The sequence below is a fragment of the Neorhizobium sp. P1_A6 genome (assembly GCF_056406795.1).
This window is the reverse complement of sequence record NZ_JBFTZM010000004.1, coordinates 1-56,719: the sequence shown is the minus strand read 5'-3', so window position 1 is coordinate 56,719 and position 56,719 is coordinate 1. Positions and strand designations below refer to the sequence as shown.

Annotated in this window: 51 protein-coding genes, 1 other RNA gene and 1 pseudogene (1 of these 53 cut by a window edge); 26 read left to right on the top strand and 27 right to left on the bottom strand. The window is 62.3% G+C overall.

The genetic code is table 11. The features are described from left to right. The 10 genes from murB to ligA all read left to right on the top strand — a co-directional run. A protein-coding gene (murB, locus tag AC1D3C_RS09755) for a UDP-N-acetylmuramate dehydrogenase (RefSeq protein ID WP_247138449.1) crosses the window boundary here: on the top strand, nt 1-829 show its 3' portion. It extends 146 nt beyond the left edge of the window; 829 of the gene's 975 nt are visible here — the last part of the coding sequence; its start codon lies beyond the left edge, outside the window; it ends in the stop codon at nt 827-829. Nucleotides 830-1,069: 240 nt separating this feature from the next. After that, nucleotides 1,070-1,771, top strand: coding sequence for an aquaporin Z (aqpZ, locus tag AC1D3C_RS09750; RefSeq protein WP_038543530.1), 702 nt, complete (start codon nt 1,070-1,072; stop codon nt 1,769-1,771). Nucleotides 1,772-2,120: 349 nt separating this feature from the next. Next, on the top strand, nt 2,121-3,047 hold the full coding sequence (locus AC1D3C_RS09745) for a D-alanine--D-alanine ligase (RefSeq protein WP_038543528.1): 927 nt from the start codon (nt 2,121-2,123) through the stop codon (nt 3,045-3,047). Continuing rightward, entirely contained in the window at nt 3,035-3,967 is a 933-nt protein-coding gene (locus AC1D3C_RS09740) for a cell division protein FtsQ/DivIB (RefSeq protein ID WP_477482724.1), read from the top strand. The genes AC1D3C_RS09745 and AC1D3C_RS09740 overlap by 13 nt, the downstream gene beginning before the upstream one ends. Further along, nucleotides 3,964-5,295 carry a cell division protein FtsA gene (ftsA, locus tag AC1D3C_RS09735; protein ID WP_038543524.1) on the top strand — a complete coding sequence of 444 codons (1,332 nt, stop codon included), beginning with the start codon at nt 3,964-3,966 and terminating at the stop codon, nt 5,293-5,295. Before AC1D3C_RS09740 ends, ftsA begins: the two co-directional genes overlap by 4 nt. Before the next feature lie 87 nt (nt 5,296-5,382). After that, nucleotides 5,383-7,179, top strand: coding sequence for a cell division protein FtsZ (gene ftsZ, locus AC1D3C_RS09730; RefSeq protein ID WP_477482723.1), 1,797 nt, complete (start codon nt 5,383-5,385; stop codon nt 7,177-7,179). Nucleotides 7,180-7,435: 256 nt separating this feature from the next. Beyond that, entirely contained in the window at nt 7,436-8,392 is a 957-nt protein-coding gene (gene lpxC, locus AC1D3C_RS09725; protein ID WP_038587576.1) for a UDP-3-O-acyl-N-acetylglucosamine deacetylase, read from the top strand. Between the two features lie 239 nt (nt 8,393-8,631). Then, on the top strand, nt 8,632-9,474 hold the full coding sequence (locus tag AC1D3C_RS09720; RefSeq protein WP_408962433.1) for an outer membrane protein assembly factor BamD: 843 nt from the start codon (nt 8,632-8,634) through the stop codon (nt 9,472-9,474). Nucleotides 9,475-9,484: 10 nt separating this feature from the next. Next, the gene (recN, locus tag AC1D3C_RS09715) at nt 9,485-11,158 is read left to right on the top strand and encodes a DNA repair protein RecN (RefSeq protein WP_477482722.1); all 1,674 of its coding nucleotides are present in this window, start codon (nt 9,485-9,487) and stop codon (nt 11,156-11,158) included. Between the two features lie 89 nt (nt 11,159-11,247). Beyond that, on the top strand, nt 11,248-13,404 hold the full coding sequence (gene ligA, locus AC1D3C_RS09710) for an NAD-dependent DNA ligase LigA (protein ID WP_477482721.1): 2,157 nt from the start codon (nt 11,248-11,250) through the stop codon (nt 13,402-13,404). 23 nt (nt 13,405-13,427) lie between these two features. Here ligA and AC1D3C_RS09705 read toward each other — a convergent pair whose 3' ends face one another. Continuing rightward, complete coding sequence (locus AC1D3C_RS09705) at nt 13,428-13,961, bottom strand: GNAT family N-acetyltransferase (RefSeq protein WP_477483005.1); 534 nt, start codon at nt 13,959-13,961, stop codon at nt 13,428-13,430. 286 nt (nt 13,962-14,247) lie between these two features. Here AC1D3C_RS09705 and AC1D3C_RS09700 point away from each other — a divergent pair, with 286 nt between their 5' ends. Further along, the gene (locus AC1D3C_RS09700; protein ID WP_247037080.1) at nt 14,248-14,838 is read left to right on the top strand and encodes a 3'-5' exonuclease; all 591 of its coding nucleotides are present in this window, start codon (nt 14,248-14,250) and stop codon (nt 14,836-14,838) included. 79 nt (nt 14,839-14,917) lie between these two features. Next, a complete protein-coding gene (locus tag AC1D3C_RS09695; protein ID WP_258718998.1) occupies nt 14,918-15,427 on the top strand; it encodes a CreA family protein in 510 nt (169 codons plus the stop codon). A 6-nt stretch (nt 15,428-15,433) separates the two neighbouring features. Here AC1D3C_RS09695 and AC1D3C_RS09690 read toward each other — a convergent pair whose 3' ends face one another. From AC1D3C_RS09690 to AC1D3C_RS09670, 5 genes are all read right to left on the bottom strand, one after another. Continuing rightward, on the bottom strand, nt 15,434-17,134 hold the full coding sequence (locus tag AC1D3C_RS09690; RefSeq protein ID WP_477482720.1) for an FAD-binding dehydrogenase: 1,701 nt from the start codon (nt 17,132-17,134) through the stop codon (nt 15,434-15,436). 106 nt (nt 17,135-17,240) lie between these two features. Further along, a complete protein-coding gene (locus tag AC1D3C_RS09685; protein ID WP_477482719.1) occupies nt 17,241-17,570 on the bottom strand; it encodes a hypothetical protein in 330 nt (109 codons plus the stop codon). Between the two features lie 223 nt (nt 17,571-17,793). Beyond that, nucleotides 17,794-18,117, bottom strand: a complete 324-nt coding sequence (locus AC1D3C_RS09680) for a hypothetical protein (RefSeq protein WP_038543504.1) — start codon at nt 18,115-18,117, stop codon at nt 17,794-17,796. A 204-nt stretch (nt 18,118-18,321) separates the two neighbouring features. Continuing rightward, nucleotides 18,322-18,789 carry a chemotaxis protein CheW gene (locus tag AC1D3C_RS09675; RefSeq protein ID WP_007770391.1) on the bottom strand — a complete coding sequence of 156 codons (468 nt, stop codon included), beginning with the start codon at nt 18,787-18,789 and terminating at the stop codon, nt 18,322-18,324. A gap of 1 nt (nt 18,790) precedes the next feature. Next, entirely contained in the window at nt 18,791-20,755 is a 1,965-nt protein-coding gene (locus AC1D3C_RS09670; protein WP_477482718.1) for a methyl-accepting chemotaxis protein, read from the bottom strand. Between the two features lie 275 nt (nt 20,756-21,030). Here AC1D3C_RS09670 and AC1D3C_RS09665 point away from each other — a divergent pair, with 275 nt between their 5' ends. The 3 genes from AC1D3C_RS09665 to AC1D3C_RS09655 all read left to right on the top strand — a co-directional run bounded on the left by AC1D3C_RS09665 (nt 21,031) and on the right by AC1D3C_RS09655 (nt 22,862). After that, the gene (locus AC1D3C_RS09665) at nt 21,031-21,186 is read left to right on the top strand and encodes a hypothetical protein (protein WP_477482717.1); all 156 of its coding nucleotides are present in this window, start codon (nt 21,031-21,033) and stop codon (nt 21,184-21,186) included. Nucleotides 21,187-21,306: 120 nt separating this feature from the next. Then, on the top strand, nt 21,307-21,906 hold the full coding sequence (locus AC1D3C_RS09660; protein WP_477482716.1) for an SCO family protein: 600 nt from the start codon (nt 21,307-21,309) through the stop codon (nt 21,904-21,906). A gap of 77 nt (nt 21,907-21,983) precedes the next feature. Continuing rightward, nucleotides 21,984-22,862 carry a 50S ribosomal protein L11 methyltransferase gene (locus AC1D3C_RS09655; RefSeq protein ID WP_477482715.1) on the top strand — a complete coding sequence of 293 codons (879 nt, stop codon included), beginning with the start codon at nt 21,984-21,986 and terminating at the stop codon, nt 22,860-22,862. Between the two features lie 209 nt (nt 22,863-23,071). On the opposite strand, the gene AC1D3C_RS09650 is transcribed toward AC1D3C_RS09655, so the two are convergent. Beyond that, nucleotides 23,072-23,245 (bottom strand): hypothetical protein, encoded by a 174-nt coding sequence (locus AC1D3C_RS09650; protein WP_038549294.1) that lies wholly within the window; start codon nt 23,243-23,245, stop codon nt 23,072-23,074. A 256-nt stretch (nt 23,246-23,501) separates the two neighbouring features. Here AC1D3C_RS09650 and AC1D3C_RS09645 point away from each other — a divergent pair, with 256 nt between their 5' ends. Next, nucleotides 23,502-25,334 carry an aminopeptidase P family protein gene (locus AC1D3C_RS09645; protein ID WP_477482714.1) on the top strand — a complete coding sequence of 611 codons (1,833 nt, stop codon included), beginning with the start codon at nt 23,502-23,504 and terminating at the stop codon, nt 25,332-25,334. Nucleotides 25,335-25,346: 12 nt separating this feature from the next. Here the strand turns inward: AC1D3C_RS09645 and AC1D3C_RS09640 are convergent, their stop codons facing one another. The 4 genes from AC1D3C_RS09640 to AC1D3C_RS09625 form a co-directional block, all read right to left on the bottom strand. Then, complete coding sequence (locus AC1D3C_RS09640; RefSeq protein ID WP_247039267.1) at nt 25,347-25,661, bottom strand: AzlD family protein; 315 nt, start codon at nt 25,659-25,661, stop codon at nt 25,347-25,349. A 1-nt stretch (nt 25,662) separates the two neighbouring features. After that, nucleotides 25,663-26,382 (bottom strand): AzlC family ABC transporter permease, encoded by a 720-nt coding sequence (locus AC1D3C_RS09635; protein WP_247039268.1) that lies wholly within the window; start codon nt 26,380-26,382, stop codon nt 25,663-25,665. Between the two features lie 119 nt (nt 26,383-26,501). Continuing rightward, nucleotides 26,502-27,128 (bottom strand): bifunctional nicotinamidase/pyrazinamidase, encoded by a 627-nt coding sequence (gene pncA, locus AC1D3C_RS09630; protein WP_477482713.1) that lies wholly within the window; start codon nt 27,126-27,128, stop codon nt 26,502-26,504. A gap of 84 nt (nt 27,129-27,212) precedes the next feature. After that, nucleotides 27,213-27,830: a cupin domain-containing protein gene (locus AC1D3C_RS09625; RefSeq protein ID WP_477482712.1), complete on the bottom strand. Its 618-nt coding sequence runs from the start codon at nt 27,828-27,830 to the stop codon at nt 27,213-27,215. 188 nt (nt 27,831-28,018) lie between these two features. Between AC1D3C_RS09625 and AC1D3C_RS09620 the strand changes: the two genes are divergently transcribed. Further along, nucleotides 28,019-28,939, top strand: coding sequence for a LysR family transcriptional regulator (locus AC1D3C_RS09620; protein ID WP_477482711.1), 921 nt, complete (start codon nt 28,019-28,021; stop codon nt 28,937-28,939). 322 nt (nt 28,940-29,261) lie between these two features. Further along, nucleotides 29,262-30,644, top strand: a complete 1,383-nt coding sequence (locus tag AC1D3C_RS09615) for a DUF2778 domain-containing protein (RefSeq protein ID WP_477482710.1) — start codon at nt 29,262-29,264, stop codon at nt 30,642-30,644. 27 nt (nt 30,645-30,671) lie between these two features. Here the strand turns inward: AC1D3C_RS09615 and AC1D3C_RS09610 are convergent, their stop codons facing one another. Beyond that, on the bottom strand, nt 30,672-31,817 hold the full coding sequence (locus AC1D3C_RS09610) for an amidohydrolase (RefSeq protein ID WP_477482709.1): 1,146 nt from the start codon (nt 31,815-31,817) through the stop codon (nt 30,672-30,674). An 80-nt stretch (nt 31,818-31,897) separates the two neighbouring features. After that, nucleotides 31,898-32,899, bottom strand: a complete 1,002-nt coding sequence (locus AC1D3C_RS09605; protein WP_477482708.1) for a zinc-dependent alcohol dehydrogenase family protein — start codon at nt 32,897-32,899, stop codon at nt 31,898-31,900. Between the two features lie 246 nt (nt 32,900-33,145). Between AC1D3C_RS09605 and AC1D3C_RS09600 the strand changes: the two genes are divergently transcribed. Then, nucleotides 33,146-33,778, top strand: a complete 633-nt coding sequence (locus tag AC1D3C_RS09600; RefSeq protein ID WP_477483004.1) for a Pr6Pr family membrane protein — start codon at nt 33,146-33,148, stop codon at nt 33,776-33,778. A 20-nt stretch (nt 33,779-33,798) separates the two neighbouring features. Here the strand turns inward: AC1D3C_RS09600 and AC1D3C_RS09595 are convergent, their stop codons facing one another. Next, complete coding sequence (locus AC1D3C_RS09595) at nt 33,799-36,282, bottom strand: ATP-dependent helicase (protein ID WP_477482707.1); 2,484 nt, start codon at nt 36,280-36,282, stop codon at nt 33,799-33,801. 277 nt (nt 36,283-36,559) lie between these two features. Between AC1D3C_RS09595 and AC1D3C_RS09590 the strand changes: the two genes are divergently transcribed. Then, nucleotides 36,560-37,840 (top strand): efflux RND transporter periplasmic adaptor subunit, encoded by a 1,281-nt coding sequence (locus tag AC1D3C_RS09590; protein WP_477482706.1) that lies wholly within the window; start codon nt 36,560-36,562, stop codon nt 37,838-37,840. A gap of 2 nt (nt 37,841-37,842) precedes the next feature. Next, on the top strand, nt 37,843-41,040 hold the full coding sequence (locus tag AC1D3C_RS09585; RefSeq protein WP_477483003.1) for an efflux RND transporter permease subunit: 3,198 nt from the start codon (nt 37,843-37,845) through the stop codon (nt 41,038-41,040). Nucleotides 41,041-41,151: 111 nt separating this feature from the next. Here the strand turns inward: AC1D3C_RS09585 and AC1D3C_RS09580 are convergent, their stop codons facing one another. Next, nucleotides 41,152-41,988, bottom strand: a complete 837-nt coding sequence (locus AC1D3C_RS09580; RefSeq protein ID WP_477482705.1) for an NAD(P)-dependent oxidoreductase — start codon at nt 41,986-41,988, stop codon at nt 41,152-41,154. A gap of 323 nt (nt 41,989-42,311) precedes the next feature. On the opposite strand from AC1D3C_RS09580, the gene AC1D3C_RS09575 reads away from it, so the two are divergent. The 3 genes from AC1D3C_RS09575 to AC1D3C_RS09565 all read left to right on the top strand — a co-directional run bounded on the left by AC1D3C_RS09575 (nt 42,312) and on the right by AC1D3C_RS09565 (nt 48,466). Continuing rightward, nucleotides 42,312-42,515, top strand: coding sequence for a hypothetical protein (locus tag AC1D3C_RS09575; RefSeq protein WP_038543470.1), 204 nt, complete (start codon nt 42,312-42,314; stop codon nt 42,513-42,515). A 752-nt stretch (nt 42,516-43,267) separates the two neighbouring features. Continuing rightward, nucleotides 43,268-44,683 carry an FAD-binding oxidoreductase gene (locus tag AC1D3C_RS09570; protein WP_477482704.1) on the top strand — a complete coding sequence of 472 codons (1,416 nt, stop codon included), beginning with the start codon at nt 43,268-43,270 and terminating at the stop codon, nt 44,681-44,683. Nucleotides 44,684-44,758: 75 nt separating this feature from the next. After that, complete coding sequence (locus tag AC1D3C_RS09565; protein WP_477482703.1) at nt 44,759-48,466, top strand: AsmA family protein; 3,708 nt, start codon at nt 44,759-44,761, stop codon at nt 48,464-48,466. Nucleotides 48,467-48,490: 24 nt separating this feature from the next. Here AC1D3C_RS09565 and AC1D3C_RS09560 read toward each other — a convergent pair whose 3' ends face one another. The 12 genes from AC1D3C_RS09560 to AC1D3C_RS09505 form a co-directional block, all read right to left on the bottom strand. Next, a complete protein-coding gene (locus tag AC1D3C_RS09560) occupies nt 48,491-48,700 on the bottom strand; it encodes a ribbon-helix-helix domain-containing protein (RefSeq protein ID WP_247034177.1) in 210 nt (69 codons plus the stop codon). 114 nt (nt 48,701-48,814) lie between these two features. Then, the gene (locus AC1D3C_RS09555) at nt 48,815-49,009 is read right to left on the bottom strand and encodes a DUF4169 family protein (RefSeq protein ID WP_038543464.1); all 195 of its coding nucleotides are present in this window, start codon (nt 49,007-49,009) and stop codon (nt 48,815-48,817) included. A 21-nt stretch (nt 49,010-49,030) separates the two neighbouring features. After that, nucleotides 49,031-49,537, bottom strand: a complete 507-nt coding sequence (locus AC1D3C_RS09550) for an SspB family protein (protein ID WP_038543462.1) — start codon at nt 49,535-49,537, stop codon at nt 49,031-49,033. Nucleotides 49,538-49,657: 120 nt separating this feature from the next. Continuing rightward, nucleotides 49,658-50,038, bottom strand: a transfer-messenger RNA (tmRNA) gene (gene ssrA, locus AC1D3C_RS09545). A 200-nt stretch (nt 50,039-50,238) separates the two neighbouring features. Beyond that, complete coding sequence (locus tag AC1D3C_RS09540) at nt 50,239-50,523, bottom strand: copper-binding protein (RefSeq protein WP_038543460.1); 285 nt, start codon at nt 50,521-50,523, stop codon at nt 50,239-50,241. Nucleotides 50,524-50,544: 21 nt separating this feature from the next. Next, a complete protein-coding gene (locus AC1D3C_RS09535; protein ID WP_477482702.1) occupies nt 50,545-51,021 on the bottom strand; it encodes a cupredoxin domain-containing protein in 477 nt (158 codons plus the stop codon). Between the two features lie 31 nt (nt 51,022-51,052). Beyond that, nucleotides 51,053-52,411 carry a multicopper oxidase family protein gene (locus tag AC1D3C_RS09530; RefSeq protein ID WP_477482701.1) on the bottom strand — a complete coding sequence of 453 codons (1,359 nt, stop codon included), beginning with the start codon at nt 52,409-52,411 and terminating at the stop codon, nt 51,053-51,055. 14 nt (nt 52,412-52,425) lie between these two features. Further along, nucleotides 52,426-53,886, bottom strand: a complete 1,461-nt coding sequence (locus tag AC1D3C_RS09525; protein ID WP_477482700.1) for a TolC family protein — start codon at nt 53,884-53,886, stop codon at nt 52,426-52,428. Nucleotides 53,887-53,891: 5 nt separating this feature from the next. Then, nucleotides 53,892-54,110, bottom strand: coding sequence for a hypothetical protein (locus AC1D3C_RS09520; RefSeq protein ID WP_477482699.1), 219 nt, complete (start codon nt 54,108-54,110; stop codon nt 53,892-53,894). Nucleotides 54,111-54,198: 88 nt separating this feature from the next. Further along, nucleotides 54,199-54,585: a hypothetical protein gene (locus AC1D3C_RS09515; RefSeq protein WP_247034169.1), complete on the bottom strand. Its 387-nt coding sequence runs from the start codon at nt 54,583-54,585 to the stop codon at nt 54,199-54,201. Nucleotides 54,586-54,746: 161 nt separating this feature from the next. Then, entirely contained in the window at nt 54,747-54,995 is a 249-nt protein-coding gene (locus AC1D3C_RS09510) for a hypothetical protein (RefSeq protein WP_247135585.1), read from the bottom strand. A 140-nt stretch (nt 54,996-55,135) separates the two neighbouring features. Beyond that, nucleotides 55,136-55,408 (bottom strand): hypothetical protein, encoded by a 273-nt coding sequence (locus tag AC1D3C_RS09505; RefSeq protein ID WP_477482698.1) that lies wholly within the window; start codon nt 55,406-55,408, stop codon nt 55,136-55,138. Nucleotides 55,409-55,633: 225 nt separating this feature from the next. Here AC1D3C_RS09505 and AC1D3C_RS09500 point away from each other — a divergent pair, with 225 nt between their 5' ends. Then, nucleotides 55,634-56,311 carry a winged helix-turn-helix domain-containing protein gene (locus AC1D3C_RS09500; protein ID WP_038543453.1) on the top strand — a complete coding sequence of 226 codons (678 nt, stop codon included), beginning with the start codon at nt 55,634-55,636 and terminating at the stop codon, nt 56,309-56,311. After that, nucleotides 56,298-56,719, top strand: a pseudogene (locus AC1D3C_RS09495) (sensor histidine kinase); the annotation flags it as partial. The gene AC1D3C_RS09500 and the pseudogene AC1D3C_RS09495, both read left to right, overlap by 14 nt.

The following is a 56,719-nucleotide window of genomic DNA, read 5'->3' as shown; positions in this document are numbered from 1 at the left end:
TGACGTCGACGACCTCGTGACTTTCCTGCAGATCCTGCCGGAAGACGTGCCGCTGACGGTAGTCGGCGTCGGTTCGAACCTGCTCGTCCGCGACGGAGGCATTCCAGGCGTCGTTCTGCGCCTCTCGGCCAAGGGGTTCGGCGGGGTCGATCTCGTCGGCGACAACCGTATCAAGGCCGGTGCGATCTGCCCCGACAAGCACATTGCCGCGATGGCGATGGACAACGGCATCGGCGGTTTCGCCTTCTATTACGGCATCCCCGGCTCGATCGGCGGAGCCCTGCGCATGAATGCCGGCGCGAATGGCGGCGAGACGGCCGGGCGCGTCATCGAGGTGCATGCCGTCGACCGCAAGGGTGGCACGCATGTCTTCTCGACTGCCGAGATGGGCTACAGCTATCGCCATTCCTCGGTTCCGGCGGACATGATCTTTACCCACGCGGTCTTCGAAGGATATCCCGAGGAGCGGGCAAAGATCCGCGCCGAGATGGATGCCGTGCGTCAGCATCGCGAGACGGTGCAGCCGATCAAGGAAAAGACCGGCGGTTCGACCTTCAAGAACCCGGAAGGCCATTCCGCCTGGAAGCTGATCGACGAGGCAGGCTGCCGCGGGTTGGTCAGCGGCGGCGCGCAGATGTCGTCGCTGCATTGCAATTTCATGATCAATATCGGCTACGCCAGCGGTTACGACCTCGAATATCTCGGCGAGACCATCCGCCAGCGAGTTTTCGAACATTCCAGCATCAAGCTCGAATGGGAAATCAAGCGCCTCGGCATCTTCATGCCTGGCCGCGAGGTGAGGCCGTTCCAGGGCATGACGAGCGAATAACGGGATCCGGCCAAGGGTGAGGCGAATGCCTCCCCGTGGCGAGTTATCTTGTAAATTTAAAGCGTTGCAGCGGTCATCTCGTGTTTTGATTCAGTTGGGTAGCGCCGGTGCAACCTTGGATGTTTCACGAGTTGCTTATTCATTGAGCATTCATGAGAATATATTGCATAATATCCTTGTTTGAATGAGAGTCGCGCCTGGACCGGCAGGGTGCCGGGGGCACGAGCAGGGGGATATCCAATGTTCAAAAAATTAGCGGCCGAGTTTTTCGGCACTTTCTGGCTTGTCTTCGGTGGATGCGGCAGCGCGGTTCTGGCGGCTGCATTTCCGGATCTCGGTATCGGCTTCGTCGGCGTTGCGCTCGCATTCGGCCTGACGGTGCTGACTATGGCTTATGCGGTCGGCGGTATTTCCGGCGGGCACTTCAATCCGGCGGTATCGGTGGGACTGACGGTGGCGGGCAGGTTCCCGGCATCAAGCCTGCTGCCTTATGTCATCGCTCAGGTGGTAGGGGCGGTCGTTGCAGCCCTGGTTCTCTATCTCATCGCTTCCGGCAAGGCTGGTTTCCAGCTCGGCGGCTTTGCGTCCAACGGCTATGGCGAGCATTCGCCCGGCGGTTATTCGTTGACCGCGGCGCTGTTGATAGAGCTGGTTCTCACCGGTTTCTTCATCTTCATCATTCTCGGCGCGACCGGGCCGAAGGCGCCGGCGGGCTTTGCTCCGATCGCAATCGGCCTTGCGCTGACGCTGATCCATCTGATCTCGATCCCGGTCACCAACACATCCGTCAACCCGGCCCGTTCGACCGGCGTGGCGCTGATCGTCGGGGACTGGGCTCTCGGGCAGCTTTGGCTCTTCTGGGTTGCACCGATCGTGGGCGCCGTCCTGGGCGCGCTGGCCTGGAAGCTGGTGGACGATTCGGAAGCGCGGGTCGCGGCCTGATCTGAAGAAAAACGGCGCATTCCGCCGAGATGAAAAAGCCCGCAAAGCTGACCGCTTCGCGGGCTTTTCCGTGGCGCAGACCTCAAGAATCGCCTGTCGATTCGAGCGACTTGGCGGTCATTTCAGCGCCGTTCCGAATGTTGCCGCAAACTGCGCGTTAACATTCCGGGATTCGATTTTTCCTTTGTTTTCATGCTTTTGGCTACCCGGGTTAATCAAGGTAAACGGTTTGTTAACTATATTCGGGCACTAATGCAGGCATGCCTAACGTCCGGCGGGAATCGTCAGAGAGCAGGTTGGCGCAAGCGCCGTACTTTTGAATTGTAGTCCTTTTTGGCTGGAGTGATTGATGAGCGACAAGCACGTGGCTGTTTTGATGGGAGGATTTTCCTCCGAGCGGCCTGTCAGCCTGTCCTCGGGCGCTGCCTGTGCGGATGCTCTCGAAGGCGAAGGCTACCGCGTCACCCGCGTCGATGTCGGCCGGGATGTGGCGGCCGTCCTCTCGGAGCTTCGGCCGGACGTCGCCTTCAACGCTTTGCATGGGCCTTTCGGCGAGGACGGGACGATTCAGGGCATTCTCGAATATCTCGAAATTCCCTATACTCATTCCGGCGTGCTCGCGTCTGCGCTCGCCATGGACAAGCATCAGGCCAAGCATGTTGCCAAGGCGTCCGGCATTCCGGTCGCCGAAGCCAAGGCGATGAGCCGGTTCGATATCGGTAATGCTCATCCGATGAAGCCGCCTTACGTGGTGAAGCCGGTCCGCGAGGGGTCGTCCTTCGGTGTCGTGATCGTCCAGGAGAATCAGTCGCATCCGCCGCAGATTATCGGCTCGTCCGAGTGGCGCTACGGTGATCGGGTTCTGGTCGAGCGGTATGTCTATGGCCGCGAGCTCACCTGCGGCGTGATGGGCGATGTGGCGCTTGGGGTTACCGAAGTGGTGCCGCTTAGCCACGCCTTTTACGATTACGACGCGAAATATGCGGAGGGTGGTTCGAAACACGTCATTCCGGCGCAGATTTCACCGAATATTTACCAAAAGATTCAAACACTGGCGCTCAAGGCGCATCAGGCGATGGGCTGCCGTGGCGTTAGTCGCTCCGACTTTCGCTACGACGACCGCTTCTCCGAGAACGGCGAGGTCATCTGGCTGGAAATCAATACGCAGCCGGGCATGACCCCGACATCCTTGGTGCCCGAAATGGCCGGCCATGCCGGCCACTCATTTGGTGAACTCGTCCGTTGGATGGTGGAGGACGCTACGTGTTTGCGTTGATCGGCAGAAAGGCGGGTGGACCGCGCGGCCGTTCTCAGGCTCTTTATCTCGGTGCCGAGGAGCGCCGGGTTCTTCCTCGTCCGCTGCGCCGGGTTTTCCGTTTCTGCGTAAGCCTCGCCACCGGCCGCATCCATATCCCGTCTCATACCGGAACCGTTTCGGCTGCCGGCTTCTTCGCTGCGATCGGTCTCTACGGCATGTCGCTCGGCGGTCACGGCCAGGCCGTCGCGCAGGCGACCACTGCTGCTGTCGGCTTTGCGATCGAAGACGTTCGTGTTTCCGGTAATGACCAGACCTCCGAAATCGACATCCTGCAGCTTCTCGGGCTCGACGGCACGACGTCGCTCGTCGCTCTCGATATCGATTCGGCTCGCCGCAAGCTCTCGGCGCTCCCCTGGGTTCAGTATGCGGAAGTCCGTAAAATCTACCCGAAGACGATCGAGGTGATGCTGAAAGAGCGTCAGGCATTCGGGATCTGGCAACACGGTTCCGAGCTCTCGCTGATCGAAAAGAACGGCAGCGTGATTGCGCCGCTTCGCGACAACAAGTTCGCTTCCCTGCCGCTCTTCGTCGGCCGCGATGCCGAGGCGGCTGCGGCCTCTTTCGAGGACGCCCTGTCGGGCTGGCCGGAGCTGAAGAACCGGGTGAAGGCCTATGTCCGCATCGCCGGCCGCCGCTGGGATCTGCATCTCGACAACGGCATCGTGCTGAAGCTGCCGGAAGGCAATGTCGCCAAGGCGCTCGCCATGCTCGCCAAGCTCGAAAAGGATCAGGGCGTGCTGGAGCGTGACGTCGCCGCCGTCGATCTTCGGCTTGAGGATCGCACCACTGTTCAGCTCACCCCTGGCGCTCTGGATCGCCGCAGGGAAGCGCTCGACGCACGATCAAAGGCCCTGAAGAAACTGGGAGAGCAGTCTTGAGCGTATTCGGTTCCTCCCATTTCGGCCTGCCGCGCATGAAGCCGCTGTCTTCCAAGCGCAGCCATGTCGTCTCGGTCCTGGATATCGGCTCCACCAAGGTGGTCTGCATGATCGCCCGGCTGACGCCGCGTCAGGAAAGCCAGGTCCTGCCGGGCCGCACCCACAATATCGAGATCATCGGCATCGGCCACCAGCGCTCGCGCGGTGTGAAGTCCGGCGTGATCGGCGATCTGGATGCCGCGGAAAGTGTCGTTCGTCTGGCGGTCGATGCCGCCGAGCGTATGGCCGGGCTTACCGTCGATAGTCTGATCGTCAATGTGTCCGCCGGCCGCATCACCAGCGACGTCTATACCGCGACGATCGATCTCGGCGGCCAGGAAGTGGAAGAGGCTGATCTCAAGAAGGTTCTTATCGCGGCAAGCCAGCAGTCGCTGCGCCAGGACCGCGCCATCCTGCATTCACTGCCCACCGGCTTCTCGCTCGACGGCGAGCGCGGTATCCGCGATCCGCTGGCGATGTTCGGCGATACGCTCGGCGTCGATATGCATGTGGTCGCAGCCGAACGCGCCACGCTGAAGAACCTCGAACTCTGCGTCAACCGCGCCCACCTCTCGGTCGAGGGCATGGTGGCGACGCCCTATGCCAGCGGCCTCGCGGCCCTCGTCGACGACGAAGTCGAACTCGGTTGCGCGGCGATCGACATGGGCGGCGGCACGACGACGATCTCGGTTTTCGCCGAAGGCAAGCTCGTCCATACGGACGCGATCAGCCTTGGCGGCCATCACGTGACGACAGACCTTGCCCGCGGGCTTTCCACCCGTATCGAGGATGCGGAGCGGATGAAGGTCGTGCACGGTTCGGCGCTTGCCAACGGGTCCGACGAACGCGACGTGATCTCCGTCCCGCCGATCGGCGAGGACGACCGCGACCAGCCGACGCAGGTGCCGCGCTCRCTGGTCACCCGCATCGTGCAGGCCCGTATCGAAGAGACGCTCGAACTCATCCGCGACCGCATCCAGAAGTCGGGCTTCAGCCCGATCGTCGGCAAGCGCGTCGTGCTGACCGGTGGTGCCAGCCAGCTCACCGGCCTTTCGGAAACGGCGCGCCGGATTCTTGCGCGCAACGTCCGGATCGGCCGCCCGATGGGCGTCTCCGGTCTGCCGACGGCAGCCAAGGGACCGGCGTTTTCGACGGCGGTCGGCCTGATGATCTATCCGCAGGTCGCGGACTTGGAAACACACGCTACGCAGAGCGGCCTGATGGCCTCGCTGGGAAGCGGCAATGGCCGGCTGGCCCGCGTCGGTCAGTGGTTGAAGGAAAGTTTTTGATGTGAGGGGCTCGCCCGCCCGCATCGGAGCAGAGTTGCAATGAATTGGCCGGCGGCGATGCGGCCAGAAAAAGAAGGAACTGGTGCAATGACCATCAAGCTGCAAAAGCCTGATATCACCGAGTTGAAGCCTCGGATTACCGTGTTTGGCGTCGGTGGCGGCGGTGGTAACGCCGTCAACAACATGATCACCGCCGGCCTCGAGGGCGTCGACTTCGTCGTCGCCAATACCGATGCCCAGGCGCTGACCATGACCAAGGCCGAGCGTATCATCCAGATGGGTGCTCGGGTCACTGAAGGTCTCGGCGCCGGTTCGCAGCCGGAAGTCGGCCGCGCCGCCGCGGAAGAATGCCTCGACGAGATCGTCGATCACCTGCACGGCACACACATGTGCTTTGTCACCGCCGGCATGGGCGGCGGCACCGGCACGGGTGCAGCCCCGGTCGTCGCACAGGCAGCCCGCTCCAAGGGCATCCTGACGGTTGGCGTCGTCACCAAGCCGTTCCACTTCGAAGGCCAGCGCCGCATGCGCCTTGCCGAGATGGGTATCCAGGAACTGCAGAAGTCTGTCGACACGCTGATCGTCATTCCGAACCAGAACCTCTTCCGCATCGCCAACGACAAGACGACCTTCGCCGACGCGTTTGCGATGGCCGACCAGGTTCTTTATTCGGGCGTCGCCTGCATTACCGACCTGATGGTCAAGGAAGGCCTGATCAACCTCGACTTCGCCGACGTCCGCTCGGTGATGCGCGAGATGGGCCGCGCGATGATGGGCACCGGCGAAGCATCCGGCCCGGGCCGCGCCATGCAGGCCGCCGAAGCCGCGATCGCCAATCCGCTGCTCGACGAGACCTCGATGAAGGGCGCTCAGGGCCTGCTGATCTCGATCACCGGTGGTCGCGACCTGACGCTGTTCGAAGTCGACGAAGCCGCGACCCGCATCCGCGAAGAAGTCGATCCGGATGCCAACATCATCCTCGGCGCGACCTTCGACGAAGCGCTCGAAGGCCTGATCCGTGTATCGGTTGTGGCGACCGGCATCGATCGTGCCGCCGGCTCGGTCGACATTCGCGCCGCAGAGATGCGCGCTGCCGCAAAACCGATCATCCGTCCGTCTGCCGCCATCGCTCCGGCTCCGGTTGCCGCCCAGCCGGCTCCGGTCATGCAGGCCGCTCCGGCTCCGAGGCCGGCTGTCGACCCGATCGCCGAAACGATCCGCATGGCGGAAGCCGAGATGGAACGGGAACTGGCGATCGCAGAACCGCAGCACCAGTATGCGGCTCCGGCACCCCAGCCGGTCGCTCCGCAGCCGGTCATGCAGCAGCAGGAAGAGTTCCGTCCGCAGAGCCGCATCTTCGGTGCTGCTCCGGTCGAAGCACCGGCTCCGGTCATGAGCCGGCCGGCTCCTGCACCGCAACCAGCCCCGGTTCACCAGCACGTACAGCCCCAGCCTGCTCCGATGATGAGCCAGCCCGCTCCTCGCCCGGCACAGCCGGTCTATCGTGAGCCGATGGCACCTTCGATGTCGCAGGTGGTGCAGCCGGTTCGCATGCCGAAGGTCGAGGATTTTCCGCCGGTCGTGAAGGCCGAGATGGATCACCGCGCCCAGCCGGTGAGCCATGTGCAGGAAGAGCGCGGCCCGATGGGTCTCCTGAAGCGGATCACCAACTCGCTTGGTCGCCGCGAAGAGGAAGAGCCTGCTCACGTCGAGCCGGCCGCACCGGCTCCGCCCCCACAGCAGCGTCGTCCGCTGTCGGCGGAAGCAAGTCTTTATGCGCCGCGCCGCGGCAATCTCGACGATCATGGACGTGCAGTTCCGCAGGCCCATCACGAGGAAGACCAGCTCGAAATTCCGGCCTTCCTGCGCCGTCAATCGAACTGAGTTAAGGACGGTCACGAAACGTGAAGAAGGCCCGGATCACGCATCCGGGCCTTCAGGCGTTTTATCAATCAGGACGCAGAGTTAACAACGTAACAATCCGAAATGAACAGTGATTTGGATTGTGCCAAACGGCTGCGTATGAAAGACGCTAAGGGACGCCAAAAGAGATCGACCGATTCAGGCGATCGGTCCGGCTGGCGCTAAAGAATATCGGATCCTTCTGCTTTACGGATCCGGCGACAAGAAGGCAGCAGGAATGACTATCGGACTGTTCGGTTTCCAGACCACCATCGCCTCCCCGGTAACACTGAAGGGGATTGGCGTTCATTCCGGAGCCCCTGTCAGCCTCACCTTTCAACCGGCCGAAGCCGGTACCGGCGTGATCTTCACGCGTCTTCTGGACGACGGCAGCTCGGTCGAATATCGCGCCGTTTCCTCGCAGGTCGGCAACACCGATCTCTGCACCGTTCTCGGCACTTCGCTTTCCCGCGCCGTCGCGACGATCGAACACGTGATGGCCGCGCTCTACGCGCTCGGTGTCGACAATATCATGGTCGAAGTCGATAGCGGCGAAATGCCGATCATGGACGGCAGCTCCTATCCTTTCATCGAAGCCATCGAACAGGTCGGTATCGTCAATCTCGGCATCAAGCGCCGTTATATCCGCGTCCTGAAACCGGTCCGCATCGACTCCGGCGCTTGCTGGTCGGAATTCCGGCCCTATGACGGCACACGCTTCGAGGTGGAGATCGACTTCTCGTCGCCGCTGATCGGCCGCCAGAGCTGGAAAGGCGACCTGACCGCCGAGACCTTCAAGCAGGAACTCTCCCGCGCCCGCACCTTCGGTTTCATGCGCGATGTGGAGCGTCTCTGGGCTGCCGGCTACGCACTCGGCTCCTCGCTGGAAAATTCGGTCGTCATCTCGGACGACGACACGATCGTCAATGTCGAGGGCCTTCGCTACAAGGATGAATTCGTCCGCCACAAGACGCTCGATGCCGTCGGCGATCTGGCGCTTGCCGGCGCCCAGTTCATCGGCTGCTACCGGTCCTACCGCGGCGGCCACAAGATGAATGCCAACGCATTGAAGGCGCTGATGAGCGATCCGACGGCTTATGAGGTCGTCGAGGCTCCGTCGTCGCGTGCGGCCCGAGTACGGGCACGGGAGTTCGTACCGGTCAACGTGCCGGAACTGACATCCTGGTTCGCCTGAGTAAATTGATCCAGTCGACTCGGCCGCTTCCCCCGAAGCGGCCTTTTCTTTTGGGAGACATGTTTCGATTTAACCTTGAAATGCCGTATTGCGGCGACGTGCCACAAAAATGCATTAATGCCGCAGCATTGCGTTGCTCTCCCTTTGCTTTTATGGCTAGAACGGCCTGCTTAGGCGGCGGGCTTATCAGGCGCGGGACGATCAGGAATTGTCGAATGAACCATGTAAGGTCTGTTGGAATGCGTAAGACGGCAAGAGTGGCGCTTGTGTCGCTGGTGCTGGCCGGCGCCGGCTTTGGCGTGACCGCCTGCCAGTCGGATCCCGATATCGACATCACCAAGCTCGGTCTCGAAACGGATGCGCCGGAGACGCTCTACAACCAGGGTCTCGCCAACATGAAGGCTGGCAACCTTGCCGAAGCAGGCCGCAAGTTCGATTCGATCGACCGCCAGAATCCCTTCACGGAATGGGGCCGCAAGGCGCTCGTCATGAGCACGTTCACCAAGTACCGGCTCGGCCGCAACGACGAGGCGGTGGCCACCGGCAACCGCTACATGAGCCAGTATCCGCAATCGCAGGATTCGGCCTATGTCCAGTATCTCGTCGGCCTTGCTTACTCCAAGCAGATCGCCGACGTGACCCAGGACCAGCGCGCAGCCGTGCGCACCATCGATGCGATGAACAAGGTCGTAACCAATTATCCGAGCTCGGAATATGTCGAGGATGCGCAGGCGAAGATCCGCTTTGCGCGCGATCAGCTCGCCGGCAAGGAAATGCAGATCGGCCGCTACTACCTGGAGCGCAAGGAATATCTTGCCGCGATCCAGCGTTTCCGCAACGTGGTCGAGCAGTATCCCAACACCAACCAGGTGGAAGAGGCGCTGGCGCGTCTGACCGAAGCCTATTATGCGATGGGCATTACGGAAGAGGCGCAGACCGCGGCCGCTGTTCTAGGGCGCAATTATCCCGACAGCCAGTGGTATGCGGATTCCTTCAAGCTGCTGAAGGGCAACGGCGTCGAACCGCGTGAAAATCGCGGTTCGTGGATTTCCCGCGCCGGGGCCAAACTGATCGGCGCTTAAGGTCTGAGACATGCTGATCCAGTTGTCGATCCGCGATATCGTTCTGATCGAGCGGCTGGATCTTGCCTTCGAGACCGGCCTTTCGGTGCTGACCGGCGAAACCGGCGCCGGCAAATCGATTTTGCTCGACAGTCTTTCGCTGGCGCTCGGCGGCCGTGGTGACGGCGGCCTGGTGCGCCATGGCGAGGACAAGGGCCAGGTGACGGCCGTCTTCGACGTATCCGGCAGCCACGGTGCCCGAAAACTCCTGCGCGACAACGGCATCGACGACGACGGCGATCTGATCTTCCGCCGCATCCAGTCGGCCGATGGGCGCACACGCGCCTCGATCAACGACCAGCCAGTCAGCGTGCAGCTGATGCGCCAGGCCGGCCAGCTTCTGGTCGAGATCCACGGACAGCACGACGACCGGGCGCTGATCGACACCGACGCGCACCGCACGCTGCTCGACGCCTTCACGGGCTTAAGCGACGAGGTGCTGCAGCTTTCCGCCCTTTATCGCTCCTGGAAGGACGCGGATCGGGCCTTCAAGACCCATCGCGCCAGGGTCGAGGCCGCGGCGCGCGAAGCAGACTATATCCGCGCCTCTGTGGAAGAACTCGAAGCGCTCTCGCCGCGCGATGGCGAGGAGGACGAGCTTGCCGAACAGCGCTCGCGCATGCAGAAGTCCGAACGCATCGCCGGCGACATTTCCGAGGCCTCCGAATTCCTCAATGGCAATGCATCGCCCGTTCCGCTGATCGCCTCGCTGGTCCGGCGCCTGGAGCGCAAGAGCCACGAGGCGCCAGGCCTGCTCGAAGAAACCGTCGAGCTTCTCGATCAGGCGCTCAACTACCTCTCCAATGCCCAGATGGAAGTCGAGGCGGCGCTGAGGCGGACCGAATTCGATCCGCGCGAACTGGAGCGGGTCGAGGAGCGGCTGTTTGCGCTCCGGGCCGCCGGCCGCAAATATTCGATCCCGGTCGCCGACCTGCCGGCACTTGCCGAAAAGATGATATCGGACCTTGCCGATCTCGATGCCGGCGAAGAGAAGCTCGCCGAACTGGAAAAGCTGACCTCCGCCGCCAAGGCCGCCTACGATCAAGCCGCCGTAATCCTGTCCGAGAAGCGCCGGCATGGCGCCGAGGCGCTGGCCGAAGCCGTGATGACCGAGCTGCCAGCGCTGAAGCTCGAACGGGCCCGTTTCATGGTGGATGTGGCGAGCGATCCGGAAGCGGCGAGCGCCGAAGGCATCGATACCGTCGAGTTCCACGTCCAGACCAATCCCGGCACGCGTCCGGGCCCGATCATGAAGGTCGCTTCGGGCGGCGAGCTGTCGCGTTTCCTTCTGGCGCTCAAGGTGGCGCTCGCCGACCGCGGTTCGGCTCCGACGCTGGTCTTCGACGAAATCGATACCGGGGTCGGCGGTGCCGTCGCCGATGCGATCGGCCAGCGGCTGAAGCGGCTGTCGGACAAGGTGCAGGTGCTGTCCGTCACCCATGCGCCGCAGGTGGCCGCCCGTGCCGCAACGCATCTGCTGATTTCCAAGGGACCGGCCGGCGAGGGCACCGACAAGATCGCCACCCGCGTCGCCACCATGGAGCCGGAACACCGCACCGAAGAGATCGCCCGCATGCTCGCCGGCGCATCGGTGACCGACGAGGCGAGGGCGGCGGCCAAGCGGCTGCTGGCGGGCAACGGCTAGGCTCATCCACCGAGACCTTCCATCCACCCTTCCCATCGGAAAAATTTGCGCTACAAAACGACTCCTCGCTACCCGAGGAGTAGACCCGCATGTCCGCCGAACAGACGCCCGTCGAAAACCTGACCGAAGAACAGGCCGCAGCCGAACTGGCCTATTTGGCGGCGGAGATTGCCCGCAATGACGAGCTTTATCACGGCCATGACGCGCCGCAGATTTCGGATGCGGATTACGACGCGCTGAAACGGCGCAACGATGCGATCGAAAAACGGTTTCCGCAGCTGATCCGCGCCGACAGTCCGTCGATCCGGGTCGGTGCGGCGCCCTTGCCGACGTTTGCGGCGATCACCCACTCGCGGCCGATGCTGTCGCTCGATAACACTTTCTCGGACGACGATGTCCGCGATTTCGTCTCTTCCGTCTACCGTTTCCTCGGCCAGCTGCCGGACGGCTCGATTGCGTTTACCGCCGAACCGAAGATCGACGGGCTTTCCATGTCGATCCGTTACGAGAACGGCCGGCTGGTGAATGCTGCCACCCGTGGCGACGGCACGACCGGCGAAAACGTCACCGAGAACATCAAGACCATCAAGGAAATCCCCAATCGCCTGCCGGCCGGCGTGCCCGATGTCGTCGAGGTGCGTGGCGAGGTTTATATGACGAAAAGCGACTTCCTGGCGCTTAACGAGAAGATGGCGGCGGAAGGCAAGCAGACCTATGTCAACCCGCGCAATACGGCCGCCGGCTCGCTGCGCCAGCTCGACGCCAAGGTGACCGCAAGCCGCAACCTGAAATTCTTCGCCTATGCCTGGGGCGAGATGTCGGAGATGCCGGCCGACACCCAGATGGGCATGGTCGAAAAATTCAGGGAATGGGGTTTTCCGGTCAACCCGCTGATGAAACGCCTGCACGCGGTCGAGGATATCATCGCTCATTACAAGGATATCGGCCTCAAGCGCCCGGATCTCGACTACGAGATCGATGGTGTCGTCTACAAGGTGGACAGGCTCGACCTGCAGGCCCGGCTCGGTTTTCGCTCGCGTTCGCCGCGCTGGGCCACGGCGCATAAATTCCCGGCGGAACAGGCCTTTACTCATGTGGAGCGGATCGACATCCAGGTCGGCCGCACCGGAGCGCTGACGCCGGTCGCGCGCCTGACGCCGGTCACCGTCGGCGGCGTGGTCGTCACCAATGCGACGCTCCACAACGAAGACTATATCAAGGGGCTCGGCAATTCCGGCGAACCGATCCGCGAGCCGGATCACGATATCCGCGTCGGCGACACCGTCATCGTCCAGCGAGCAGGGGATGTCATCCCGCAGGTGCTCGACGTGGTGATGGAGAAGCGTCCTCCGGAAGCCGTGCCCTACGAATTCCCGAAGAAATGCCCCGTCTGCGACAGTCATGCGGTGCGCGAGCGTAACGAAAAGACCGGCAAGCTCGATTCGGTCACCCGCTGCACCGGCGGTTTCGTTTGCCGTGCGCAGGCGACCGAGCACCTCAAACATTTCGTGTCGCGCAACGCCTTCGATATCGAAGGCCTCGGCTCCAAGCAGATCGATTTCTTCTTCGAGGCGGAAGACGACGCGCTGAAGATCCGCACTGCGCCCGACATCTTCACGCTGAAGCGGCGGCAGGAGGCCTCGACGCTTACCAAACTCGAAAATATCGAGGGCTTCGGAAAAGTCAGCGTCAAGAAACTGTTCGATGCGATCGACGAGCGGCGCGAGATCGCGCTTCACCGCTTCATCTACGCGCTCGGCATCCGGCACGTAGGCGAGACCACCGCCAAGCTGCTTGCGCGCGCCTACGGCACCTACGAGGCGTTTGCGAAGGCCATGGACGATGCGGCCGAGCTTTCCGGCGACGCCTGGGACGATTTGAACAATATCGAGGGCATCGGCGAGGTGATGGCGCGCGCCATCGTCGAGTTCTTCAAGGAGCCGCGCAATGTCGAGGTCATCACCCGGCTTCGCGAAGAGGTGACGCCGCAGGCCGCCGAACAGCCGGTCGCCTCCAACAGCCCGATCGCCGGCAAGACGGTGGTCTTCACCGGCTCGCTCGAAAAATTCACCCGCGACGAGGCCAAGGCGAGGGCGGAAAGCCTTGGCGCCAAGGTGGTCGGGTCGGTCTCCAAGAAGACCGACTATGTGGTCGCGGGTCCTGGCGCCGGCTCCAAGCTCGACAAGGCGAGGGAACTCGGCGTCCAGGTGATGGACGAGGACGAATGGCTCGCCTTTATTGCGTGAAGGCCTTCATACGGTGATGAAGGTCACACCCTGAGCCGCGCCATCGAATAGGCATCGACATATCGTCCTTCGCGGAAGGCGAATTGCTTGAAATGGCCTTCCATCTCGAAGCCGAATTTCCGGTAGAGCGCGATGGCTGCCTCGTTGTCGGTGTAGACGGTCAGTTCGAGCCGGCGGATGTCCAGCCAGTCGTCTGCGACCTGTACCGTCTCGCCGAGCAAGGCGCGGCCCACTCCGCGTCCGACAAAATCGTCGTGCACGCCCATGCCGAGGCTAGCCGCGTGGCTCCGACGGCCCTGAAATCGGTTGATGCCGCCGTTGCCGACGATCTGGCCCTCGTAGGTGGCCACCAGCGCGATGCTTCCAGGCGTCGGGCTCTCGACCCATTTGCGGGTCTCTTCCAGGCGTGTGTGCGGCAGACGCAGGGTTCCGTAGCGATAACCGGGCATGTTGGCCAAAGCGTTGACGGCCTCGGCGTCCGTCGCGCGCAAGGCACGAATCTCAAGACCCTTCAGCCTGGACGGTCGGGGTGGTTTCTCCTGGATCTCTTCGGCTATCTTCATGCTTGCTCTCCTTGGTTCTTCGCCGAGGCAGAGCGGAAACACCGAACCCTGCCATATCGGGCAGGGTTGGTGGACGGATGACCGGTTAACGCGCCAAGACCGCCACGCACCCTGCGGGGTGAATGGTCACGGTAAGATGCATGTGGGTGGCGAAACGTGTCATGGCGCGCAACGTCTCAGACAAGCGCCGGATCGTCAAGAGGGGTGAAAGCGCTGGCCGTCTTTGCCGAATCGAATTCCCACCTGTAGAAGTTCTCCGACAAGCATCCGGAACCAGCCCTTGAAAACCATCGCCATCGATTTCGAAACCGCCAACGAGCAACGCGGCAGCGCCTGCTCGGTCGGGCTTGCCTGGCTGGAGGGCGACGAGGTGGTGCGGGTGGAGGAACGGCTGATCCGCCCGAAGGACATGCGGTTTTCCTCCTTCAACGTCGCCATCCACGGCATCCGGCCGGAACATGTCGAGGATGCCGGCGAGTTTCCGGAAGTGATGGACGAGTTCGCCGACGATTTTCGCGGCGCGACGATGATTGCCCACAATGCCGCCTTCGATTTCAGCGTCTGGCGGGCCTGTCTCGACGCCTACCGGCAGAGTTATCCGGACCTGTCTTATCTCTGCAGCGTGAAGATGTCGCAGAAAGTCTGGCCGCATCTCGGCTCGCACAAGCTCAATGTCCTTGCCCAGCATCTCGGCCTTCGCTTCGCGCATCACAATGCAGCAGAAGACGCGGCCGTCTGCGCGCGGGCGACAATCGCGATCGCCAAATCGCTTGCCGTGCCGCATGTCCGCGACATTCCGGCTGCGATCGGCATGAAGGTCGGGCGGCTGTTTTCCGGCGGTTACGCGCCCTGCACCTGCCGGCTGAAATAGGCACTTTCGCGAAGCTGCTTGTTTCCGGTCCGGCAATCCTTATCTCAGATCACGGATCGTTTACCGGAGCCGTTCCCCCATGAAACAACCCATCAATCGAATTGCCTGCCTTGCATCCGCCGTCGCCCTGTCGTTCGGGACGCTTGCCGCCCCCGTTTCCGCGCAGGTGGTCGGCGAAGTCGGCGTCGACTGGACCGGCAATGACATCATCGTCGAGGCGGTCGCCGATCCGCAGATAAAGGGCGTAACCTGCCACGTCACCTATTTCGAACGCGGCATCATAGACCGGCTTAAGAACGGCAACTGGTTCGAAGACCCCTCCAACAATTCGATTGCCTGCCGCCAGACCGGTCCGATCGAGATCGGCGAGATCGACCTCGGCAAGGGCGGCGAGGAAGTGTTCCGGCAGGGCCGTTCCCTGATCTGGAAGAACCTGCTCGTCAAGCGTATCTACGACAAGGCGAACGACACGCTGATCTATCTCGCTCACTCGCGGCAGGTGGTGGACGGTTCCGCCAAGATGGCGATCTCGACCGTGCCGCTCTATAACCAGAACGTCGCCTGGAAGAACGGCAAGCCCAAGCCATAGTCGAGCTCAGCCGAGGGCTGCCGCGGCCGCCCGGCCGGCATTGCGGCCGGAAAACAGGCAGCCGCCGAGAAAGGTGCCTTCCAGCGCCCGATAGCCGTGCATGCCGCCACCGCCGAAGCCGGCGGCCTCGCCGACGGCATAGAGGCCCGGGATCACGTCTCCATTCTCACCGAGCACGCGGGCCGAGAGGTCCGTCTCGATCCCCCCGAGCGTCTTGCGGGTCAGGATGTTCAGCCTCACCGCGATCAACGGTCCGTGCGCCGGATCGAGAATGCGGTGCGGTTTTGCCGTGCGCACCAGCTTTTCACCGAGCGAGCGGCGGGCGTTGTGGATGCCCATGATCTGCGCATCCTTGGCAAAGGGATTGGCCACCTGCCCGTCGCGGGCCGATATCTCGCGCTCGATTTGTGCGAGGTCCAGGAGGTTGCTGCCGGCAAGCCGGTTCATGCCCGCGACCAGTTCGCCAAGGCTCTCGGCGATCACGAAATCCTCGCCCTGTTCCTTGAAGGCCTCGACTGGCCCCGTCGCTTTCCTGCCGATCGCCCGTCTCGCGGTCAGCTTCCAGTCGCGACCGGTGAGGTCCGGGTTCTGTTCCGAGCCGGAGAGCGCGAATTCCTTGCGGATGATGCTCTGGTTCAGCACGAACCAGCTGTAGTCGTAGCCGGTCGCCATGAGGTGCTGCAGCGTGCCGAGCGTATCGTAGCCGGGATAAAAAGGGGCAGGCAGGCGCTTGCCCGTCGCGTCGAACCACATCGAGGAAGGGCCTGGCAGGATGCGGATGCCATGGTTTTGCCAGATCGGGTTCCAGTTCCGCAGGCCCTCGGTATAGTGCCACATGCGGTCGCGGTTGATCACCTGCCCGCCGGCCGTCCGGGTTATGCCGATCATCCGCCCGTCCACATGTTTCGGCACGCCCGAGACCATGAAGGCCGGCGGTCTGCCCAGCCGTTCCGGCCACATTTGCCGCACCAGATCTTGGTTGCCGCCGATGCCGCCCGAAGCGACGATGACGATCGGCGCATTGAGTTCGAAGTCACCGGCCGGTGTCCTGGAGGTTTCCTCGCCGCGCAGCGCCGTGCTTGCCGCAAGGACCGTGCCTGCAACCCCTGTCACGGCACTGCCGGTCCTGACCAGATTGTCGACGCGGTGCCGCCAGAGAAAGCGGATCCTGCCGCTTTTCTCCGCCTCGCGCGCCCGCCGCTCGAACGGTTCGACGACACCGGGGCCGGTGCCCCAGGTGGTGTGGAACCGAGGCACGGAATTGCCATGCGAGGTCGCCGAGCCGCCGCCGCGTTCCGCCCAGCCGACGATCGGAAAGATGCGATGGCCCATCTGCCTGAGCCAGGAGCGTTTCTCGCCGGCGGCGAAGGCTACATAGGCTTCCGCCCAGAGGCGTGGCCAATGATCCTCCTCGCGGTCGAAACCGGCGGTGTCGAGCCAATCCTGCCAGGCGAGATCGAGCGAATCGCGGATGCCCATCCGCCGTTGTTCGGGAGAATCGACGAGGAACAGCCCGCCGAGCGACCAGAAGGCCTGGCCGCCAAGGTTCTGTTCCGGTTCCTGGTCGAGGATGACGACGGAGCGGCCGGCATCTGCAAGTTCGGTCGCGGCGACGAGGCCCGAAAGGCCCGCGCCCACCACGATGGCGTCAACTCTGTCGCTCAAGCGCGCTCCTCCCAAAGCGTGGAGATACAAACCATGCTGCATCCTCACCGCGAATACAGTCATGCGGTGTGGCAGGAGTCAATTCAGGCGCGACACGACAAAAAACAGGCCCGCAAAGCGAGCCTGTTCTCAGTCCTCAAATGGGTGATCAACGAACGTAGACGATCTTGCCACCGTTGGCGGCCGTTTCGATACCCGCCACGTTCTGCAACTGGACGTTCTTCTCTTCGAGAGCTGCCATCAGGTTGGAATCCGTTCGGATCTGCGCCTGGGCAGCCTCCGCTGCCTGCGGGTTGGGTGTCGTCAGCGTCGGCGGGATCTTGTCGTTCGACGATTCGCTATCCGTAGCTTCGGTAATGTAGACCACCGTCACGTCCGACGGGGAGGGGGCCGGCGTGGTCGGGGCAAGGTCCTGGGCGTAAACGCCCCCGATTGAGGAAGCGGATATAAGAGTTGCGAGAGCAATAACCTTCTTCATAACATGTTCCTTTCTCGGTTCTTGGGCGCCGAACATGTGTCTCTTCAGCACCAAGATATGGACGGAACCGGAAACGCCCGGAGATTGTTCCGGGCTTTTCCGAAATCATCTCTAAGCAGCAATGATTTAAGGTTCCATCACCCGCGTAGAGGCGATTGTGAATGGCTTTCGCCGAAACGGGGTCCGGAGAAAAGACACCGGGCCCCGTTTCATCAACGGCGAATCAGCGGACGTAGACGGTCCGGCTGCCATCGGCGGCGGTGTCGATCGCCACGACGTTGTTGAGTTCGACGTTCTGCTTCAGAAGATCGGCTCGCAGCGCGCGGTCGGCCTTCACCTCGGCCTGTGCCTTCTGCACCATTGCCGGGCTTGGATGGATGATGCTCTCAGGCACGTCGAGCCGTTTGGCGCTGTTGTCGATTTCGGGATCGGTATAGACGATGGCGACATCGCCGGCGGGCTTGGCCGTCATGCCCATATCGCGGGCATATGCGGTTCCCATCGTGGCTGCGGACATCAGGACTGCGAGAGCAAAAGCCTTGTTCATGGTCGTTCTCCTATTGGATAAACCAGCCGAGGGGCGTTTGAGGCGTCGGTTGGGCGTTTAGCGACGGGAGAACGTCGACCCGGTTCCCCGGTTCCGTTTAAAATTGTTACAAATAGGCAATGATTACAATGCGTTAATCTTCCGTCACATTTGCGTGTGACGGAAGATCCGGACATAGTTTCGGACTTTTTTGCGCCTGGGAAATTACGCGGCTTCGCGCGCCAGTTCGTCGGCGATGACGGTGTCCAGGTTCAGGAAGCAGACCATCGTCTTTTCAAGCGCGACGATGCCGCGGCAGAAGGCCCGCTGGGCTTCCGGAATGATTTCCGGGGCCGGCTGCAGGTCTTCACCACGAATGGTCATCATGTCGGAAACCTGTTCGACCAGCAGGCCGACCAGCTTGCCGGCGATGTCGGTGACGATGATTGCGGAACGTTCCGACGGTTCGGTCATCTTCATGCCGAGGCGGCAGGCCATGTCGATGACCGGGATCACCGCGCCACGCAGGTTGATGAGGCCGAGCACGTAGGACGGGGTGTGCGGCATCGGGGTCACCGGTGCCCAGCCGCGGATTTCGCGGATCGCCATGATGTCGATGCAGAATTCCTGGTCTCCGAGATGGAAGGAGACGATTTCGAGGTAGGCGCCGGACTGCTTGATGGCATTGCTCATGTCAGAACTCTTCCCATTTGTCTGAGGATCCCACGGCCTTCGGCTTGGCGGAGGTGGGGCTATTGCTGAAGGCTCCCGCGAGCTTGTTCATCAAGTTGAGTGCGGGCGATGGTTTGGGTGGCGTGGAAGCGCTCGCAGCCTCGACGGCGCGCGGGCCATTGCCTCCGCGGATCTGGAAATGGCTGATCAGCTGGTTGAGGTTTTCGGCATCGCTTGCCAGCGAATGGCTGGCAGCGGTGCTCTGCTCCACCATTGCGGCGTTCTGTTGCGTTGCTTGGTCCATCTGGCCGATCGCGATATTGATTTCCGTCAGTCCGGTCGATTGTTCGCGTGCAGAGGTGAAGATCGCGTGAACGTGGTCGTTGATTTTCAGCACGTCGTCGCCGATCCGCGTCAGCGCTTCGCCGGTCGCCTTCACCAGATCGACGCCGGTCTTGACCTCGTGGTTCGAACGGGTGACCAGCGCCTTGATATCCTTGGCCGCGCCGGCAGCGCGTCCGGCGAGTTCGCGGACTTCCTGGGCGACGACGGCAAAACCCTTGCCGGCTTCGCCCGCGCGGGCCGCCTCGACGCCGGCGTTGAGCGCCAGCAGATTGGTCTGGAAGGCGATCTCGTCGACGACGTTGATGATCTTGCCGATCTCGGCGGTCGCGTCCTCGATCCGCCCCATGGCGGCCGTGGCATCACGGACCACGCTGGTGGACTGTTCCGTGTAGTCCTTGGCATGGCTCACCATCTGGGTCGCCTCTTCGGCGCGGCTGGTGGCGTTGCGCACGGTCGAGGTGATTTCTTCGAGGGCTGCGGATGTCTCCTCAAGCGAGGCCGCCTGCTTCTCGGTGCGCTTGGCGAGATCGTCGGCGGCGGAGCGCATCTGATTCGCGTTTGCGCCGATGGAACTCGAGCTGGTGGCGACCTCGGTCATGACGTGGCGCAGGCGTTCGACGACCCGGTTGAAGTCGGTGCGCAGGCGCTCGAGGTCGCCCCGGAAGGGACGCTCGAGGGCGGCCGCAAGATCGCCTTCCGAGAGACGGTTGAGGGCGCTTGCAAGCGAATCGACTGCGAAGTGGAGCGCTTCGGCTTCTGCCTTCTGTTCGGACTCGCTCGTCTGCCGCCGGGTCTCGTTCTGGCGGCGTTCGTCTTCCAGATTGACCTCCAGGGTCTGGCGCTCGACGGCTGCAAGCCTGAAGACGTCGGTGGCGCGCGCCATTTCACCGATCTCGTCGCCGAGATCTATGCCGGGCACGGGGGTGTTGTAGTCGCCACCGATGATCCGCTGCATGCTGGCGCGAACGCCGTCGATGCCGCGCCGGATTGCGCCGCCGTGAATGCTCTGCAGGATCGCCATGGCGACCAATGCGATCAGGCCGCAGCCGAGTTGCACATAGAGCGAGGTCGAGGAAAGCGTATTCGCCTCCTGGACGCGGCTGCGCACCAGTTTCTCGCCCGCGACGGCAGCCGTATCGAGCATTGCGCCAACCCGTTCGCCGGCACCGTCGATGGCGTCGTCGATCTTGTCATAGGCCTCTTCGGGCGCGCCGGTTTCGACCATTTTTCTGAGATCGACCTGGATCGCCGTCGAAAGAGCTGCGAGGTCCGTCTCGAAATTCGAGGCGAGGCCTGGATTGCCGATTTCAGCCGCGAGTTTCTTCAGATTACCGGCAGAGCTTTTCAACTTGTCGGAGGAGTCCGCCATCGCCTTCAGCCGGCTCGGCTCGACCCGTTTGTCGTCGCGGTCGACGATCGTGTCCATCGCTGCCAGAACGAGTTCCAGGTTGGCGATGCGCATGCCGTCGACCGTATCCACATGCTCCTGGATATCGGTCGCGCGCTGCAGCGCTTCGTCGAGCTGTCGGCCTTCGTACCAGCCGACAAGCAGCATCGCGCCGATGCCGACAAAGGCGGAGCCTGCCAGCGTCCAGAGCCGGTGATTGACCGACAGCGTCTTGCGAAGGGGTTTTGCCGTCATGCTGTTGAAATTCCTCCCACGCCGGATCAGGTCCGGCAGACTGCAGATAGAGATGGAAACTGAGGGCGAGCCGGTGTCGGCGACATCATGTCTTTTCGCGGTCGACATAGCGGCCCCTAGTGTGATGCGTGCTGCATCCTCACTCCCATTCGCCGCTACGAATCGTAAACCACGTTCGCCTTTATAAGATCTCAGACAGGTATTAATCTTACCCTAAACTTGTTCGAAGATTGCCGGCCTTCTGAACGGCCGGAAAGGGTGGTAGATTGAACGTTATGGACAGTATAATCGAGACATACCGCCTGCCGCTGCTTGCCGCCGCAAGCCTGCTCTTGCTCGGCCTCGGAGGCATCGCCTTTTACGGCTGGCTCCGGTTCGGCTCTTCCATCCTGCTGACGCTCGGTGAGACCGGCCTTTCCTGGTGTTTCTGACCGGCTGCCGGTTCGGTGAGACAGATCAGCGCGATATCTCTCGAAAACGGCTTCTTGAATTGCTTCGCTGCCGCCTGGGGTCTATCGATCCGTCATTAGGTCTGAGCTGAAGAGATACCGATGAAAAGCTTTCGCACCATCCTCTGGGTCGCCGTCGTGGCGCTTGCCGGCGTGCTTGTCTGGCTGACGATGGAGGTGACCGGCTCGAAACAGCAGCTTAGCGAAGGTCCGTTCGGCGTGCCGTTCCAGCTCGTTGCCCAGAACGGCCAGCCGATCACCGAAAAGGCCTTCCAGGACAAGCCGACGGCGCTGTTCTTCGGCTTCACCCATTGCCCGGAAGTGTGCCCCACGACGCTGTTCGAGCTGAACGGCTGGCTGCACAAGGTCGATCCGGATGGCACCAAGCTCAACGGCTATTTCGTCAGCATCGATCCGGAGCGCGACAGTCCGGAACTGCTCGGCCAGTATGTGTCGAACGTCACCGACCGGGTGAAAGGGATTTCCGGTCCGCCGGCCAAGGTCCAGGAGATGGCCAAGGGTTTCAAGGTCTATTTCAAGAAAGTGCCGGTCGACGAGAAGGATCCGAACGGCGACTACACCATGGACCATACGGCCTCGGTGTTCCTGCTCGACAATGGTGGGCGCTTCGCCGGCACCATTGCCTATGGCGAAAACCCAGACGTCGCCGTCAAGAAGCTCGAAAATCTGATCAAGGGCTGACACGTTTGACGTTGAAGCCGACAGGGCTTCTGTGGCAATCCTCTCCGCCACCGATCAATAGCTGAGAGACCGTTTCCTTGAGCGAAATCCGCCTTTACGTCACGTCCACCGAAAAAGGTGCGGCCGAGATCCTCGATATCCTGTCGGAGGTTTTCGGCGAAGAGGACTTCGCCATCGCCACAACCGAGGTGGACGAGAAAAAGGACATCTGGGAAGCCTCTGTCTACATGCTGGCGGATGACGAGGAGATGGTGCGCGAGCGCGTCGCCGAAGGCCTCGCCCAGGCCTTTCCCGCTCTCGAAATCCAAAGGGAAGTCATCCCGGATATCGACTGGATCGCCAAGTCGCTGGAGGGGCTGAAGCCGGTGAGGGCAGGGCGGTTCATCGTCCACGGCTCACATGACCGCGACAAGGTGAAGGTCAACGATATCGCCATCGAGATCGATGCGGGCCAGGCCTTCGGCACCGGCCATCACGGCACGACCGCCGGCTGCCTCGAAGTGATCGAGGAGGTGATGCGCGCAAGGACCGTCCGCAACGCGCTCGACCTCGGAACCGGAAGCGGCGTATTGGCGATTGCCGCGCGCAAGCTGCGCAATATCCCGGTGCTCGCGACCGACATAGACCCAGTCGCTGTTCGGGTGGCCCGGGAAAATGTCCGCCGCAACGGCATCGCCACCGGCATCCGCCTGGAGACGGCGCCGGGATTTCATTCGCCGGCATTCGATCGGGAGGGGCCGTTCGACCTGATCATCGCCAACATTCTGGCACGGCCGCTGATGAAGATGGCGCCGCAGCTCGCGGCCCATCTGGCGCCCGGCGGTTCGGTGATCCTCTCCGGCATCCTGGCTACACAGCGCTGGAAGGTGCTGGCCGCCTATAGCGGCGTCCACCTCGCTCACGTCCGTACCATCTGGCGCAATGGCTGGGTAACGATCCACCTGCGCCACGATTGATTCGTATGCGTGTGCAGCATTGAATTCTGCGCATGGCTTCTGAGGCAGACAGCAAAAAGGCGACACCAGTGGTGCCGCCTTGCGATCAGTTCTGAGACTGATCTACCCGCGAGCCTGAGGAGGGAGATGCTCGAGCGGGCCTCGTATCCTGAAAGCCGGGGCGGGTGAGGGAGGAGAGCCCGCGCCGGCCGAATATCAGAATACGTAGCTTAGAATACGTAGTTCTGTGCACCCTTGCGGCGCAGTTCTTCGCGGCTGGTGCCGAGGCCCTTCAGCGTTTCGTCGTCGAGGCCCAGCAGGGCGCCGTTGACGTAACGGGCAACCTGACGCTCGCGAGCTTCGACCATGCGGTTGAAGGCATTGCGGAAGAAAGAATTGGCCATGGAAGCGATCCTCTTGATACGGACCTTGTTCGGCGCCCGTTCGATGAGATGAATATAGCGATTGCTGCACCGCACAGTGAGAGGGATTCTCTCATTGGTGGTATGCGTTTGCTGCATATGAAGGCTATGTCGCCGCCAAACGCATTGAGCAGATGCACAATCGCCGATCATTTCCGGCTCGGCTGGCAATGTCTGCCGAAGATCGGCTAACATGATCGCAACCTCTCGGAATCAAGCAGCCCGGAAACTCAAGCCCATGTTCCAGTCCTTCGAAGTGAAGTCCGCCCCGCAGTTCGGCCGCGATCGCGTCAGCGCGCTCCGGGCGAAATTCGCCGATCTCGGCATTGACGGTTTTCTTATTCCCCGCGCCGACGAATACCAGGGCGAATACGTGCCGGCCTCCGCCGAACGCCTGTCATGGCTCACCGGCTTCACCGGATCGGCCGGCATGGCGCTCATCACGCAACGTGAGGCTATCGTTTTCGTCGATGGACGTTACGTCACCCAGCTTGCCGAACAGGTGGACGGCTCGATGTTCGCCGCTGGCGATCTCGTCAACGAACCGCCGCATGTCTGGCTGCCGCGCCACGGCGCAAAAGGTTTCCGGCTCGGTATCGATCCGTGGCTGCATGCGGGCGCGGAAGTGCGGCGGCTGGAAAAGGCGCTTGCCGAGATCGGCGGTTCGCTGGTGCTGCTCGACGCCAATCCGCTCGACGCCATCTGGACCGATCGTCCCGCCGAGCCGCTCGGCGCCGTGTCGATCCAGAAACAGGAGCATGCCGGCACCCTGGCGAGCGAGAAGATTGCGGCGATTGCGAGCCAGGTGAAGGAGAAGGGCGCTGCCGCTGTCGTCATCGCCGATCCGACATCGGTCGCCTGGATCTTCAACATCCGCGGCGATGACGTGCCGCATACACCCTATCCGCTGTCGCGCGCCATCATTCCGGCCGAGGGCAAGGCGGAGATTTTTCTCGACCCGCTCAAGACCGGCATCGAACAGGCCGCCTACCTGGCTCAGATTTGCGTGCAGCGCCCGCCTTCGGAATTCCTGGCGCGGCTTGCGGCCTTTTCGGCGGATGGCGCAAAGATCCTGATCGATCCCGAGCTGACGCCGCTGGCGCTCACCAAAGCGATCACGGCCGCCGGCGGCGAGGTGGTCGAGACTTCCGATCCGGCAAAACTGCCGCGCGCCTGCAAGAACCGCGAGGAGCTCGACGGCTCGGCCAAGGCGCATCTCCAGGATGGTGCGGCGATGGTCGAATATCTCTGCTGGCTTGACGCCCAGGCGCCCGCCACGATCACCGAGATCGATGCGGTCAAGGCGCTGGAGGCGACCCGTGCCCGCGTCGGACAAAACATGCAGAACCCGCTGAAGGACATTTCCTTCGACACGATCTCCGGCGCCGGCGAACACGGCGCGGTCATCCACTACCGGGTGACAACCGAGACCAACCGCAAGCTCGAAGCGGGCGAGCTGTTCCTGGTCGATTCGGGCGCGCAATATGTCAACGGCACGACCGACATCACTCGCACGGTCGCGGTCGGCTCTGTTCCGGAAGAGCACAAGCGTTTCTTCACGCTGGTACTGAAGGGCATGATCGGCATCAGCACGGCGCGGTTTCCGAAGGGCACCCGCGGCTGCGATCTCGATCCGCTCGCCCGCATCGCGCTCTGGAAGGCCGGCGGCGATTATGCACATGGCACCGGCCATGGCGTCGGCTCATACCTCTCGGTGCATGAGGGGCCGCAGCGGATCTCGCGGCTGGCGACCCAGGAACTGCTGCCCGGCATGATCCTTTCCAACGAGCCCGGTTATTACCGTCCCGGCTCGTTCGGCATCCGTATTGAGAACCTGATCTATGTGAAGGGTCCGCAAGAGATCGACGGCGGCGACCAGCCGATGCTCGCCTTCGAGACGCTGACCTGGTGCCCGATCGACCGCCGCCTCGTTCTGCCTGACCTGATGACCGCCGAGGAACTCGGCTGGCTGAACGGCTACCATGCCGCCGTGTGCGAAAAGCTGCTGCCGCTGATCGACGACGAGGCGGTCAAGACCTGGCTGGTGAAGGCGACAGAGCCGCTTTCCTGAAGCAGGACGCCTTTAGAAGCCCAGGAGGTGGCGGCAGATCATCGCTGCCGCCCAGCCGGCGCCGAGCAGCAAGAGACCCGGATACCGGATGCCGACCACGAGCGCGGCCAGCATGGCGATCTTGACGTCCCAGCCGCCGTTGAAGAAGGCGGGGGCGACGAGCGTGGTCAGGACCGCTGCCGGTACCGCGTTGAGAGCCTGCTCCATGCGCGGCGGGATCGTCTTCATCCGGGTAATCAGCACATATCCGCCGATGCGGGTAAGGTAGGTCGCGACCGCAGCGGCCAATATCAGCAGAGCCATATCCGCGGAGATGAGGTCGGTCATGTCAGCTCTCCATCTCGGCGGCGGCGTTCGCCGGCACGGAATCGGTGGACAGCGGCAAGAAAGCCGCGACGACCACTCCGACCGCGGCACCAATGCTGACATGCCAGGGCGAGCCGACAAAATGATAGCCGAGCACGGAACCGAGTGCGCTCGCCACTACCACCGGATAAAAGCCCGGCTTGCTGCGAAAGCCGATGACCAGCCCAAGGAAATAGACCGGCAGCAGCACGTCGATCGCAAGCGAACGCGGATCGCCCATCATCCGCCCGAAAAACGCGCCGATGACGCTGAAGAACAGCCAGGGGAAATAAATCGCAGCGCCGAAGCCGATATACCATCGGAAGCTGACGCCCTGGCCGCTTTCGCCGCGTTTCACGGCTTCCGCGAATTGCGGGTCGGTCAGCACGAAGAAGGTCAAGAGTTTCTGGACCGGCGTGAAATGGGTAATGTATCGGGTCAGCGCCGCCGAATAGAGGATATGGCGGAAATTGACGGCGAAGACGGAGAGCACGATCAGCCACGGCGCTACATGGTGGCCGAAAAGCTCGATGCCGACGAGCTGGCTGGCGCCGGCATAGACGGTCGCGCTCATCAGCCCGGCTTCCATGACCGAGAGGCCGTTGTCGCTTGCCACGGCGCCGAACAACACCGCGAAGGGCGCCGAGGAGAGGGCGATGATAAGCCCACCCTTCACACCCTGTTTGAATTCGCTGCGATTCATTGGATAAATCCTTTTCGCACCGGCTTTAGAGCCCTGCGGGACCTCGCGCAATTCAATTGGGCTGATGGAACGATCGATTCCGCTGAACTATCGAGCTCCGGCGGCTCCGGTGCCGTCGATCAGTCGGCGAGGATGTCCTTGCTCGAAACGATGCCGATTCCTTTGGCTCTCATCTCGGCGATGGCGCTCTTTACGCCTTCCGGATCGATGCCACGGCTGGCATCCTCGATGAAGCGCACTTTTACACCCGGCAGCATTTCCACGGCGTCAAGAGCGGAAAATTTCACGCAGTAGTCGGTTGCAAGCCCGCAAAGATCGAGTTCGGTCACCTGCTGGGCTCTCAGATAGCCCGCGAGGCCCGTTGTTGCGGCCTGGTCGTTGTCGCGGAAGGCGGAATAGCTGTCGACGGCAGGGTTCTCGCCCTTCTGCTGGATATAGTCGACGGCATCGACGTTAAGGTCCGGGTGGAATTCCGCATCCGGCGTGCCCTGCACGCAATGGTCGGGCCACATGACCTGCGGCTGGCCGGACAGTTCGCCCATGTCGAACGGCTTCTTACCCGCATGTCGCGAGGCAAAGCTGCCATGGTTTTCCGGGTGCCAATCCTGCGAGGCGACGATGACGTCGTAACCGCCGCCTTCTATCAGCTGATTTGCGACCGGCACGATCTCGTCACCGTGCGCCACGGGCAGATTGCCGCCCGGGCAAAAACCGTTCTGGATGTCGATCAGGAGCAGCGCTTTCATCCGTCATCCTCCGAATCCTGGATTGCCGAAGGATGCCAAGGGTGAAGGGCAGGATCAAGGCCGATATGTTTTGCAGCGCAGCAGTCAGCGCAGTTCCGTCGCGAGCTTGAGCACCGTATCCTGGCCAAGCGGCGCGTCGTCGGGAGCGACGATCAGCCGGTAGCCCATCAGCCTGGAGATCGGGGCAAGGGTGGCGAACATCAGCTTCTGCACCCAGATCGGCGGGCCCGCGAGGTAGAGATGGTCGCGATAGGCGTGGAGCTTCAGAGCGATGGCGAGAAGCTTCGCGTCCCCCTGTGGCGAGAAATTCTCCGGCGTCAGCACCGTCGACGCAGCGAGGTTGATGAAGAAACGCAGATGCTTCTGGCCGGGCGTGAACGACACCGTGGCATGGGTTTCGCTCTCGCTGGCATTGCGGAAGAAATGCGCCTTGCCACGCGGGACCATGACGGTTTCGCCGACATCGGCGAAATGTTCGACGCCGTCGATCATGATCATCAGCCGGCCCTTGTGGACGTGGAAATATTCGTCCGCCTTGGGATGGACGTGGGCGATCGCATTGCCGCCGCCCGAACCACCCTTTTCGAGGATGACGTCGAACTTGGACAGAGCCTCGCTTTCCACCGGATCGGTGAAGACGAAGGTCTCCTTGTTGAAGTGGTTGACGATCCTGGTATGGGCGGGCACGAGTGCTCTCGGCATGGGTTCTCTCCTTGGCAATCTTTGATCAGGGCAATCTTTTGATCGGGGCAACCCGTCGAACGGGGAAGTGCCGGGAGAATGGCCAGCAAGGCCAGTTCCGCCGGCGATAAAAGGCGTGTAGGTTGCCGGCGAAACTACCGCAAACACCTTTTTTGCCCGTCCATTCACCGTTTTTGCATAACCAATCCATGGGCCAATTGAACTACGACGATCTGCGCTTTCTGCTCGCCGTAGCCGAGACCGGCTCGACGCTTTCGGCTGCGCGCCTGTTGAAGGTCAGCCAGAGCACGGTGTCGCGGCGGATCGCCGGCCTGGAGCAGGATCTCGGCGTCGAACTCTTCGACAAAAGGCGCACCGGCTACGAGTTGACTGATGTCGGTCGATCGCTGATCGGCCCGGCGACGGTGGTGCGCGATGCCATGACGGCGTTCTCCAATGCAATGGACGCGGTTTCCTGCGACATTACCGGGAGCGTCCGTTTCACCACCAACGACGTATTGGCGGCTCGATTCCTGCCCTTGCTGATCAGCCGGCTCAAGGCGACGCATCCCAATATCAGCCTGCACGTGGTGACGACCGACAGCCGGCTCGATCTTTCAAGAGGGGACGCCGATATCGCGCTGCGCGCTGCCGCCCGTCCGGTCGAAGGCGGGCTCGTCGGCGTGCGGATCACCGACGACATCTGGAGCCTCTACTGCAGCCGCGCCTATGCCGAACGCCACGGCGTGCCTCGTGAAGTCGGCGAACTTCACCGGCATTCGCTGATCTCCATCGACCCGCATATCAAGGATCATCCGGCCGTTTTGTGGGTGCGGAAAAACTTCCCCGAAAACGCGATCGTAGTGCGGCAGAACACCGTCTCTGCAACGCTGTCGAGCATTCGCAGCGGGCTCGGGATTGGGCTGTTTTCGGAGTTCGTGGCGGCCGGTGACGACGACCTGATCTACTGTTTCCGACCCGAGATGCCGCCTGCTGCGGAGATCTGGCTGATCACCCATGAAAGGCTTCGGTATACACCTCGCGTCCGCGCGGTCATGGATGCCGCCAAGGCGCTGCTGCTCGAATATGTGTCCGAGGGCCGGCGGAGGGCAGAAAGAGAAATGGTATAAAAATTGTGATAAGCCTTGAAAGAATGAGATTTTGTGGCTAAACAGCAACGGTCGTTGGCTTGACCTGCCTTAAAGCGCGCCGAGGGGGACACCCTGTTGCCGCATTTCGGTTAAACTTCCGACGGCATGCGCTTTTATGTGCACCACCGAAACCAAATCGGGGCGACGTAAAGACATTGGTTACCATAATCGTTCATCCTCACATGCAGTCGATTGGCGGCGGTGAGCAGGTTCTCTTCTTGCTCAATGCTCGTCGGGGTTGTTTTGGCAGTCTCGCGGAAGCGATGCCTGCCCGTGTGAGTAACGGTTCGGGTAACGAGTGATGGCGCGTTCGGTCCAGACGTCGGTGAATGGCAGGCAGGCAGGCAAAGTTCCGCAACGCCGCAAGAAATCCCGCTCTCTCTTGGTCAATGTCACGGTCGGTTTCGGCCTGACGGTCGCAGCCCTGATGGGTGCGTCAATGGTTACCGTGGCGACCGCGGTGAAGTCGGCTTCCGACGTCAAGTTCGAAACGGCACTGACAAGACCGATCGCCCGTGTGGCTCCCGCCGCCGTTTCGCGTGAGCGAGAAATCGACGTCTCGAAATTCTCCCGCCTGCCCGGCAGCGCACCCGCCGATCCGAAGAGCAAGCGTCTGGCTGGCGCCGACGTGGCAGCCCTCGAGGCCCGCAAGCCGGATATTTCGGCCATCAAGCAGACGCTCAATGTCGCGATGGCGAAGGCCGTACGGCATCAGGAACATGAACAGCAGTTTGCCGCTCTCGAAAAGATCCGCCCGGATGCCAACGCCATCCGCGCCGTGCTTGCGCCTGCGATGGAAAACCTCGTCGTCGTGGCGCCGCGTGCCGGATCAACCTTGCCGGACATGATCCAGGATGCCGAGACGGTCACTACCGTTGCCGGGCTCAAGGACATGAAGCCCGTCGAGATGGCGGCGCTTGAAGAAACCGCTCTGAAGGAAGACGAGGACGGCGACGACGAAAGCGAAGTCGCGGTGGTCGAACAGGCCGCCCCGGCGGCGCCTGCCTATGCCCTGCCGAAGGCCGGCCCGCTGCCCGTGATCCGCCCGGGATCTACCGCCGACAAGCCCGCCAAGCCGGCAGCGCTTGCCGCCATCGCCGCGGTCGCGCCGCAAAAGCCCTCCAGGGCGGCTGACGGCGACGACAAGCCGACCGCGCTCGCCTTTGCCAAACCCGACAATCCGATGCGCGAGGAGCCGACCCGTCCCTCGCAATCCGCGCCGGCCTGGCCTGGAATCGGCACGAAAGTTGCCGTCTACGATATCGCCGGCGGCATGGTCTATATGCCGAACGGCTCGAAACTCGAAGCGCATTCCGGCATCGGCAAAATGCGCGACAACCCGAATTTTACGCATGTGACGATGCGTGGCCCGACGCCGCCCGGCACCTATAAGCTGTCGATGCGTGAAACGCCGTTCCACGGCGTTGCTGCGATCCGCCTGACGCCGGTCGACGGCAGGGCGCCGCAGGGCCGCACCGGCCTGCTCGCCCACAGTTTCCTGCTGCGGGTGCGCGGCGACTCGCATGGCTGCGTCGCCTTTGCCGACTACAACGCGTTCCTGAAAGCCTTCCAGCGCGGCGATATCACCCATATGGTGATCGTGCCCAAATGGGACGGCAAACGTCCCGGCCGCGGCACCAATGGCGGCTTCATGGCCAAGCTGTTCGGCAACAACGACGCCTGATCAGGCGTTGTCTCCTCCGGCTCAATTTCAGCCGAGAATATCCCTCGCCACGCGCATAAAGATTTTCGTGCCGATCGAGATCAGGTCGTCGGGAAAATCATAGTTCGGATTGTGCAGGTTCGGCATGTTTTCGCCGGCACCCAGGAAGAACATCGCTGATTTCGACACGGTCGCGAACCGGCCGAAATCCTCCGAGCCGCGCATCGTTTCTCCCGCCTCGTGCGAAATGCCTTCGGATTCCATCGCCGCACGCAGCAGGACGGTAGCTTCCGCATGGTTTTCGCAATGGCTGAAGATGTCGTGATAGTCCATCTCGTATCCGAGACCGCCGACTGCTGCGACCTCGCGGACCAGATCTTCGGCCCTGGTCGTCAACGCCTGCATCTGGCCATCGGTCATGGTGCGCAACGTTACCCAGACCTCGGCATGGCCGGGCGCAATCCCAAAGGCCGGTTCGCCGACCGAGGCATGCGTCACCGTTGCCAGCACCATGTCGCCGGTTGCGATCGAGCCCTGGCTCAGGGCCGTCAGCGCCGGCATCAGCGTTGCCACCGCCGGCACCGGCGAGATGCCGGTCTCCGGCATGGAGGCATGCGCGGTGCGGCCGGACAGGACGATCTTCAGACCACGCGAGGCGCAGTTGACGATGCCTTCCTTCAGCCAGGCATGGCCGAGCGGCAGGCCCGGCATGTTGTGCAGGGAAAAGCTATAATCCGGCGCCAGTTCCTGGAATTTTTCGTCGGCGATGACGGCCGCCGCGCCGGCGCCTGTCTCCTCGGCCGGCTGGAAGAGCAGGATGACGCGGCCGCGTTTCGGCTTTTCCCGGCCGAACTGCCGCCCCAGCGACGCAAGCATGGTCATGTGACCGTCGTGGCCGCACATATGACCCTTGCCGGGGATTTTCGAGCGATGGTCCGGCGTGCCGATCTCCTCGATCGCCAGCGCGTCCAACTCGGCGCGGAACAGAACGGTCGGGCCGGGAAGGCCGCTGTCATAGATAACCGCGACGCCCGTGCCGCCGAGACCGGCCACAACCCGATCCGGTTTCGTATCAGCCAGGAACCCTTGCACCTCCGCCGCCGTCGCAATCTCCTCGCCGGAGATTTCCGGCATGGCATGCAGCTTGCGTCGCCATGCGGTGAGCTCGATGACGTCCTGATTGCTGAGAAACATGGGCGCTCCCTGATTGCCGGGTTTGATCCGAGGTAACCGGGGCAGGGGCTCCCTGCAAGCAGAACCTCTGCCCTCGGCGTTCACCACTCGATGCCGATCTTGCCGAAATGGCTGCCGCTCATCTCGTAGCGGAAGGCGTCGGCGAGCTTTTCGAGCGGAAACACCCGGTCGATCACCGGCCGGACGAGACCCGTATCGAGTGCACGCACGAAATCCTGCTGCTGCCGGCGGCTGCCGACCAGGATGCCCGATAGAACCGCCTGCTTGCCCATCAGCGCCGCGGTCGGCACTTCGCCGCGCGCGCCGGTCAGCACCCCGATCATGGCGATATGGCCGCCCATCTTTACCGCCTGAATGGATTGCCCGAGCGTTACCGGGCCGCCGACTTCCACCACATGGTCGACGCCGCGGCCGCCGGTCCAGTCAAAAACCTGTTTGCCCCAGTCGGCATGATCCCTGTAGTTGACCGTGAACTCGGCCCCGAGCTTTTCGGCGCGCTCCAGCTTTTCGTCCGATGAGGAGGTGATCGCCACCCGCGCGCACATGGCTTTGGCGATCTGCAGCGCATAGATCGACACGCCGCCCGTGCCGAGCGCCAGCACCGTCTCGCCGGCCTTCAGCCTGCCGAGCTCGACAAGCGCCCGCCAGGCGGTCAGGCCTGCCGTGCTGATCGTTGCCGCTTCCACATGGCTGAACCCTTTCGGAGCAAGCGTGAAGGCGGCCGCCGGCCGTACCGCATATTCGGTCGCAAACCCGTCGATGCCATCGCCCGGCGTGCGCGAAAAACCGCCGGGCAAAGGCGGGCCGTCCTGCCAGTCCGGAAAGAAGCAGGAGACCACATGATCGCCCGGCTTGAACTCGCTCACCACGTCGCCGACCTCCTCGACCACGCCGGCGCCATCCGCCATCAGCACCCGCCCATCGGTCGGCGTCCGGCCGCTTGCGACGCTCAGGTCATGGAAATTGATCGAACTCGCATGCAGCGCCACCCGGATTTCGCCCCGGCCTGGTTTGCCGGGGTCTGGCAGGTTGGCGAGCTTCAGGGCATCGAGGCCGCCGGGGGCCGTGACGATGGCTTTCATGGTGTCCTCCGCTTAAAATTCAAAAATCTCCCCTGCTTCAGGTAGCGGGAGGCAGGGAGGCTGACAAGGTGAATGTCCGCGCCGCCGCAGAGTTTGCGGCGAAACCCTCTGCTGCGGCTGTGGCGATGGATGTGGAGGTGATAAGGCGGAGACGAGGTGACGTTTCGGCAGCATATTCAGAGAGTCGCAGAAGACGCCTGATCGTGTAGACTGAGAACCAATCGATCCGCCACGTCGAGGATATTGATGTTTGCAACAAGCAACCCCGTCGTTTCGCGTTTGTCGGCGGCTGTGATCGCGGTCTCGGCCTGGCTTGGCTTGTTCATCGAGCTGCGGGCGGTATTGGCGAACGGGTTCGACCTGCCGGTGGCATTGTGGACCATCTTCGCCTATTTCACCATCATCACCAACTTCCTCGTCGCTCTATTGTTCTCGCATATCGCCGTGGTCGGACCTCGTGCCGATCATGGATGGTATGTCGCCGGTGTGGCATTGAGCATTGCTTTGGTGGGGGGCGTGTTCGCCCTGCTGCTACAGGGCCTTCGCGAATTGAGCAGCGCGGGGATTGTCGGTGACTTCCTGCTGCACCGCCTCAATCCGCTGCTGGTGCCGCTTTTCTGGCTTTTCCTGGTCTCGAAGAATAACCTCGCGTTCCGAGCGCCGTTTCAATGGGCGGTATTCCCCCTCCTCTACTTCGTTTACGCGATTGCCCGAGGTTTGTCGGAGGGGCGATATGCCTATCCGTTTCTCGACGTTGCCGCACTTGGCTGGGCACGTGTCGCGGTCAACGCAATCGGAATAGCGATCGGTTACCTGATCGCCGGCACTATGATGGTGTGGCTGGATCGAAGGCTTGGGAAGGCGGCACGGATAAGCTGAGGTCGAGCGACCGCTCTGTCTCACACCCGCTCCACAAACCCCTCAAGCACCCGCTTCTGACCGGCGCGATCGAACTCGATCGTCAGCTTGTTGCCCTCGATCGCCGAAATATTCCCGTTGCCGAACTTGACATGGAACACCCTATCTCCGACCGAGAATTGCGAAGGCGTGTCGGCCACCGATTTGGCCACCAGTTCGCCGTCGATGGTGCGGGTGCGTGGGCCGCTTTCGCCGTAGCCGATGCGTTCCACGGCGTGGCCGGAGCGGGTGCCCCAGTTGTCGCGGGTGGCATCGGTCTTGTTGGCCTGGGCGCGTTTCCAGCCGGGCGTCGAATAGGTGTTGGCGAAGGGATCGGCCTTGTCGAAGCGTGATTGGCCGTAGCCGCCGCGCCCGCCATAACCGCCGTAATTGCTGTCCGAGGCTGCGACGTCCACATGGGCGGCCGGCAGTTCTTCGAGGAAACGAGACGGCATGGTCGATTGCCACAGGCCGTGGATGCGGCGGTTCGAGACGAACCAGATATGGCAGCGGTGTTTTGCGCGCGTCAGGCCGACATAGGCGAGGCGGCGTTCTTCTTCCAGCCCTGAGCGGCCGCCCTCGTCGAGCGCCCGCTGGTGCGGGAACAGGCCTTCCTCCCAGCCGGGCAGGAAGACCGTGTCGAATTCCAGGCCCTTGGCCGAATGCAGCGTCATGATCGACACGGCATCGAGGTTTTCGTTGTTCTCGGCATCCATGACCAGCGAGACGTGTTCAAGGAAGCCGCGCATGCTCTCAAATGCTTCCATGGAACGCACGAGTTCCTTGAGGTTTTCCAGGCGGCCCGGCGCTTCCGCCGACTTGTCGTTCTGCCACATGGCGGTATAGCCGCTCTCGTCGAGGATCTGCTCGGCAAGCGTCGTGTGTAACGTGTTTTCGAGCAGGCCCTGCCAGCGGCGGAAATCGGTCACCACGTCGAACAGCGCCTTGCGCGCCTTCGGTTTCATCTCGTCGGTCTCGATAAGGTCGGCCGCAGCCTGCAGCATCGGGATGTCGCGGGCGCGGGCATAGTCGTGCAGGTAACGCACGGTCGTGTCGCCGAGGCCGCGTTTCGGGGTGTTGATGATCCGCTCGAAGGCGAGGTCGTCGGAGGGCTGGCAGACCATGCGGAAATAGGCCATGGCGTCGCGGATCTCGAGCCGCTCGTAGAAGCGTGGGCCGCCGATGACGCGGTAGTTGAGGCCTAACGTCACGAACCGGTCTTCGAACTCGCGCATCTGGAACGAGGCGCGCACCAGGATCGCCATGTCGTTGAGCTTGTGCTTGCCGCGCTGGAGGTTCTCGATTTCCTCGCCGACGGCGCGTGCTTCCTCCTCCGAATCCCAGGCGGCATGCACCACCACCTTCTCGTCGTCGGGATCGGAGCGGTCGGTGAACAGCGTCTTGCCGAGCCGGCCCTCGTTATGGGCGATCAGATGGCCGGCGGCGCCGAGGATGTGTTCGGTGGAGCGGTAGTTGCGTTCCAGCTTGATCACTTTTGCGCCCGGAAAATCCTTCTCGAAGCGCAGGATGTTGTCGACTTCGGCGCCGCGCCAGCCATAGATCGACTGGTCGTCGTCGCCGACGCAGCAGACGTTCTGCGGAACGTCCTTTGGCCGCTGGGCAAGCAGCCGCAGCCACATATATTGCGCCGTATTGGTGTCCTGATACTCGTCGACCAGGATATAGCGGAATTTTCCGTGATATTCCTTGAGCAGGTCCGGGTTCTTGCGGAGGATCGCGATCGGGTGCAGCAGAAGATCGCCGAAATCGCAGGCGTTCAGCGTGCGCAGGCGTGCCTGATAGGCGGCATAGAGCTCGCGGCCCTTGCCGTTGGCAAAGGCTCGGGCGTCGCCCTCGGCAATGTCCGGCGGCGTCAGGCCCTTGTTCTTCCAGGTGTCGATCATGCCAGCGAACTGTTTTGCAGGCCAGCGTTTGTCGTCCAGTCCCTCGGCCTGGATCAACTGCTTGATCAGCCGCACCACGTCGTCGGTGTCGAGAATGGTGAAGTCGGAGCGAAGGCCCGCGAGTTCCGCATGGCGGCGCAACAGTTTCACGCCAATCGAGTGGAAGGTGCCCATCCACGGCATGCCCTCGACCGCGCCGCCGACGAGCACGCCGACGCGTTCCTTCATTTCGCGGGCAGCCTTGTTGGTAAAGGTCACCGCAAGAATTTGTGACGGGTAGGCGCTGCCGGTTGCCAGGATATGGGCGATGCGGGTGGTCAGCACCCGCGTCTTGCCCGTGCCCGCGCCCGCGAGCACGAGAACCGGTCCGTTCAGCGTCTCGACCGCCAGCCGCTGCTCGGGGTTGAGGCCTGCGAGATAGTCGGGCGCACGATGCTGGTCGCGGGCCGCCATGGCCCGCGCGGCGATGCCGAGGCCGCCACTGCCCTCAGCCTGTGCCGGAGCGGGGGCCGTGTTGCGCGGCGCCTGCGGGTGCTGCGGTTCTTCATCGAAGAACGGAATGTCGTCGAAACTGTTCGTCATGCGGCCAATGTAGTGATTCGGACCTGAAAGACCAGAAAATGTTCTGCTTTCATTCCCAGTCTCCACACAAGGCAAGGCTAAAGTGTGAAGAGGCTGCCGGTTGCGCTCTGCGAAAGCGGCAATTTTAGGAGTATAAGTATGCTTGCCGTCTAACATACCCGTGAGATTTCGCGAGGTTACATTTTTGTAAGGTTGCCGAAGACCCATTGCGTGAGCACCCGCAAAAAAGGATACTCCCGGGCAATATGGCCTTTTCGTGCCTCCTTCGGAGAATTGAATGCGGATTTGGAAACAGCTTCTGCTCTGTCTCGCCGTCCTGGCGGGAGCGCTGGCTCTGTGGGTTTACCTGGTGCCGAGTGCAGGAGCCACGCTTGCAAAGATCGGCGTTCCCGGTGGAGTGATTGCCGCCATAAGCCCGAAACATGCCCCCCAGCCCGCAACGGCAGCAGCCGGCAGTGCCAACGGCAATGCGGCGACGCGCCAGCAAGGCCAGGGCRCAGCACAGGGAAATTCGCAGAACGGAGCCGCGAACGCGGCCCAKAACAACGCGGGCCAGAACGGCCAGCGCGGGGCAGGCGGCCAGGGCGGACAGGGTGGCAACCGCGCCACGCTCGTCGTCGCCCAGCCGGTGGCGATCGGCACCGTCAACGACCGCCTCACGGCGATCGGCAGCGGCGAGGCGATCCAGTCCGTCGTCGTCATGCCGCAGTCTTCCGGCACGATCAACGAGATCAGGGTCGTTTCCGGCCAGAAGGTCACCAAGGGCCAGGTGCTCGCCCGCCTCGACGACGAAGAACAGACGATCGAGCGCGAAAAGGCGCAGGTCGCGCTGCAGAGCGCCCAGGAAAAATCCGCTTCCTACAAGAACCTCCAGTCGTTCTCGCGCCTCGACGTGCTCAATGCCCAGATCGCCGAACAGGCTGCCAAGCTTGCGCTCGCCACGGCCGAACTCAACTTGAAGCGCCGCGATATCGTCGCGCCGATCGCGGGCATCGCGGGCATCGTCGCGGTCAATATCGGCGACAACGTCACCACCCAGACCAATGTGGTGACGATCGACGACCGCACGGCTATTTTGGTCGATTTCTGGGCGCCGGAGCGTTTCGCCGTCGCCATCGAGCCGGGCCAGGCAGTCGACGCGAGCTCGATCGCCCGTCCGGGCCAGGTCTTCTCCGGCAAGGTCGAGGCGATCGACAACCGTATCGACGCGGCAAGCCGCACGATGCGCATCCGCGCCCGTGTCGAAAATCCGGGCGATGTTCTGCGCGCCGGCATGGCCTTCAATGTCGGCATGCGCTTTGCCGGCGAAAGCTACCCGGCGGTCGATCCGCTCGCCGTCCAGTGGGACGGCGAGGGTTCCTATGTCTGGCAGGTCAAGGACAATAAATCGGTCAAGACCCGGGTGCGCGTCGTTCAGCGCAATCCCGATGCGGTGCTCGTGGGCRCCGAGCTCCAAGAGGGCGACAGGATAGTGACCGAAGGTCTGCAACGGGTGAGGGAGGGGGCGTCGGTCCGGGTTTTCGGCGCGCCGGAAACCGCTGAGGTGGCGCGCCAATGAAGATGGAGCTTCCGGGGCATGGCCACGACGACGAGGGGAAGGGCGATGCGGAGAAATCCAGCCAGAGCTTCACCGCTCTCTTCGTCCGCCGGCCCGTTCTTGCCGCCGTCCTGAACACCCTGCTCGTCGTCGCGGGTCTTGCGGCGCTTGCCGGCGTCGAAGTGCGTGAACTTCCCGACGTCGACCAGCCGGTCATCACGGTACGCACCAATTACGACGGCGCCTCGCCGCAGACGATGGACCAGGAAGTCACCCAGGTCATCGAAGGCGCGGTCGCCCGCGTGTCCGGCCTGAAGGCGCTGTCATCGCAGTCGCAGTTCGGCTCCAGCCGCGTGACGATGGAATTTTCCGATAGCATCAACCTGTCGGAAGCCGCCAACGACGTGCGCGATGCCGTCGGCCGGGTCATCAACAAATTGCCGGAAGATGCCGACGAGCCCCGCATCGTCAAGGCTGACGCCGATTCCGACGCCATCATGCGCCTGGCGGTGACATCCTCGAAGATGTCGATGGAAAACCTGACCCAGCTGGTCAAAAACGCGGTCGTCGACCGCCTCGCCGCCGTGGAAGGTGTGGCGGACGTCGAACTTTACGGCGACCAGGACAAGGTATTCCGCGTCGACATCAACCAGGCTGCGTTGGCCGGTCGCGGCTTGACCGTTGCCGACGTTTCCAAGGCGCTGTCGAGCGCCGCTCTCGACGTTCCGGCCGGTTCGCTGAAGAGCACGACGCAGGACATCGTCGTTCGCGCCACCGCCMGCCTCACCAAGCCGCAGGATTTCGAAAACGTCCTGATCGGGCCGAACGTCCGCATCCGCGATGTGGCGACCGTGGCGCTCGGCCCGGACGACGGCACGACCGTGTTGCGCGCCAACGGCGTGCAGGGCGTCGGCCTCGGCATCATCCGCCAGGCGCAATCCAACACGCTTAACATTTCCGAAGGCGTCAAGGCCGCCGTCGCGGAGATGCAGAAGACCTTGCCGGAAGGCACCCGCATCGCGGTTACCGGCGACGACGCGATCTTCATCCAGGGCGCGCTGCACGAAGTCGAGACCGCATTGATGCTCTCGGCGGCGGTCGTCGTCGTGGTCATCTTCCTGTTCCTGCGCGACTGGCGCGCCACGCTGATCCCGGCGATCACCATGCCCGTGGCGCTGATCGGCACGCTGGTGGCGATCTATCTCGTCGGCTTCTCGATCAACATCCTGACGCTGCTCGCCATCGTCCTGGCGACCGGTCTGGTGGTCGACGACGCGATCGTCGTGCTCGAAAACATCGTCCGACGACGGGCGGAAGGCATGGGACCGCGCGCCGCCGCCGTGCTCGGCACCCAGGAAGTGTTTTTCGCCGTCATCGCGACGACCGCGACGCTCGCGGCCGTCTTCATTCCGCTGTCCTTCCTGCCCGGCCAGATCGGCGGCCTGTTCAAGGAATTCGGCTTCGTTCTCGCCTTTTCGGTGGCGCTGTCGTCGGTGACCGCCCTGACGCTCTGCCCAATGCTTGCGTCGCGCATGCTGACCAAGCCGATGAAGGAAGACCACGGCCTGCTCGGCGCCTTCGGCAACGCGTTTGCCAGCGTCTATGCGTCCTCGCTGCGGTTTTGCCTCAACGCGCCGCTTGTCGTCATCGTCGTCTCGGTGGTCTTCTCGGTCGCCGCCTACAACGTCTTCGGCCTCGTCAAGAGCGAGCTGACGCCGCGGGAAGACCGCGCCACGATCATGCTGCGCCTGACGACGCCGCAGGGCGTCAGCCTCGATTATACGCGCGATCAGATGCAGCGTGTCGAGGAGAACCTGAAGTCGCTGCGCGATTCCGGCGAGATCACCAATGTGTTCTCGATCTCGGGATTCGGCAGCAACACCAATAGCGGCTTCATGGTCCTGACGCTGGCGCCCTGGGACGAGCGCACCCGCAGCCAGGACCAGATCGCTGCCGACGTCAACGCTGCAGCGCTCAGGGTTCCGGCGCTGCGCGGCTTCACCATGCAGGCGAACAGCCTGAAGATCCGGGGCGCCGGCAACGGGCTGCAGATGGCGCTGGTCGGCAACGACTACGACCTCCTGACCTCGACCGCCCTGAAACTCGTCTCGCATATGGAAAGCGAAGGCGGCCGGTTCTTCGATACGCCGCGCCTCACCAACGAGCCGACCCAGGCGCAGCTTTCGGTGGCGATCGACCGCGAGCGGGCCTCCGACCTCGGCATCGACATTACCGGCCTGTCGACTGCCATGCAGTCGCTGCTCGAGGGCCGTTCCGTCGTCGACGTCTTCGTCAACGGCGATGCGCTGCCCGTCAAGCTCACCTCGACCACGAGGCCGATCGACGATCCGACCGATCTTGAAAACATCTTCCTGAAGACCGGCGACGGCAAGATCGTGCCGATGTCGACGATCGCGACCCTGAAGGAAGGCGCGGTTGCGCCGCAGCTCAACCGCGAACAGCAGCTCGCGTCGGTCTCCATCTCGTCGAACCTGCGCGACGGCGTGGCGCTCGGCGATGCGGTCAAGGAAGTCACGGCGATCGCCCAGCCGCTGCTGCCGGCCGGTGTCCGCCTGGTGCCGATGGCGGAGGCCAAGACGCTTGGCGAAAACTCCAACGCCATGCTGATGACCTTCGGTTTTGCGATCGCAATCATCTTCCTGGTTCTGGCGGCGCAGTTCGAAAGCGTCTTGTCGTCGATCATCATCATGTCGACCGTGCCGCTCGGGCTTGCCTGCGCCGCGATCGCACTGGTGCTGACGGGATCGAGCCTCAACGTCTACAGCCAGATCGGCCTCGTGCTGCTCGTCGGCGTCATGGCGAAGAACGGCATCCTGATCGTCGAGTTCGCCAACCAGCTCCGCGACCGCGGGTCAAGCGTGCGCGAGGCGATCGAAACCGCCTGCGCCCTTCGCCTGCGCCCGGTGATGATGACGATGATCGCCACCGTCATCGGCGGCGTACCGCTGCTGCTGGCTCAAGGCGCCGGCGCGGAAGCCCGTATCGCTCTTGGCTGGGTGATCGTCGGCGGCCTCGGCTTTGCGGTCATCGTGACGCTGTTCATCACCCCGGTTGCCTATCTTCTGATCGCAGGCTTCGCCAAGCCGCATGTGCACGAGGAAGCACGGTTCCATCAGGAACTGGCGCATGCCACGCGTCGCACGGAAAAGCAGGACAACGAGGAAGAGGACGGCAAGGAACGGCTGCTCGCTGCCGAGTAACGGGCCGAGTGACGATCCGTTCGAGAGCGCGGGTACTTCGTTTCCTCCCATCCTTCCTGTCCTCGGACCTGATCCGGGGACAGAAGAGATAATGTCGAGGTTTTTTGCGATCTACCGGCCCAGCAAGGCGTTGAGCTGACCGGCAAGCTCGCCGTCACCGGCGCGGTCTTCGGCCATCTTCTGGAACAATCCCGCCATTCCCCTGAAAATCTGCGAGGCCGGATCGTCTTCGCCGAGGAACGCGGCTATCTCCTCCATCTCCGCCACCCAACGATAGGCTTTTGCATACATGTCGGGAATGGCGCTTGTGAGTTTCCGGTCGAGATCGGGCGCGCTTTCGGCCATCTCCCACTTAAGACTCTGGTCGGCACCCGATCCGATGGCAGCGAGAAGCATGGCGGTGCCCAGTCCGGTCATGCCCTTGTTGATGCCGGCATAACACATCTTCAGCGCCGAGGCCGCTCCGACAGCCCCTTCGATCCGGCGGACGTGAAGCCCGTGCGCGGCGAGAACGGCGCTTTTGTCCGCCCCGTCGCCACTGATATAGAGTTTTGGTCCGGCCTTTCCCGGCTGCGGCGGCAGGCCGATGATCGAGCCGTCCAGGACGTTCGCCTGGCCGGGCCTGAAAGCGGCTGCGACCGCATTCATCGTCTTTGGCGAGATCGCGTTGCAGTCGATGAATGTCACCGGGCTTGGGCGCTCTCCGATCGCCGCGGACAGACGTTCGGCAACGCCGATCGCCTCGGCGGGCGGAACGATCGACAGAACGATCTCCGCCCCGATAATGTCTTCAAGCGAGGCGGGTTCCATTCCGGCGGCCCTGGCCCGCTCGTGGGTCCCGGGTGAGCGGCCTTCCAGATAGGTCAGCACGCTCGCGCCGCCCTCCGCCAACTGCCGGCCGATCCCGCTCCCCATTGCGCCCGCGCCGATGATTGCAATTGTCGCCATCGCTGATCTCCTGAAATTTGATAAAGKCAGAACCTGATTTAGAGCATCGATCGACGACTTGCAGGTGAACTATTTTGCGCCGGGACAAAAAGACCTGTCCGTGACGCGAAGGCCCTGCCCGCGATTCGCGCCCGGCACCCGGAAACTCACCCTGCCGGGGCGCAAGGACTTACCGGCACGGGAGGCTCATCGTCGACATCTCGCTGCGGTGGTCGGTTTCGAGACTTCTTATCGTCACAACGGTCACGAGCCGGGCCTGTTAAACTTGCGGCAACCTTGTGCATGGCATGGCATATCCCGCCACGCAGCAGAAGGAGAGACGTATGGCGCTGATCGGCTTCAAGAATACCCATAACCAGTCCGTATACATCAATCCCGCCCAGGTGCTTTACGTCACGACCTTCGAAGAGGAAGTCACCATCGTCGCTCTTGCGCTCGCCAGCACCGGCGGCAAGCCCACGGCCGTCTATGTCCGCGGCAATGTCGATCAGGTACAGCAGAGGCTGAGCGTAGCCATAGCGGGCTAGGTTCGGCATCGGGTTTCGCGACCGGCATCCTATTTCGAGTTCGTTGGCAGCGCCGTCGCGGGGATGTCCCAAGCTTCACCCGCCTGTCGGCTCAACGACTTAGTTTAATTTTCCACCTCTCTCATCCCCGCCCTCCCAACCTGTGCCTAAAATCCCCTCGTTCCGTCGCGGATACACCGGCAGGCGTGCCGGCGAGGCGGGACCGGCGCGGACGTCAAGGGCAAGACGCAAAACCTTGGCGTTCGGGTCCGCGGAAAATGGTCTCCCTCCGGCGACGCGGGACGGATGAGAAGCTGTCGGACCGACTTCTCGTTTCGTTTTCCGTCATGGTGCGTCGGGCGTGCCTGTGAGGCACACAGGGTGATGGGGGCCGCGCCGTGCGGCGTCTGAGGGTTTTTTCAAAAACCCGGATTGTGCGGCGCAGGTGGAAGACGATGCCGGGCGGCAGTCATGGCCTGCGGCATCCTGGTCTGCGAGCGTGCATGACGCCCTCTTTCGGAGGGGCACGCAACCGTTCCCACAAACCCCGTCATCGCAGAGGGACCGAAGTCGCGGATATTAACCGCCGAACGGGGCGCTGAGAGGTGTCACTTATTACTTATCTTACAAGGCAGCTTTCAGCGCCCCGTCCGACTCAAAAAAACGAAATCGCCAAGGCCGGATTCCGCCCGATCGGCCCACCGCTGTTCCGTCTGGACAAAACCCGACCCGTCGCCTAACCAATCCTTGAAAAGACAAGGAGGAGAATGGCCATGGCGATCAAGGACGTGAAGGCGGGCCTTCGCAACGAAGAGGGCATCTCGACGGTCCTCGGCATCCTCAAGCAATCCTTCGGGGAGCGTTTTCAGACCGGCCAGTCGTTTCGCGAGCAGCACGCCCATACGACGACCTATCTGCCGGCCCAGCTTCCGGATGGCGTCGTCTTCGCCGAAAGCGCCGATGACGTCAAAGCAGTTGTCAGGGCCTGTGCCGAACATCGGGTACCGGTCGTGCCCTTCGGTATCGGTTCCTCGCTCGAAGGCCAGGTGAATGCGCCGTCGGGCGGTATCTCGATCGATTTCAGCCGCATGAACAAGGTGCTTCGGGTCAGCCCGGCCGATCTCGACGTAACCGTCGAGCCCGGCATCACACGCGAGGAACTGAACCGTGAGCTTCGCGACACCGGCCTGTTCTTCCCGATCGATCCCGGCGCCAATGCCTCGATCGGCGGCATGGCCGCCACCCGCGCCTCCGGCACCAATGCGGTGCGCTACGGCACGATGAAGGACAATGTCCTGTCGCTCACCGTCGTCACCGCAGACGGCGAGGAAATCCGCACCGCGCAGCGGGCCCGGAAATCCTCGGCCGGCTACGACCTGACCCGTCTCTTCGTCGGCTCGGAAGGAACGCTCGGCGTCATCACTTCGGTGACGTTGAGGCTGCAGGGCATTCCGGAAAAGATCGGCGGCGGCGTCTGCGCCTTTCCGAGCGTCAAGGCCGCCTGTGACGCCGTGATTATGACCATCCAGATGGGCATTCCGGTCGCCCGCATCGAACTGCTGGACGACGTGCAGATGCGGGCCTGCAATGCCTATTCGAAACTCTCCTATCCGGAAAAGCCGACGCTGTTCCTGGAATTTCACGGCACCGAGGAAACGGTGGCGCTGCAGTCGGCGCAGTTTGCCGAGATCGCCACCGAGTGCAGCGGCGACGACTTCCTGTGGACCGCCAATGCCGAGGAGCGGGCAAAGCTGTGGAACGCGCGGCACAATGCCTACTGGGCGAGCCGGGCGCTGGCGCCGGAACTCGACGGCCTGTCGACCGACGTCTGCGTGCCGATCTCGCGGCTTGCCGAATGCGTAGCCGAAACCCAGGCCGATATTGCGGAACAGGGGTTGCTGGCGCCCATCGTCGGCCATGCGGGCGACGGCAATTTCCACGTCCTGGTGCTGTTCGACGGTAAGGATCCGGCTTCGGTCGACAAGGTCGAGGCGTTCATCGGCCGTCTCAACCACCGGGCACTTGCGATGGACGGAACCTGCACCGGCGAGCATGGCATCGGCCAGGGCAAGATGTCGTTCCTGGAAGAGGAACTGGGCGGTGCAGTCCAGCTGATGCGGACCATCAAACAGGGGCTCGATCCCAAGAATATCTTCAATCCCGGCAAGATCTTCAGGAATGCCGAATGAGATGCTCCCGCAAGCTTGACTTGCCTGCGAACCCAATAGAACTAGTCTCTTAGCAAGATCAGGGAGACGGATACCGTGCTCGGACGCATCCTGTTGGCATTCGGCGGATTGGTGGTGGTGGCGCTGTTCACGGCGCTGCTCGCTCCGTTGTTCGTCGACTGGGCGAGCCTGCGGGTAAGCTTCGAGGAACAGGCAAGCCGCATCATCGGCAAGAAGGTCACCGTCCACGGCAATGTTGACGCGCGTATACTGCCGTTTCCCTCAGTCACCCTGCACGACGTAAGGGTGGGGGCCGATACGGATGGCCAGCCTTTGGTGCAGATCGCGCAATTCTCGATGGATATGGAGCTTGCGCCCTTCCTCTCCGGCGAGGCGCGGATCTTCGACATGCGCATCGAGCAGCCGAAGGCGCGGGTCCGGCTGCTGAAGGACGGCACGCTCGACTGGATGCGCGGCAGCCGCGCCGCGATCCCGGCCCATACCGTCGTCATCGAGGACGTGCATGTCACCGGCGGCGAGATCGACCTGATCGACGAACAGTCCGGCCAGTCACGGCAGATCACCGGTTTTGCCGGCGACTTTTCCGCAGGTTCGCTGCGCGGCCCCTGGCGCGGTGAAGGCAATGCGACGCTCGACGGTTACGAGACCCGGTTCAACCTGGCGAGCGGCACGGCGGATGCCGAGGGCAAGCGTATGCCGCTGCGTCTCAGGCTCTGGCCGGATGCGCAGCCTGTCGAGATCAATCTCGACGGCGAGCTTACCGTTGCCGACAACAGGCCTGCCTATAACGGCAACTTCACACTCGATTTCCTGCAGGAGGAGGACGAGACCGAACCGGTGACGCCGCCACCGCCCGGACCGCGCCTGAAGGGCGGTTTCGAGGTCACCAATGAGCGCATCCGTATTCCGCAATACCGCCTGGAAGTCGGGGCAAGCGACAATCCTTACGTAGTGACCGGTGAGGCGACGCTCGATACCGGCAACAAGCCTGAGTTCCTGCTGACGGCCGATGGCCAGCAGATTGACGTCAACCGGTTGGGCGACGGCGCGCGGGCCAAGACCGGTCGCGATGCCGCCGCTTCGGCGCAGCGCCGCATCAACAATTTCATCCGGCTGGCGGCGTCTATTCCTATTCCGCAGGTGCCCGGCCGCGCCAGCCTGAGGCTGCCGGCGATCGTCGCCAACGATACGACCATCCGCGACATCAGGCTCGACATACGACCGGCGGGCCGTGGCTGGACGGTGGACAACGTGGTGGCGACCCTGCCGGGCCGCACGCAGCTGGAGGCGAAGGGCAGCCTCGTGCTTCGCGACCGGACGTCCTTCGTCGGCGATATGCTGGTCGCTTCCAGCCAGCCGTCCGGCCTTTCCGACTGGCTTTCCGGACGGGTGGCCCCCGAACTGCGCCAACTCCGGTCAGCCGGCTTTTCGGCGAAGGTCAATCTCACACCCGACCTGCAACGGTTCGACAATCTCGAACTGGCGATCGGGCCTGCGACGCTCAAGGGCCGTCTGGAACGGCAGTCGACCCAGGGGCAGACGCCGAACCTGTCGATGAGCCTTGCCGGCAACGAGATCGATATCGACGCCATGCGGGCGCTTGCCTCGCTGTTGACCGGCGACGACGCGGGCCAGGATGTGCTGGACCACCGCGTCGCAGCGACGCTGAAGGCCGACCGTTTTACCGCCTTCGGGGTTGCCGCCAACAATGTCGATACCGCTTTCACCGTGGCTGGCGGAGCGCTTTCGCTGGAGCGCCTGACGGTCGGCAATATCGAAGGGGCGACGATATCGGCACGAGGCCGCATCGAAGGCTCGCTGCTTGCCTATTCGGGCACTGGCAACCTCTCGTTTCGTTCCGGCGATCCGACGGCCTTCCTGACCATGCTGCGCAACCGGCTGCCTCCGCATCCGGCTCTGGCCCGGCTTGCCGCAAACGGTGCGTGGTTCGCCAACACCGATCTCGGCGCCAACCTGACCGTCGGCGGGAGCTCGAACGGGGTGGAGATCGTCCTCAAGGGCAAGACGAACGGCAGCGCGGTCAATGCCGACCTCAAGCTTCCCGGTCTGTTCGACCTGACCAGCGACCCCGACATGACGCTCGTCGCCTCGCTCGACAATCCGGACCCGATGGTTCTTCTCGGCCAGGCGGGTCTCGATCCCCTGCCTTTCGAAGGAGACGGCACCGGCGAACTGCTGCTCAACGTACATCAGGGGCCGGGTGCCACGGCAAAGACCGCGCTGTCGTTCACGACCGCAAAGACCTCGCTGGACGTCAAGGGTGACATGCGGATCGGCAGCGACGGTTTTGGGGAGGGTAGCGGTCACGTGACGCTGCGGAGCGCCGATCTGGAACCCTATCTGCTGATGAACGGTATCGCGCTGCCGCAATTCGGGACCGGTCTGCCGGTCACGCTCGATGCGGATGTCAGCATGACGCCGGAGACGGTCAAGATTGCGGCGCTCACCGGCGCGGCGGACGGCAACGCGATCAGCGGCGATATCGCCGTCGACCGCAAGGCGCCGGGCATGCCGGCGACAGGCTCGCTCAACCTCGACAACCTCGACCTCGCCTGGCTCGGCGAGGCGATCTACGGGCCGGTCAGCGATCCGAAGAGCGGTGCGTTTTCGTCAAAACCCTTCGCCCCGCCGGTCTTTTACGGCGCGGATGTCGCTCTCGACGTCAAGGCGCGGACGTTTCACACGGGCGCGTTCGGCAATATCGGCGATTTTTCGGCCCGCGTGACGCATCGCAGCGGCGGCATCACCATCGAGAATGGTGCCGGCAACTGGCAGGGCGGCCGGCTCGCCGGCCGGCTGCTGATGTCGAACGGTGACGGAACGGGACTTCTGCAGGCCCGGCTTTCGGCTGAGAACGCCGATCTTGCGCCGCTCGTCTGGACGAAAGGCGGAAAGCCGGTTGCCAACGGAAAGCTGGATTTCAACATGTCCGCCGAATCGACCGGCAAGACCCTGGCCGAGCTGCTTGGCGCCACGAGCGGTTCGGCCGAGTTGCGGCTGAAGGGCCTGACCATTGCCGGCATCAATCCCGATGCGCTGAAGCCCCTGATGGCCGGGGTGGACAAGCTCGGCGGAGAAATCACGGAAGCGAGGGTCCGGCCGATCGTTTCCAGCCTGCTGCATCAGGGAAATGCGGCGATCGGCAACGTCACCGTTCCGGTGACGATCACGGCGGGCGAAGCGCGGGCGCAGAATATTGCAGCCGCCGTCGGCACGACAAAACTGTCGGGCGAGGGGCGCTTCGATCTGCTCGACGACCGCCTGAGCGCGAACCTGGCGATCACCTACAATGCCGGCGACGAGGCGCTGGCCGGCGGCGATCCGACAATCCGGCTCGATTATTCGGGAGATATTGCTGCGCCGACCGAACGGATCGATATCGCGGCGATGGCCAATTTCCTGTCGCAACGCGCTTTCGAGCAGCAGCGGCGGCGTGTGGAAACCCTGCAGGCGAGCGTTCTGGAAAAGCAGCGCCTTCGCCGCGAGGTGGCGCTTTATAATTTCCAGGCAATCGAGCGGCAGGCGGCCCGCGAAAAGGCGGCGGCTGAAGAGCGCGCCCGCCAGCAGGCAGCCGAAGCGGAACGCCAGCGCCAGGGCGTGGAGGCGGCGGCCCGAGCGGCGGAAGAAATGCGTCAGCGCCAGATCAGCCAGCCGCCGCAGCTCATCGTGCCGCCGACCGACGACGCAATCCGTCAGAACTTCCCGAGCCTTCCGTCCGCGGGCACACCCAACATACCGAGCCTGCCGGGGGTGCAGCGATAGCTGCCGCAACGCGTTCGGGTCTATTTAGGAGGACTTGAGCCAGGTGAGGACGTGGACGCGCAACGCCGAGGAGAGGTTGCTGCCGGCACCCCTTTGATCGTCGATCTCGGCGATCAGGGTCGCCAGGCTGATATCGCGTTTGGAAGCGATCGCTTTCAGCTCGAGCCAGAATTCGTCTTCGAGCGAAAAACTGGTGCGATGACCGTGAAGGGTCGCGGAATGTTTGCGGATCACGAAACTCTCCGGACCTTCTGAACAAGCTCGCTTATTCAGACTGTGGTACTTCCGGCGTCAAGCCGATCGGCGCAAGCCTGGTTAGCGGATCCTTAATATGCACCGGACGGAAACTCAGTCGTCCTTACCGGGCTTTTCCAGGTGGCCCTGCTCGAGCCCCTTCTCCGCCTTGTCGTTGCGTGCCTTGGTCAGCGACTTTTCGGCCTTGGTACGGCCGAAGGTGAGGCGGTTCTGTTCCGCCTCCTTTTCCTTTTCGCGCCGTTCCTTAGCTTTGCGGAACTGGCGAAGGTTGACGATTTCGGCGCTCATGGCTGACGCGCCTCCCGGCGCTTACTGCTTCTTGCGGAAGGAATCGAGCGAGATGACGGAGCCGGGCTTCTTCTCTTCGCCGGGCTTGGCTTCGGTATCGGTGGACTTGGAAACGGCTTCGACAGGGATGGCCGTGATTTCGGCGGTGGTGTTTTCGTCCTCGTCGGCGAGCGGTACTTCGAATTCGAGTTCGAAATTCACCGACGGATCGTAGAAGCCGCGAATGGCATTGAAGGGAACGACCAGGCGTTCCGGCGTGTCGGAGAAGGAAAGGCCCACTTCGAACTGGGTTTCGGAGACCTTGAGGTCCCAGAACTGATGCTGGACGACAATGGTCATCTGTTCGGCATATTTCGCCTTGAGGTGCTGCGAGATGCGCACGCCCGGGGCGCCGGTCAGGAAGGTGATGAAGAAATGATGCTCGCCCGGCAGACGGCCGGTGGCCGCAACCTCGGTCAAAACCTTACGGATGACGCCGCGCAAAGCGTCCTGCGCCAGAATATCGTAACGGATGTGGTCCTGCCCCATACGGTCCTGTCTTTCCATTCTCTCGTCTTTTAGTCAGACGCGTTATGCCATGCCGGCCCGGTGCGGGGAAGCCCCGACGAGCATCCGAGTCAGTTCCATAGTATTCGACTGGGGAGCGAAGGTGAAGGCTTCTGTTGCCAGGTGCCTTCGGACCCCGCCTTAAAGTGCTACCTCTAAGGACTTAGTTCGGATTTCCCGCACCGCCATTAGGCAGCGAGAGCATAACCCTTAGCGTTGTTGTCGTTTGCAACTACACTTTTTGACCCGATAACGGTGGTATCATGCCGAGCAAAAGTTCGATCTTTAAGCCCTTGTCGATCCTATTTCGCCCCCATCAAAAGCCGGTCCGCAAGGTTTTTCATGCGACCGACCGGTTTTTGGTGGAGGCGCCGGGTACCGCCCCCGGGTCCAATAGGTTTATTACACCGGCCGTTTATTGCCATAGCCGGACCGAAGTCCGGCAACCGTCATATAGGCGCTTCGCCCCTCGGTGAAAAGGGGTGGCCGGCGTGAAAGACCCCGATAATCCGATCGTCACGATGATTTTCGCACGGGCCCAGAGGAATTGACCTCCTCGCGGCGGTTTGCGGTCATGCAAGCAGAATTGAACCCCGCAATCGATCGCCACTGTGGCGCCGTGGTTTTCGGATGGCCTTCCGAAAGGTAAGGCCGCGCTGCCAGAAGGAAGCGCGGCCTTGGGGTCACTTTACCTGCGTGACCGTCAGCTTGCCGTTGACGCGTTCAGCGACGAACTGCACCTTGGCGCCTTCCTTCAGCTTGGTCAGCAACGCGTCGTCGCCGACCTGAAAGACCATGGTCATCGCGGGCATTCCGAGATCCTTCAGCTCCTCGTGGATGAGCGTGACCTTCTTGGCTCCGTTATCGAGCTTCTTGACGGTGCCCTTGGTGAACTCCTGAGCAAACGCCCCGGCGGGGGATGTAAGGGTGAGTGCCGCGACGACAGCAAATTTGAGAGCGGTTTTCATAGGCTTTTGCTTCCTTCTTGCTTACTTGTCGGCGACCGTGACGTCGCCGTGCATTCCGGCGTCGTAGTGGCCGGGAACGAGGCAGGCGATCTTGAAGACGCCGTCGTTGGTGAACTTCCAGACGATATCGCCGGACCTGCCGGCCTTGAGGCGGATCGCGTTCGGATCGTCATGTTCCATGTCCGGGAACTTCTCCATGACCGCCTTGTGCTCCATCACCTTGGCTTCCTGGTCGAGGACGAATTCGTGATCGAGTTCGCCTTCGTTCTTGATGGTGAAGCGAACGGTCTGGCCTTTGCGGACCTTGAAGTCGTTCGGGGTGAAGATCATCTTGCCGTCGGGCGTCTCCTTCATGCTGATCCGGATCGTCTGGCTGACTTTCGACTTGTCTCCAGGTTCGCCGGCGGCGATCTCGCCGTGGCCGCCCGCATGACTGCCCGACGCGAGGACCGGGGTTGCGAGTGTGGCCAGGAGGAGGCCGAGGATTGCAGTTTTCATGGTCATGTCCTTTTGCTTGGGAGTGTTTAGATCAGCCGTGGCTCGAATGTTTCGAAGGCGGCTGCGTCTTTGCGTCTTTGGCCTTGGGCGCGTCGGGGAGGTTTCCCGTCCACTCCCAGGCCTGTGTACCGGGTGGGTTTTGGTACCAACCCGGATCGGTGAAATCGCCCGCCGAGATGCCTTCGCGGACCTTCACCACCGAAAACATGCCGCCCATCTCGATGGGGCCGTGAGGTCCCCAGCCAGTCATCATGGGAACGGTGTTCTCCGGTATCTCCATCGACATTTCGCCCATATCCGCCATGCCGGCGGTGCCCATGGGGACGTATTCGGGACGGAACTGTCGGATTTTCTTTGCGACTTCCTTTTTGTCGACACCGATGAACGTCGGGATTTCGTGTCCCATCGCGTTCATCGTGTGGTGCGACTTGTGGCAATGGATCGCCCAGTCGCCGACGTATTTCGCATCGAACTCGTAGGCCCGCATGGCGCCCACCGGAATATCGATGCTGACCTCGGGCCAGCGTGCCTCGGGTCGGACCCAGCCTCCGTCCGTGCACGTCACCTCGAAGTCGTAGCCGTGCATGTGGATCGGATGGTTGGTCATCGTCAGGTTGCCGACGCGGACGCGGACCTTGTCGTTCTTCGAGACCACCAGCGGATCGATGCCCGGGAAGATGCGGCTGTTCCAGGTCCAGAGATTGAAGTCGGTCATCTCCATGACGCGCGGCACATAGGTGCCGGGATCGATGTCGTACGCGCTGAGCAGGAAGACGAAGTCGCGGTCCACCGGCATGAACTTCGGGTCCTTGGGATGAACGACGAAGAAGCCCATCATGCCCATCGCCATCTGGACCATCTCGTCCGAATGCGGGTGGTACATGAAGGTGCCGGACTTCACGAGGTCGAACTCGTAGACGAAGGTCTTGCTGACGGGAATGTGGGGTTGCGAAAGACCGCCCACACCGTCCATCCCCGACGGCACGATCATGCCGTGCCAGTGGACCGTGGTGTGCTCCGGCAACTTGTTGGTGACGAAGATACGAACGCGATCACCTTCGACGGCCTCGATCGTCGGTCCCGGCGACTGGCCGTTGTAACCCCAGAGATAGGCCGTCATGCCTTCGGCCATCTCGCGTTCCACCGGCTCCGCAACCAGGTGGAACTCCTTGACGCCGTTGTTCATCCGGAAGGGGAGGGTCCATCCGTTCAGGGTCACGACCGGGTTATAATCCGGACCGACGGATGGGCGAACCGGCGCCTGGGTTGCGGCGGAATCCATGACGGCCGCCTCCGGCAGACCCATGTTCGAAGTCTGGGCCCAGGCCTGGGAGGAGACGAGTGCGGCACCGGCGGCACCTGCCCCGAGCAATTGTCTTCTACTGAACATTCTCGTTTCCTTTCTCAGTTTTCGCCGCTTTTGGTCTCGTCAGACGAAGCGACCTTGGTTTCCGTCGAGCCTGAACCGGTGCCGCCGCCATAGACGACGGGGGCAAGGCTTGCTTCGGCGAGCCAGAAGTCGCGCCTGGCGTTGACGGCGAGGATGGTGGAGTCGATCTTGTCGCGGCTGTCGGCGATCAGTTCGAAGGTACTGGTGATCATGCCGTTGTAGGTGAGCATGGACTGCTGCTCGATTGCATTGCGCAGCGGCAGGACGTTGTTTCGGTAATGGCGTGCGATGTCGTAGTTCGACTTGTAGGCCAGGTAAGCGGAGCGGGCTTGCGAGCGGGCATTGACCGCAAGGTCTGCCAGCTGATTGGCCGCCCGCATGTAGGCGAGCTCACCCTTTCGCAGGCGAGCCTGGCCGGAATCGAAGATCGGGATCGTGAACTCCAGCGAGGCCGTCTTGGCGACGTCCGAAAGAATCTTGCCCTCGTCGCGCTCGCGTTCCTTTTCGTAAGTGCCGACGAGTTCGATGTCGGTGACGAAGCGGGTGACGTCTTCGAGCTTGTAGGACTGAGCGGTTGCCTGAAGCTCCAGGCGCGCGACCTGCAGGTCCATGCGTTTGTGAATCGATTCAGCCTCGATGTCGTCGCGTTTGACCAGTGTCTTCGGCAGCGTCGGAAGACGGTTGGGCACCTGGAAGTCGATGTCGGAGCCGGAGAGGCCCATCAGCCTGATCAGTTCTTCCTTGGCGAGCTTCGCTTCGAGCCTTGCCTTGGCGGTCTCGCCGGTCAGCTCCGCATAAAATACGTGTTCCCGCGCTTGTTCCCCCTTCGGCATCGATCCCGCTTCGCCGATCTTCTTGGCAAGTTCGGACGCAGCGTCGGCGGCTGCCTTCGCCTGGTTGAGGTAGGCGACATTCTCCCATGCCGCCACGGCGTTGATCCAGGCGCGACGGGTTTCGGCAGCCAGAGAAATCGTGGCTATGGCTGCGTTGAGCTGGGCCTGGCGGAACCGTGTATCTGCCAGCTTGATGTTCTTGTCGTAGGTTGCCAGCGCCAGGATATTGGCCGCGACAGCCCCTTCAAGAACACGATATGCCTCAAGTCCGGGAGTGCCTATACCGGTCAGGCCGACGGAGAAGGTCGGCAAGACCGAAAGCTGCGTCTGCCATGCATCCGCAGCACTATCGCCCAAATCGGCGTAAGACGCCTGAAGGCCCTTGTTGTTCAGGAGAGCGACCTGGACGGCGGTCTCGACGTCGACGGTCTTCCTGGCCATCAGCGCCTTCACGCGGTCGCGGACTGTCGCAGCCTGCTGTCGGTTTTGCACCCAAACGGTCTGTTTGCCGGTTGCCTCGCTGCTTTTCGACGAGGCGTTCGTGAATCCGGCGTCTTTGGCCGAGTAGTCTGTCGTCACGCAACCAGCGGCGACGAGAGGGAGCACGACGGCGGACACGAGCTTGATGTGACGTGCAATCATCGCGCTCATCCTTTTTTCGGAGCCTGGGCGTCGTTGAGACCGCGCCAGGGCTTCGGGTCGACGGGCATGCGATGGGTGTAGCTGCCAATGGAGCTTTGATAGCGGACTGGCCTGACGGCGGACGGGTTGTCGGGGTAGTCTGTTGAAGCAACGACTTCAGGCAATGTGGATGCGCATCCGCTGGCAAACAGCGGCAAGGCAACCACCAGTAACAAACGTTTCATGGTGAAAATCCGAGAATAAGATCGCACTTGCGCCGATGCGCCGACTTGCGCACAGGCACAGCAAGACCCGCAGTGCGGGTGCTAGTTCTCAGATATTGGGTGGACGATGAAGGCTCGGCCTTTGACCGACGGTGTCCGTGTCGTCAATGAACTCGCGAATGGAAACCACGCGCGGATGGCTCAACGAGGAGCCGGAGCATGTGATGGCCGCAACGCCGCAATAATCCTTGCAGCAGGAGTTCTTGGACTTCTCCGGGCTGCCGTGATCTTGCTGGCCGCCGTGATGATCTGCATCCGCCATCGCAACAGCGTCGTCGTCATGGCGAGAGGAATGATCATCCTGGATCTGCGAGATTTGGGCGGAACTCTCAGGATGCATCGCGGCGTTGACAGCAGAAAAGCTGTACCCGGCCAGTGACGAGATCATCACCAGCCTGAATATCAGTGCCATCGCTTTAGATGTGATTCGATACATCCCACTCATGCCTATGAGGATTGCCAGTGCCTTCGAGCTTGTCAATCGACGCCTTTTTCAACCACTGTTTCATGTCGTTCGTGTGGCATTGCAACAACGCAACGAAGGCACGAAGGGCGACCCGCCGCATCTGAGTTCAGCGGGCACCAATTGCAGTGGCTTTAATTGGGCCGGTCCGAACCACCGTAGTAGTCGCCGCTGTTGGTTGTCTTCGGGCTCGTGTCCCAACCGCTACGAAGCGCCGGATTGTTGATCGATCCGGTATATCCGTAGCTGGCGTCCCGCGCTGCTGATGCTTCCAGCGGAGGGTTGCGGTCAGCCCCTTCGTAGTAATTACCTTCCTGGGCCAGGGCGGCGGCGCTCAGGAAAATTGCGGCCAAAAGCGTGGCAGCGGAAGCTGCTTTCATCATTGTGATATTCCTTCAGAATTGCCGATCACTGGAGTTAGCGACCATGGTCGACGAGTTGCCGATGTCTTGAATGTTGAGCCGGGAATGGCCGATCGACGGCAGTTGAAAACTCGTCTGCGCCGAATCGGACGGTGCCGAGGTCAGCGGTTGTCGCGGGATTTATGCAGCTCAGCACGCGGATTGGTTACGGAAACGGTCCCGAACCGCTTGTTGGTGCGCTCAACGATGCCATTGTCGAGGACCCGGAACGTGACGTTGCTATTTGACTTGGCAACAGCGGTTTCTCCGGGTTTGCCGTGCCCCAGAACAATAGCATCCACATGAGACGCTCCGGAGGCCAACGGGCCGTTTGCCAGAGCGGGAACTGTAATGGCTGCGAAAGCAACCGATAGGATTAGGAGCTTGGAATTCATGATCTTTTCCTCGTTCGACTGCGTGGTGCAGCGTGAGGACGTTAGATCGCGGCTTTGTCGGCCGCCTTTCGCCAAGTTTACAAATTTGTAAGGTGGAACAGCTTGCCGCCGCGGCTATCACGGGTTAGGCGGGGCTGAGATCCTGCTGCAACAAAACCTGAATTGTGCCGCTTGGAGCATAGCAGAGCGCCCGACCAAAATACTGCTCTACAAACCGGAAGCCTCATGAAAATCCTCCTCATAGAAGATGACGAGAAGACGGCCAGCTATATCCTCAAAGGTTTTACGTCGGCTGGACATGTCGTGGATTGGGTTGTCGATGGCAGGGATGGGTTGACCGCCGGACTTGACACTTCCTATGACGTGATGATCGTGGACCGGATGGTTCCAGCACTGGACGGACTGACGCTGGTAAAGAGCCTTCGTGCAGCCTCCGTACGAACCCCGGTTCTTTTCCTCACGGCCATGAGCGGTGTCGATGACCGCGTCGAGGGTCTCGAAGCCGGGGGCGATGATTATCTCGTGAAACCTTTCGCCTTCTCGGAGCTGACGGCGAGGATCAACGCGTTGCTCAGACGTCCGCCAATGGCTGCGGAGAAGACGAAGTTGCGCGTAGGGGATCTTGAACTTGATCTGGTCAAGCGAACTGCCGAACGAGCTGGAGTGCTTCTTGAACTGCTGCCGAGAGAATTCACGCTGCTGGAGCTTCTGATGCGAAACGAGGGAAGGGTGCTCACCAAAACGATGCTTCTGGAGAGGATCTGGAACTTCAATTTCGATCCACAAAGCTCCGTGGTCGAAACCCATATCAGCCGGTTGCGGTCGAAGATCGACAAACCGTTCGATTTCCCGCTCCTGCACACCGTCCGCAACACCGGCTACAGCCTGCATGCGCGGCGGTAGCTTCTTCAAGAGCACGGCTGTCCGGCTTGCCTTCCTCTACATATCGCTGTTTGTCGTCTCCTACCTCGCAGCCAACGTCATCGCCTACCAGATGGTGCTGAACTTTCTCGACGACCGGCTCAACGCAAACGTTATGGAGCGATACAGGGAAATCGGTTCAGCCTACGAGGCTCGCGGTCTCCCGGGCGCAATCAGCATGATCAACAGCCATGGTCCGGCGATCCGAGGCGAAGAGACGATCTACACCCTCCGGAATTCATCCGGAGCGCTGATTGCTGGAAACGCTGAACTGAAAGGCGTTGCGAAAGGCTTCTCCACCCTGAGGCCGAAAGATCAGCATCAAAGCGATGCCAACTACAAACTGTTCAGGGGCCAGCTCGACGGGAACGACCTGACCGGACCTGACCG

Bases quoted from the DNA above. Each gene is read 5' to 3' on its own strand.
- AC1D3C_RS09675 (WP_007770391.1), bottom strand. From the start codon at position 18,789: ATGAGCAATGCCATCAAGCAGTCCGGCGCCTACCTCGAAATCGTCTCC.
- AC1D3C_RS09640 (WP_247039267.1), bottom strand. From the start codon at position 25,661: ATGACCGACCTCATCTCCGCGGATATGGCTCTGCTGATATTGGCCGCT.
- AC1D3C_RS09595 (WP_477482707.1), bottom strand. From the start codon at position 36,282: ATGACGAACAGTTTCGACGACATTCCGTTCTTCGATGAAGAACCGCAG.
- AC1D3C_RS09580 (WP_477482705.1), bottom strand. From the start codon at position 41,988: ATGGCGACAATTGCAATCATCGGCGCGGGCGCAATGGGGAGCGGGATC.
- AC1D3C_RS09600 (WP_477483004.1), top strand. From the start codon at position 33,146: ATGTTTGCAACAAGCAACCCCGTCGTTTCGCGTTTGTCGGCGGCTGTG.
- AC1D3C_RS09510 (WP_247135585.1), bottom strand. From the start codon at position 54,995: ATGATGAAAGCAGCTTCCGCTGCCACGCTTTTGGCCGCAATTTTCCTG.
- AC1D3C_RS09635 (WP_247039268.1), bottom strand. From the start codon at position 26,382: ATGAATCGCAGCGAATTCAAACAGGGTGTGAAGGGTGGGCTTATCATC.
- lpxC (WP_038587576.1), top strand. From the start codon at position 7,436: ATGACTATCGGACTGTTCGGTTTCCAGACCACCATCGCCTCCCCGGTA.
- AC1D3C_RS09505 (WP_477482698.1), bottom strand. From the start codon at position 55,408: ATGAATTCCAAGCTCCTAATCCTATCGGTTGCTTTCGCAGCCATTACA.
- AC1D3C_RS09525 (WP_477482700.1), bottom strand. From the start codon at position 53,886: ATGATTGCACGTCACATCAAGCTCGTGTCCGCCGTCGTGCTCCCTCTC.
- AC1D3C_RS09680 (WP_038543504.1), bottom strand. From the start codon at position 18,117: ATGAACAAGGCTTTTGCTCTCGCAGTCCTGATGTCCGCAGCCACGATG.
- AC1D3C_RS09660 (WP_477482716.1), top strand. From the start codon at position 21,307: ATGAAAAGCTTTCGCACCATCCTCTGGGTCGCCGTCGTGGCGCTTGCC.
- AC1D3C_RS09685 (WP_477482719.1), bottom strand. From the start codon at position 17,570: ATGAAGAAGGTTATTGCTCTCGCAACTCTTATATCCGCTTCCTCAATC.
- AC1D3C_RS09620 (WP_477482711.1), top strand. From the start codon at position 28,019: ATGGGCCAATTGAACTACGACGATCTGCGCTTTCTGCTCGCCGTAGCC.
- AC1D3C_RS09500 (WP_038543453.1), top strand. From the start codon at position 55,634: ATGAAAATCCTCCTCATAGAAGATGACGAGAAGACGGCCAGCTATATC.
- AC1D3C_RS09650 (WP_038549294.1), bottom strand. From the start codon at position 23,245: ATGGCCAATTCTTTCTTCCGCAATGCCTTCAACCGCATGGTCGAAGCT.
- AC1D3C_RS09570 (WP_477482704.1), top strand. From the start codon at position 43,268: ATGGCGATCAAGGACGTGAAGGCGGGCCTTCGCAACGAAGAGGGCATC.
- AC1D3C_RS09670 (WP_477482718.1), bottom strand. From the start codon at position 20,755: ATGACGGCAAAACCCCTTCGCAAGACGCTGTCGGTCAATCACCGGCTC.
- AC1D3C_RS09610 (WP_477482709.1), bottom strand. From the start codon at position 31,817: ATGTTTCTCAGCAATCAGGACGTCATCGAGCTCACCGCATGGCGACGC.
- AC1D3C_RS09575 (WP_038543470.1), top strand. From the start codon at position 42,312: ATGGCGCTGATCGGCTTCAAGAATACCCATAACCAGTCCGTATACATC.
- AC1D3C_RS09745 (WP_038543528.1), top strand. From the start codon at position 2,121: ATGAGCGACAAGCACGTGGCTGTTTTGATGGGAGGATTTTCCTCCGAG.
- recN (WP_477482722.1), top strand. From the start codon at position 9,485: ATGCTGATCCAGTTGTCGATCCGCGATATCGTTCTGATCGAGCGGCTG.
- AC1D3C_RS09530 (WP_477482701.1), bottom strand. From the start codon at position 52,411: ATGTTCAGTAGAAGACAATTGCTCGGGGCAGGTGCCGCCGGTGCCGCA.
- AC1D3C_RS09720 (WP_408962433.1), top strand. From the start codon at position 8,632: ATGCGTAAGACGGCAAGAGTGGCGCTTGTGTCGCTGGTGCTGGCCGGC.
- ligA (WP_477482721.1), top strand. From the start codon at position 11,248: ATGTCCGCCGAACAGACGCCCGTCGAAAACCTGACCGAAGAACAGGCC.
- AC1D3C_RS09645 (WP_477482714.1), top strand. From the start codon at position 23,502: ATGTTCCAGTCCTTCGAAGTGAAGTCCGCCCCGCAGTTCGGCCGCGAT.
- AC1D3C_RS09515 (WP_247034169.1), bottom strand. From the start codon at position 54,585: ATGTATCGAATCACATCTAAAGCGATGGCACTGATATTCAGGCTGGTG.
- AC1D3C_RS09690 (WP_477482720.1), bottom strand. From the start codon at position 17,134: ATGCAGCATGGTTTGTATCTCCACGCTTTGGGAGGAGCGCGCTTGAGC.
- AC1D3C_RS09695 (WP_258718998.1), top strand. From the start codon at position 14,918: ATGAAACAACCCATCAATCGAATTGCCTGCCTTGCATCCGCCGTCGCC.
- AC1D3C_RS09615 (WP_477482710.1), top strand. From the start codon at position 29,262: ATGGCGCGTTCGGTCCAGACGTCGGTGAATGGCAGGCAGGCAGGCAAA.
- aqpZ (WP_038543530.1), top strand. From the start codon at position 1,070: ATGTTCAAAAAATTAGCGGCCGAGTTTTTCGGCACTTTCTGGCTTGTC.
- AC1D3C_RS09555 (WP_038543464.1), bottom strand. From the start codon at position 49,009: ATGAGCGCCGAAATCGTCAACCTTCGCCAGTTCCGCAAAGCTAAGGAA.
- ftsZ (WP_477482723.1), top strand. From the start codon at position 5,383: ATGACCATCAAGCTGCAAAAGCCTGATATCACCGAGTTGAAGCCTCGG.
- AC1D3C_RS09535 (WP_477482702.1), bottom strand. From the start codon at position 51,021: ATGAAAACTGCAATCCTCGGCCTCCTCCTGGCCACACTCGCAACCCCG.
- AC1D3C_RS09520 (WP_477482699.1), bottom strand. From the start codon at position 54,110: ATGAAACGTTTGTTACTGGTGGTTGCCTTGCCGCTGTTTGCCAGCGGA.
- AC1D3C_RS09540 (WP_038543460.1), bottom strand. From the start codon at position 50,523: ATGAAAACCGCTCTCAAATTTGCTGTCGTCGCGGCACTCACCCTTACA.
- AC1D3C_RS09665 (WP_477482717.1), top strand. From the start codon at position 21,031: ATGGACAGTATAATCGAGACATACCGCCTGCCGCTGCTTGCCGCCGCA.
- AC1D3C_RS09625 (WP_477482712.1), bottom strand. From the start codon at position 27,830: ATGCCGAGAGCACTCGTGCCCGCCCATACCAGGATCGTCAACCACTTC.
- AC1D3C_RS09550 (WP_038543462.1), bottom strand. From the start codon at position 49,537: ATGGGGCAGGACCACATCCGTTACGATATTCTGGCGCAGGACGCTTTG.
- pncA (WP_477482713.1), bottom strand. From the start codon at position 27,128: ATGAAAGCGCTGCTCCTGATCGACATCCAGAACGGTTTTTGCCCGGGC.
- AC1D3C_RS09605 (WP_477482708.1), bottom strand. From the start codon at position 32,899: ATGAAAGCCATCGTCACGGCCCCCGGCGGCCTCGATGCCCTGAAGCTC.